This window comes from Nocardia sp. NPDC058519 (genome assembly GCF_042719755.1).
In the GTDB taxonomy this organism is placed as follows: Bacteria; Actinomycetota; Actinomycetes; order Mycobacteriales; family Mycobacteriaceae; genus Nocardia.
Genome location: NZ_JBHXNK010000026.1, coordinates 57,672 through 115,342, shown reverse-complemented (window position 1 = coordinate 115,342; position 57,671 = coordinate 57,672). Strand labels below are relative to the sequence as shown.

The following is a 57,671-nucleotide window of genomic DNA, read 5'->3' as shown; positions in this document are numbered from 1 at the left end:
GACGACCGCCTCAACGAGCACGCCTACATCGTCCCCGGCCTCGGCGACGCGGGCGACCGCCAGTTCGGTCCACGCTGAATCAGCCTCCCACCGCCCGGTTTTCGTGAGATCCTGGCAGGTATGGGGAGTGGGGTTACCGGGCCCGAGAAGCCGTTCGAGCTGGTTTACAGCGATGTGGCGGCCTGGGTAGACGACTATTTCGTCCGAGTGTTCGGTGACGCGCTGGGGTATCGGCCGGACGATCAGCTCAACTGGTGTCCGGAGTGGTGGCGGCACCCGAGCGCGGCCATACGGCTGGACGCGCTGTGGCGGGTGTGGGAACGCCACCGGCTCGAAGGTGGGCTCGGCATCAGTCTCTGGTTTCTGGACCATGCCGATCCGCATCTGCGGGCTCTGACCGACGGGAACGGGCCTTTCCGTCGATGCTCGATCGAGCACGGACATCAGGAGACGTCGCCGCTGCCCACGGCGGGGCTTCCGGCGCACGACGTATTCGGCGATCCCAGCCGCGAGTTGTTCCGCGAGCCGGGTCCCGGCCTCGGCGACGCGGGTGACCCCTAGTTCGGCCCACGCTGACTCAGCGCGGCCGGGCGAGCGATTCCAGGCGGTCGACTATTCCTTGCCTCCTGCCAGCGACCGGCAGAACGTGGTCAGCTCGGAGAGTCGCTGGGCGGCAAGCTGTCTGGCGTTGTTCAGGTCGTCCGGTTCGGATACCTGGGCGAATACCTCCAGGTAGCACTTGAGTTTGGGTTCGGTGCCAGAGGGGCGGACGACGATGCGGAAGTCGTCGGCGTCGAAGACCAGCGCGTCGGTGCGTAGCCGGCCGCGGACCTGCGCCTGGTCGGTGAATTTCACCGGGGTACCGGCGATTTCGCTGGGCGGGTCCGCGCGGAGGGCGGCGACCAGCACGCTCGCGGCGGCCTGGTCCGGCAGGCGAAGTGAGACCTGATCTCCCGCGTGCAGGCCGAATTCGACAGCGTAGGAGTCGAGTTCGTCCTGCAGCGTTCGGCCCTGAGCTTTCAGCAGGGCCACGAGATCCGCGGCGGCGACGGCGGCCGAGATGCCGTCCTTGTCACGGACCTTCGTGGGATCGACGCAGTGCCCGATGGCCTCCTCGTAGGCGTACACGAGTCCATCGCCTGCCCTGGCCAGCCATTTGAAGCCGGTGAGGGTCTCGGCGTAGCGCGCCGATCGCGCGGCGGCCAGCTTCGACAGCAGACGCGAGGACACGATGGTCGTGGCGACCAGCGGATCGGTGGGACGGGTACGCAGCACGTAATCGGCCAGCAGCACACCGGTTTCGTCACCACGCGCCATGTGCCAGCCACCGGGACCAGGTACGCCGAGGGCGCAGCGATCGGCATCGGGATCGAGCGCGATCGCGACATCGGCATCGATCCGCTCGGCCAGCGCGAGCAGCAGATCGGCAGCGCCCGGCTCTTCTGGATTCGGGAACGCGACGGTGGGAAAGTCGGGATCGGGGGCGAACTGTTCATCGACCACGTGCACGTCGGTGAACCCCGCCGCGGCCAGCGCGCGCACCGCGAGCTCACCGCCGACACCGTGCAGCGCGGTGAGCGCGATCCGCACATCCGCTCGTGCACCTGGCCCACCGAGCAGGCCGGGCAATTCCGCGACGCGTGCGAGATACCGATCGACCAGGTCGGCGCCGGATACCGGAACAGGTTCCCGCGCAATCGGTTCGATCACCGCCTCGATGGCCTTCTCGATCTCGCTGTCGGCGGGAGCGATCAGCTGCGACCCGCCGTCGAGATACACCTTGTAACCGTTGTCAGCGGGCGGGTTGTGCGAGGCGGTGATCTGCACCCCGGCCACCGCGCCCAGCTCACGCACCGCGAACGCCACCACCGGTGTCGGCACCGGATCGGGCAGCACCGTTACCGGAAATCCTGCGGCAGCGAAGATCTCCGCCGTCGCGGTGGCGAACTCGGCAGATCCGTGCCGCGCGTCGCGCCCGACCACAACCGGCCCACCGCCGAGGCACCGCTCACGCAACCAGTCGGCCAGCCCGGCCGTGGCCCGCGACACCGTTGTCACGTTCATCCCGTCGGGGCCTTCGCGCAACGGTCCACGCAGGCCCGCGGTCCCGAACCGCAGCATCTACACGCGCTCCAGAATGCCGCGCAGCAGCTTGCCGAGCCGGGGCGCGGCGGCTTGCCCCTCGGCCAGCACCTCGGCGTGCGAAAGATGTTCCCCGGTAACGCCCGCGGCCATATTGGTGACCAGCGAGATGCCGAGCACCTTCGCGCCGAGCGACCGCGCCTCGATGGCCTCCAGTACCGTCGACATGCCGACCAGATCGGCGCCGATGGTCGCGAGCATGCGGATCTCGGCAGGCGTCTCGTACTGCGGTCCGGTGAGCCCGGCGTACACACCCTCGGTCAGACTCGGGTCGATTTCCCTTGTCAGCGCACGCAATTCGGGATCCCAGGCATCGACCAGGTCGACGAACCGCGCGCCTACCAGTGGGGTGCGCGCGGTGAGGTTGATGTGGTCGGCGATCAGCACCGGCTCACCCACAGCCAGCCCCGCCCTGAGTCCGCCCGCGGCATTGGTGAGCAGCACGATCTCGGCGCCCGCCGCGATCGCCGCGGTCACCGGATGCACCACCTGCTGGGGTGTGTAGCCCTCGTACAGGTGCTGACGACCCATCAGCAGCAGCACATTGTTGTCGTTCACGGTGACCGAATGCACCATGCCGCCGTGACCCTGCGCGCTGGGTTTACCGAAGCCGGGTAGCTCCGTCATGGGGATCGAGGCATGCGGCGCGCCGATCTCGGCTGCTGCCTCCTGCCACCCCGATCCCAGCACCACGGCCACGCGATGACGCGGCACTCCCGTACGTTCGGCAATCGCCGCAGCGGCCTGTTCGGCAGTCATGAAACGAAGTCTAAGCGGCAGCGGGGATGGGCGTCCTCGGGCCGAGTGACCATGGTCGGACAACATCGGGCTCCTGCGTGTCGTACCCGCGAGTAGCTACGCCTTCCGTCGCGGTTTATTCTCCCTGCATGCCGTATTTGGAGCGCTCTGGTGATGTTTTCGTCCTGTACCTCGGCAACGAGGGTGAGACCGACAACGAGAACCGTTTCTCGCCGGGCTGGATCGACGCCTTCCACGCCGCACTCGACAAGGTCGAGGCATCCGAGGGTGCTGCCGCGCTGGTCACTGTCGCGACCGGCAAGTACTACAGCAACGGCCTCGACACCGATTACGTCTTCGGCAACCTGGACAAGGTCCACGGCTACCTCGACCGGGTGCACTCCCTCTACACCCGCCTGCTGACCTTCCCGATGCCGACGGTGGCCGCGGTCAACGGCCACGCGTTCGGCGCGGGCGCCATGCTGGCCACCTCTCACGACTTCCGCGTGATGCGCGGTGACCGTGGCTTCTGGTCGCTGCCCGAGGTGCACCTCGGCATGCCGTTCACCATCGGCATGAACGGCTTGCTGAAGGGTCGCCTGAGCAACCAGGTGTGCGTCCAGGCGATGACCACCGGCCACCGCTTCGGTGCCGACGAGGCCATCGCCGCCGGCATCGCCGATGCCAAGGCCGACGCCGACGAGGTGCTGCCCGCCGCGATCGCGCGCGCCGCCGCGCTGACCAGCCTGCGCAAGCCGATCACCCCGATCATCAAGACCGCGCTGCACGCCGAGACCCTCGCCGCGCTGGCCACCCCGGTCACCCCGGAGAACCTTCCCTTCGGCAACTGACCACGCTCGCCGGTGCGCCGCTGTCGGGCACTGATGCAAGACTGGGGGTATGGCACCCTCGCGCACCGGCGAACTCACAGCCACCGCCTCCGACGCCGCGATTGTGGCTGCCTCGGACGAGCTGATCGGGCTCTCGCACGCGATCCACGCCGAACCCGAGCTGGCCTTCGCCGAGACGCGTAGCGTCGCGAAGGTCCTCGCGCCGCTGGTCGAGCGCGGATTCGCGGTGACCACGGGCGTCGCCGGGCTGTCGACGGCCTTTCGCGCCGTCTACGGCAGCGGCCCGCTGACCGTCGGCATCTGCGCCGAATACGACGCGCTGCCCGAGATCGGGCACGCCTGCGGGCACAACATCATCGCCGCGTCCGCCGTCGGCGCGGCCATCGGGCTGGCCGCGGTGGCCGACGCGCTCGGCCTGACCGTGGTGGTGCTCGGCACGCCGGCGGAGGAGAGCGGCGGCGGCAAGGTGCTCATGCTGGAAGCGGGCGCCTTCGACGACATCGCGATGGCGATGATGGTCCACCCTGGGCCCGGCGACATCGTCGGCGCGCGTTCGCTGGCGCTGGCCGATCTCGCCATCGTCTTCCACGGCCGTGAGGCCCATGCCAGCGCCGCGCCCGAACTGGGGCGCAACGCGGGCGACGCGGTGACCCTGACCCAGGTTGCTGTCGGCTTGCTACGTCAACATCTGCGACCCGGCCAGCAGCTGCACGGTATAGTGTCCGACGGTGGCGTAGCCCCCAACATCGTGCCCGGACGCGCGGAGTTGCTGTACTACCTCCGCGCTGCCGATTCCGGCTCTCTCGACGACCTGATGCGCCGAGCGAAGGCGTGTTTCGAAGCGGGCGCCCTGGCGACGGGCTGCACCCACGACATACGGACGCTCGCGCCCACCTATACCGAGCTCACCCCCGATCCGGTTCTTTCCGCTGCCTACCGCGCGCAGATCACCGGATTGGGACGGACGCCGATCGCGCCCGAGCTCGAGGTGCTGCGGCCGCTCGGGAGCACCGACATGGGCAACGTCACCAACGTCATCCCCGGTATCCACCCGGTGATCGGCATCGATGCCGGCGGCGCGGCCACCCATCAGCCGGAGTTCGCCGCCGCCGCGGTGAACGCCTCGGCGGACCGGGCGGTGCTCGACGGCGCGCTGGCATTGGCACGTACCGCTGTCGCGGTGGCGGGCGATGAAGTACACAGGGACAGGTTGTTGCAACGGCTGATCGAACGACAGGAGGACATTCGGTGACCATTTCCGGCCATCCGGGCACCGCACGCGCAGGCTCCGACGCGCTATCGATGGGTGTCGGCACCCACTCGATGGCGCGCGAGAACGCAGCGTGTCCGACCACGCCGGACACCGAACCAACTCTGATGTCGGAAACCGAGATCGTCGACGCATGGCTGGCCGAGCACGCGGGTGACCTGGTGCAATGGCGCAGACACATCCACGCCAACCCCGAGTTGTCCCGTGCCGAGTTCGCCACCACCGAATTCGTGTCGGGCTGGCTCACCAAGGCCGGGCTGAGCTGGGAAGTGCTGCCGGGTGGCACCGGCTTGATCTGCGATTTCGGCCCCACCGATCGTCCGCGCATCGCCTTGCGCGCCGATATGGACGCGCTGCCGATGCAGGAATTCACCGGCCTGACCTTCGCCTCGACCGTGCCCGGTGTGTCGCATGCCTGCGGGCACGACGCGCACACCACCGTGCTGCTCGGTGCCGGTCTCGCGCTCGCCGAGGTCGAGGACAGGCTGCCGGTGGGGGTACGGCTGATATTCCAGCCTGCCGAGGAAGTGATGCCGGGCGGTGCGATCGACGTGGTCGCGACGGGCGGGATGGCCGGGGTGGACCGGATCTTCGCGCTGCATTGCGATCCGCGTCTGGAGGTCGGCAAGGTCGGCGTGCGGACCGGTGCCATCACCTCGGCGGCCGACACCGTCGAGCTGGTGCTCGACTCGCCCGGTGGGCACACCTCGCGGCCGCATCTGACCAGCGACTTGGTCTACGCGATCGGAACTGTCATCACGGGCTTGCCCGGCCTGCTGAGTCGCCGCGTTGACCCGCGCACCAGCACCGTCATGGTCTGGGGCGCGGTGAGTGCGGGCAAGGCACCCAATGCGATCCCGCAGACGGGCATGCTCACCGGCACGGTCCGCACCGGCGATCACGCCACCTGGCTGCTGCTGGAACCGCTGGTCCGCGAGATCGTCGACGGCTTGCTCGCGCCCACCGGCGTGCGCTACCAGCTCAACTACAAGCGCGGCGTCCCACCGGTGGTCAACGATCCGACCTCGGCGCTGATGTTCGAGGACGCGGTGCTGGCAATGGGTGAGGACGCCCTCGCCGATACCCCACAGTCCGGCGGCGGCGAGGACTTCTCCTGGTACCTGGAAGAGGCGCCAGGCGCCATGGCCAGGTTGGGAGTCTGGTCCGGCGTCGGCGAGCAGTTGGACCTGCACCAGCCGACATTCGACATCGACGAACGCGCACTGGCCGTCGGAGTACGAACCCTGACGAATCTCATCCTCCAGGCTTGACCGCCACTCCGCGCATTTTGGCAGGACTCGCCAGCCGCTGACTTTTCGTCGGCGGCCGGCGGTCGTGCGGTGGCGGGGTCAGCTCGTACCCGGTGAGTTACCCATGTTCTTCTGTGCTGCTAAGCCCCTGGGCCGACGTTTTTGCTGTTGCGGGTGCGGAGGGCGTGGACGTAGTCCTCTGGTGCGCCTGCTTTTTCGGCCGCGTCGGCGATGACGCCGATGTAGCGGGCCGAGGGGAGGCCGCCTTCGTAGGCGTCGAGGACATAGAGCCACGCCAGGCGGGACTCGCCCTGGGTGCCGGTGACCCGGATTCGGATCTTCTTGTGGATCCCGAAGTCGGAGCCCTCCCAGCGGTCGAGGCTGTCCTCGTCCTCGGGGGAGACGTCGTAGAGCACGACGAATACCCGCTGGCCGGGATCCTCGACGACGGTGGCCAACGGCCCTTCCCAGCCGATGTCGTCACCGGCGAAGGTCAGGCGCCAACCCTCCAGCCACCCGGTCCCGGACATGGGCGAATGCGGGCAGCGTTCCAGCATCTGCGTCGAGTCCATGTTGGACCCGTAGGCGGCATAGATCGGCACCATCAAACTGTAGCCAATAACCATGGCGGAATTCCTGTCTCCCACCCAGATCGGCTGACGGTCACACTTGCCGATGGCACAGAACGTGGCACACAACACGCGCACCGTTGTTCACCGATCCGACCCGGCCGTGTCACATCGCACCTGAAATGATGGCCTCGACAGCAACGGGCGAGCCCTCACAAGGGGCCAGGTCCGATCAGGCGAGCACAAGGAGCGTGACTGGTGGCACGGATTGCGATCATCGGCGGTGGACCGGCCGGATACGAGGCGGCACTGGTAGCCGCCCAGCACGGGGCCACGGTGACCCTGATCGACGCCGACGGCATCGGTGGCGCCTGTGTGCTGTGGGATTGCGTGCCGTCGAAAACGTTCATCGCCTCGACCGGCCTGCGCACCGATCTGCGCCGCGCGCGCGATCTCGGCATCACCCTCGACGCCGACCAGGCCAAGGTGCATCTGCCCGAGGTGAACGCTCGCGTGAAGGCGCTCGCGCTGGCGCAGTCTTCCGATATCCGCACCAAGTTGCAGGCCGCGGGCGTGCAACTACTTCCGGGCTACGGCGAATTGGTCGGGCCAGCACCGGGTTTGGCGCATCGCGTGCGCGCGACGCTGACCGACGGCAGCACCGAGGAGTTCGAGGCCGAGGTCGTGTTGATCGCGACCGGCGCGAGCCCGCGGGTGCTCCCCGGCGCCGAGCCCGACGGTGAGCGGATCCTGAACTGGCGCCAGCTCTACGACCTGCCGGAGCTGCCGGAGACGCTGGTCGTCGTCGGATCCGGTGTCACCGGCGCCGAATTCGTGTCCGCGTACACCGAGATGGGTGTGCGGGTGAAGCTCGTGTCCAGCCGTGATCGCGTGCTGCCCGGCGAGGACGCCGACGCCGCCCTCGTGCTCGAGGAAGCCCTGGCCGAACGCGGCGTCGAGCTGGTCAAGCACGCCCGTGCCGATGCCGTGGAGCGCACCGCCGACGGCATCGTGGTGAAGCTGTCCGACGGCCGCACCGTCACCGGCTCGCACGCGCTGATGACCGTCGGCTCCACCCCGAACACCCAGAACCTTGGCCTCGACCGGGTCGGTATCGAACTCGATCGCGGCGGATACCTTCGCGTCGACCGGGTTTCGCGTACGTCGGTGCCCGGCATCTACGCCGCGGGCGACTGCACGGGTCTGCTGCCGCTGGCCTCGGTGGCCGCCATGCAGGGGCGGATCGCGATGTACCACGCGCTCGGCGAGGGTGTGAGCCCGATCAGGCTGAAGACGGTGGCCTCGGCGGTGTTCACCCGTCCGGAGATCGCGACCGTCGGTGTCAGTCAGACCGCCATCGACAACGGCGAGGTCCCGGCGCGGACAGTGATGCTGCCGCTCAACACCAATCCGCGCGCGAAGATGTCGGGGCTGCGGCGCGGCTTCGTCAAGATCTTCTGCCGCCCGGCGACCGGTGTGGTGATCGGTGGTGTGGTGGTCGCGCCGATCGCCTCGGAGCTGATCCTGCCGATCGCGCTGGCGGTGCAGAACAATCTGACCGTCACCGACCTGGCCCAGACGTTCTCGGTGTACCCCTCGCTCACCGGTTCGCTCACCGAAGCCGGACGTTTGCTGATGCGCCACGACGACCTCGACTGAGACCGTATCGCCAGAATGTGAAACGAATCACAAGAGGTTTCGGGTTTCGAATTGTGTTGTTCGCCAACGCTGCTCGTCGCTTCCCGGCAACCCGCACACCAGGTGTTTGCGCAGGCGGCGCCGGGTGAACTCGAAACCTGGTGCTGCGTTGCCTGTCCCGCGCTCATGTGGTTGACTCACCGCCGAGGCGTGATCAGATGTTGATCGCGTGGTGGAGCAGTGGGGGATTCCCTCCGGGAAAGGGATTACGAAAAGTGAAGCATCGTAAGCCGAGTCGGGCGCAGCGAGCGATGGCAAGCACGTCGTTGCCTCTGGCTGCCGCGGCAGCCGTGGCAACCCTTCTCGCGGCACCGGCAGGCGCGGTCCCCAGTGACCAGCCGACCACACCCGCGACTCCGGCTCCTGCGCAGCCGGGCCAGCCTTCGGGCGAAGTAGAAGCTCCGGAGACCCCGGAGAGCGCCAAGCCGGGCGAGACCAAGCCGACGCCGGCCCAGCCGGGCGTCACCAGCCCCGCGCCGGGTCAGCCGGAACAGGCCGTCCCCGCCAAGCCGACGCCGAGCCAGCCCGGTGTCACCAAGCCACGTACCGCGCCGCTGCCGGTACCGGGACAGGCGCAGCCCGCGGTCCAGCCGGAGCGCGCAGGCGCGACGCCCGATCAGCCGGGCACCGCCAAGCCCGAGACGGGCACCACGCCGAGCCAGCCGGGCGCCACGCCGGGTCAGCCGGGCACCACGCCGAGCCAGCCGGGCGCCACGCCTGGGCAGCAGCAGACGCAGCCCAGCGTGCCGTCCGGTCAGGGCAACGGGACCGGCACCCAGGCCGAGGTCGAGTCTCCGGACACCCTCATCCAGGAGCCGAAGGAACCGGCCTGGCAGGCACCGCGCCTGGCCAACGCGCCCGCCGCGCCCGTCGTCGAGATGGAAGGCCCGCGCCAGGAACTCGGCGTCACCATCGACGGTGCAGGCATCCTGGCCAACACCCACCACTACAACAACGCCTCGGGCTACGTCGGCACTGTCGGCTACCGGGCGCCGGGTGGCGGTTTCGGTGACGCCGGTGTGTCGGTCGAGTACATCGGCGCGAACTCGGTCAAGGTCACCACCTTCAACGGTGGCGACGGCCGCAGTGACAACACCACGGTGACCGTGCTCGACACCACGCAGGCCAACCTGGCCAAGGCCGCGGTGGAGAACTGGATCAAGGCGCAGCCGGGCGGCACCGCCGCGCTCGATGCGGCCGCGAAGGCTACACTGCCCGTGCCGGGCGAGCTGCTCCAGACGTTGAACGTCGCGGGTGTGAACACCCAGTGGGGTGGCTCGATCCAGTACTGACACGCAGTACGTCGTGTGGGGCGGTCGACTTCGACCGCCCCACACGTGTGTCCTGGGGAAAGGATTGACTTGGGCACCGAGGGCGACGACAACGAACGCGGCGATCAACGACCTGCTGCGGAATTCGGTCCTCCCGTAAGCGATTTCGGGCCGCCGGTCGACGACGCCGGTTTCGGTGGGCCTGTTCCCGCCGCGCCGCCGCCCGCGCCGTCCGGGGTTCCGGAGCGGGGTTGGCGACCGGCCGGTCCGCCCGCCGGTGCGCCTGCGCCCGGCCCGTTCGGTCCGCCCGCCGGTGCACCCGCGCCGGGTCCGTTCGGTGGCCCTGTCGCGGGTCAGCCGCCTGTCGCTCCGCCGCCCGGTGCCCCGTTTGCCGGCTCGGTGCCGCCGGGACCGCCCGCCGGTCAAGCGCCCCCTCGTCTACCTGATGGTCGCCGTTCCGCGCCGACCTCTGTTTTCGGTGACGCATTGGCGACGCCTCCGCGCAACGCGCCGTTCGGTGGTCCCACTACCGGTGGGGATGCGCCCGCCGGTCCCGGGTCGCGGGAAGCCGCACCGTTCGGTGGTCCCACTCCGGGCGGTCCGCCAACTGCCGACCCGACGGTGCGTTTCGGTGGCGAGCAGCCGCGCGGTGAGGGTTCTGTCTTCGGCGGCTCGGTCTTCGGTGATTCCGTGCCGGTGACTTCCGGTCGTGAGCTCACCGAGGTGATCCGGCGTGGTCGCCCCGGCCCCAAAGATCCTGCGCCGCAGGCACCCTCGCGCGATGCCGGGCCCCCGGAGCAGGTGCGCCCGCCCGAGGGCAGCCGCACCCCGCTGGTCCCCGACAAGCCGAGGCCCGCGGGCGACAAAGCGTGGTGGGACAACCCGGACGATGACGGCGCGATCCCGAAGCCGCCGTCCGAACCCGGCCTGTCGTGGGCCGACGATCCGATCGCGCGCCGTCTCGCGCCGAAGATGCCGACCACCCCGGCGCCGGTGGAGCGGGAACCCGATAACAAGCGCCTGCGCTGGATCATCGGCGGTGTGGCCGCGGCTGTCCTGCTCGTGGTGGCCCTTGTCCTGACGATCGGGCTGGTCAAGCGCGGCGGCGGTGCCGATCCCGGTGTCACGGCCGCGCCGGTTCCCTCGGTTGCCTCCGCTACCGAATGCCAGTCTGTCGCAGAACAATCCGTCACCGTCGGCAACGGACCGGGCGACACCACCACCGGCGCCAGGGCGATCCTCGGCTTCCAGTACGCCTTCTACACCGACCGGTCCGGGGCGAAGGTGCGCGAATTCGTGGCGCCCGACGCCGAGAACATCTCGCCCGCCGAGACGATCCAGCAGGCGATCGACGGGCAGATTCCCGCCGGTACCACCCACTGTGTGAAGATGCGCGAGACCGCCGTGGGCCGCTACGACGTGGAACTGCGCGAAATGCACCCCGATGGCTCGGCGGTGGTCTACAAGCAGGAAATCATCACCACCAACACCGACGGAAAGTGGCAGGTCAAGTCCATCACCGCTCGGTAGAGTCTCACTGCATGAGACGACAATTTCACATTCTGGCGGACGATATGCAATCGTAGGATGATTGCTTCTCTTGGCGTCCCCGGAGGTTCCCATGTCGCTGACCATTCCAGCATTGGCGGGCAAGCTCGCCGGCCTGCAGAGCTCGGCGATCAGGGATCTGCTCAAACTCACTGCCCGCGACGACATCATCAGCCTCGCGGGCGGCCTCCCCGACGCCGCCCTGATGCCGCGCGAACAGATCGCACTCGCCGCCGAGAACGCCCTGCGCGACCCCGCCGTGCTGCAGTACACCGAGTCGTCCGGTTGGCCTGCCCTGCGTGAGGTGATCGCCGCCCGAGAATCCGCCAAGATCGGCCGCACGGTGCCCGTCGCCGAAGTCTTCATCACCCACGGCTCGCAGCAGGCGCTCTCGCTCCTGGCCGAGGTCCTCCTCGATCCCGGTGCCCTCGTGATCGTGGAAGACCCCGCGTATGTCGGTGCGCTGCAGGTCTTCCGAGCCGCGGGCGCCCGAATCGTCGCCGTCCCGCTCGACAGCGATGGCATGCGCCTCGACATCCTCGAAGACCTCCTCGCGGCAGGTGAACGCCCCGCCGTCGTCCACACCGTCTCCACCTTCCACAACCCCGGCGGCGTCACCCTCACCCCCGAACGCCGCCAACGCCTCGCGAAACTGGCTGAGGCCCACGGCTTCTGGATCATCGAAGACGACCCCTACGGCGAACTCTGGTTCGACAACCCCGCCCCCGCGCCCGTGGCCACGCACTCCGCCCAGGTGATCCGCCTCTCCAGCGTCTCCAAAATCCTGTCCCCCTCCCTCCGTGTCGGCTGGATGATCGCCCCCGAAAGAGTCTGCCGCGCAGTGGAACTCCTCAAACAAGGCGCCGACCTCTGCGGATCGGCCCTGACCCAGCAGATCACCACCGACCTGCTCACCGACACCAATTGGCTAGCCACCCACATCAATTCGATCCGCACCACCTACGGCACCAGAGCCCGCGCCCTGGTCTCCGCCGTCCGCACCACCTTCGGCGACCGCATCCGCTGCACAGACCCCACCGGCGGCATGTTCATCTGGGCCGAATTCACCGACAACACCAACACCTCCACCCTCCTCCCCACCGCCCTGGAATCCGGCGTCGCCTACGTCCCAGGCGCCGCCTTCGCCATCACCAACACCACCCCCAACACCCTCCGCCTCTGCTTCACCACCTCCGACGAAGCCACCCTGACCGAAGCGGTCGACCGCCTGTCGAAGGCCGCACAGGCTACGAGCTGAGCGGGAAGGACCTTCGTCGCGGTTCGCTCGTCATAGCGGTCGGCTCCGACGCAGATCCGCGCGGGAGAACGCCTGGGCGGCCGCTTCGAGCAGCGTTTCCTCGAGCGCTGTTGCCGAGGCAGCTTGCGCGGTCGGTTCACACCCAGTTGTAGGTGCGTTCGACGGCCTTGTTCCAGTCCGCGTAGCGCTGGGTGCGTTCCTCTTCGGGCATCGAGGGGGTCCAGGTTCGGTCGGCGGACCAGTTGGCTCGTAGGTCGTCGAGGCCGGACCAGAAGCCGACTGCCAGACCGGCGGCGTAGGCGGCGCCGAGGGCGGTGGTTTCGCGGACTACCGGGCGGACGACGGGGACGTCGAGGATGTCGGCCTGGAATTGCATGAGGAGGTTGTTGCCGGTCATGCCGCCGTCGACTTTGAGGGTGGTGAGTTCGAGGTCCAGGTGTTGGGCGGCCGCGTCGGCGCGCATGGCGTCTACCACCTCGCGAGTTTGGAAGGCGGTGGATTCCAGTGCGGCTCTTGCCAAGTGGGCCTTGGTGACGAAGCGGGTGAGTCCGGCGATGACGCCGCGGGCATCAGGGCGCCAGCGGGGGGCGAACAGGCCGGAGAACGCGGGGACGAAGTGGGCGCCGCCGTTGTCTTCGACGCTGAGGGCCAGTGGTTCCACTTCCTCGGCGGAGGAGATGATGCCGAGGTTGTCGCGCAGCCACTGGACGAGGGAGCCGGTGACGGCGATCGAGCCTTCGAGGGCGTAGACGGCGGGTGCGTCGCCGAGTTGGTAGCAGGCGGTGGTGAGTAGGCCGTGCTTGCTGAACACCGGGGTGGTGCCGGTGTTGAGGAGCATGAAATTGCCGGTGCCATAGGTGTTCTTGGCCTCGCCGGGGCTCAGGCACGCTTGGCCGAATGTGGCAGCCTGCTGGTCGCCGAGGATCCCCGCGACCGGGATGCCTTCGAAAGGACCGGAGGTGATATCGGCGTAGACCTCCGACGAGCTGCGGATCTGCGGCAGCAACGACATCGGGATGTCGAAATCGGCACAGATCTGTGAATCCCATTGCAGGGTGCGGAGATCCATGAGCATGGTGCGTGAGGCGTTGGTGACGTCGGTGAGGTGTGCACCGGTCAGCTTCCACAGCACCCAGCTGTCCATGGTGCCGAAACACAGGTCGCCTGCTTCGGCGCGTTCCCTGACGCCGTCGACATTGTCGAGGATCCAGCGCAGTTTCGGACCGGCGAAATAGGTCGACAGCGGCAGCCCGGTGCGGTCCGCATAGCGTTGCGGCCCTTGATCACCGGCGAGTTCGGTACACAGCTGATCGGTGCGCGTGTCCTGCCAAACGATCGCGTTGTACACGGGCTCGCCGGTCGCCCGATCCCACACCACGGTGGTCTCGCGCTGATTGGTGATCCCGACGGCGGCTAGATCCCCGGCCGAGCACCGGCTGTTGCCCAGCGCCGCACCGAGTACCGACTCGGTATTGCGCCACACCTCCGCCGGATCGTGCTCCACCCAGCCGGGCTTCGGAAAGATCTGCCGATGCTCCTGCTGGGCGGTCCCGACGATCCGGCCCTGCCGATCGAAGATGATGCACCGACTCGAAGTCGTGCCCTGATCGATGGCAGCCACATAGCGACGCATTGATGCAGGTTACCGAAAGCGGAGCCCGGGGCCGCACGCTTTGTCGTCGGCGACGAATTTCGGACCCGCGCCCCGCCGCGCACGTCCCGAGCGCCGCGCGGGCGCTACGTTTAGCCTGTACGCAGCGGCGCCGCCGAACGCGGCGCCGGCCCCACTGTCGGCTGGGACCGGCCGGAATCGGTCGGCGGCGAGGAGTCGAGCATGTCGCAGACACCGGAGTTCCTGCACCCGGGTGAGTTGGTCGCGGGCGGGAAGCGGGACCGGCTCGGGCCCGGCGATCTGGGGCCCGAACATCGGCGGACCGCCTGGGAGCGTCTGGGCAAGGATCAGTTCGACGTCCTGGTTGTCGGCGGCGGCGTTGTCGGTGCGGGTATCGCGCTGGATGCTGCGACACGCGGGCTGTCGGTCGCGCTGGTCGAGGCTCGCGATCTCGCGTCTGGCACGTCGAGCCGCTCGTCGAAGATGTTCCACGGTGGCCTGCGCTATCTCGAACAGCTGGAATTCGGCCTGGTCAGGGAAGCTCTGAAGGAACGTGAGCTGGCACTGTCGACGCTGGCACCGCACCTGGTGAAGCCGCTGCGGTTCCTCTACCCGCTGACGCATCGCGTGTGGGAGCGGCCGTACGTAGCCGCGGGCCTGACCCTGTACGACACCATGGGCGGCGCGAAATCCGTTCCGGGACAGCACCATCTGACCCGTCACGGCGCGCTGCGTCTGGCACCCGGCCTGCGCCGCGATTCGATGATCGGCGGCGTCACCTACTACGACACCGTCGTCGACGACGCCCGCCACACCATGACGGTGGCCCGCACCGCCGCCCACTACGGCGCGGTTATCCGCACCTCCACGCAGGTCGTCGGGTTTCTGCGTGAGGCCGACCGGGTCGTCGGGGTGAAGCTGCGTGACACCGAGGACGGGCGCACCGGCGAGGCGCGCGCGAATGTGGTGATCAACGCGACGGGCGTGTGGACCGATGAGGTGCAGGGTCTGTCGCGACAGCGCGGCCGATTCCATGTGCGCGCGTCCAAGGGCGTGCACATCGTGGTGCCGCGCGACCGCATCGTCAGCGACGCCGCGATCATCCTGCGCACCACCAGCTCGGTGCTGTTCGTCATCCCGTGGGGCGCGCACTGGATCGTCGGCACCACCGACACCGACTGGAACCTCGACCTCGCCCACCCCGCGGCGACCAAGGCCGATATCGACTACCTGCTCGACCGGGTCAACGAGGTGCTGGTCACACCGCTCACCCACGCCGACATCGACGGGGTCTACGCGGGCCTGCGCCCGCTGCTGGCGGGGGAGAACGACGAGACGTCCAAGCTCTCGCGCGAACACGCCGTGGCACGCGTCGCGCCCGGTCTGGTGAGCATCGCGGGCGGCAAGTACACCACCTATCGGGTGATGGCGGCCGACGCGATGGATGAAGCAGCACAAGACATTCCGGCACGCGTCTCGCCCTCGATCACCGAGAAGGTCGCGCTGCTCGGTGCCGACGGCTACTTCGCGCTGGTCAACCAGACCGTGCAGCTCGCCGAACACTACGGCATCCACCCGTACCGGATGACGCACCTGCTCGACCGCTACGGCTCCCTCGTAGACGAGGTGCTCGCCATGGCCGCGGGCAAACCCGAACTGCTGCAACCGATTACCGACGCCCCGGCCTACCTGCAGGTCGAAGCGGTCTACGCGGCCGCCGCCGAGGGCGCGCTGCACCTCGACGATATCCTGGCCCGCCGCACCCGCATCTCGATCGAATACTCCGATCGCGGCGCGAACAGTGCCGAGCAGGTCGCCCACCTCATCGCACCCGTACTCGGTTGGGACGCAGACGATATCGACCGCGAGGTGTCCACGTACCAGGCGCGGGTGCGGGCCGAGATCGAATCGCAGACCCAACCCGACGACAAGTCGGCCGACGCACTGCGGGCCGCCGCTCCCGAGCCGCGCCCGCAACTGCTGGAGCCGGTGCCGCAGGACCGCTGATTCTCAGACCGGGTCGATGCGGGCCCTGAGCAGGCAGAACTCATTGCCTTCCGGGTCGGACAGGACATGCCACGATTCCTGGCCCGTCTGGCCGATATCGGCCGGGCGCGCACCGAGCTTCAGCAGGCGTTCGAGCTCGGCGTCCTGATCACGGTCGGTGGGGTTGACGTCGAGGTGCAGCCGGGATTTCCCGTGCTCGGGTTCTTCCCTGCTGCTGAGGATGATCGTCGCCTGCGGACCGCCGAACCCCTCACGCGGGCCGATCTCCACGGTGCCGTCGTCCTCGCGATCGAGGACGACGAAGTCCAGGACCTCACACCAGAATTGGGCAAGTGCCTCGGGGTCGCGGCAACCGAGCACGAGCTCACTGATCCGACATGCCATCACGAAACCTGCTCTCTAACTGGGGAGATGCCCTGGCTATTAGCAATGAAAACAATCCCGGGATCGTATCGGACACGGTGATGCGCGGCGAGGTGTTTTCAGGGAAGTGGCTGACAGCGAGGACAGAAGTAGATACCGCGTTCGCGCTGGGTGATGCGGTCGGCGGGGTCGTCCTCGCCGAGGAGTTGGGAGGCGATGGCGGTGCCGCAGCGGGGGCAGGGGCGCCGGGTTCGGCTGTAGACCATGGGGCGCCATGGCGGCTGGTGCGCGGCCTTGCCGAGGACGCGGTGGGCTTCGTCGACGAGCGCGGGGAGATCGGGAATCTCGCCGACGGGGGTGGTGGGGTGGACTCGGCGGAGGAAGCAGATCTCGCTGCGGTAGATATTGCCGATGCCTGCCAGATTGCGCTGGTCGAGCAGGGCGAGACCGATGGCGCGGCGTGGGTATTCGGTGAGCCTGCGCAGGGCCTCGGCCGGGTCCCAATTCGGGCCGAGCAGGTCGGGGCCGAGGTGGTCTATGACGGTGTGTTCGTCGGCGCGTGGCAGGACCTGAACCTTGCCGAGCGAGAATCCGACGGCCTCGACCTCGTCGTTGCCGAGGACGAGTCGGGCGGTGACCCGGGGTTTGGTCCAGCGCTGGCCGCAATGGAACACCCGCCACTCGCCCTCCATCTTCAGGTGGGTGTGGATGCTCCAGCGGTCGGTGCGGATGAACAGGTGCTTGCCGTAGCTGGCGACCTCTTCCACGAGATCGCCGACCAGATCCACCGTGGCGTACCGGGGGACCCGGAAGTCGCTGCGGGTCAAGGTCTTACCGGCCAGGGCCGCGCGTAGGCGCTGCGCGGTGCGGAAGACGGTGTCGCCCTCGGGCATGCGGCTACACCTGCCTGCGCAGCCGCAGACCGCTCGGGGTCATCGAGAAACCGGCTTCGATCAGGACTTCGACGAAAAGGTTGCCGTGCACGGTTTCCCCATTGATCTTGTCGATCACCAAGCTGTCGACCCTGCGGTCGCGCACCAGCCCCGCCAGCGCCATGGCTGCCGCACGGCGCAGGCCGATGTCCTCGGTGAAGCTGAGCAGCGTCTTGCCGCCGCGCTCCGAGTAGAGCACCAGTTCGCCACCGACCAGAACTACCACGGCACCCGCCTTGCGGCCCGGTCGATGACCGCCTTCGGCGTCACCCTTCGGCCACGGCAGGGCGGCGCCGTAGGGGTTGGCGGGGTCGCACGCCGCGAGGGCGAGCGCGATGCCTGCTCTGGTGTTGTCACGGTCGGTGTCGAACGAACGAAGGCGATCGACGGTGTCGGTGGTGGAGAACTGGGCGCCGCCGAGCGTGTCGACGAAATAGCCGCGCCTGCATCGGCCGCGATCCTCGAACTCGGTGAGCACCCGGTACATCAGCTGGAAACCGCCGGATATCCCTTCGTTCTGCACCGAGCCGCGAGTCAGCACGCCGTAGCGTTCGACGAGCTGATCGGCGGTGGCGTGGGCGCGAACGGTGTTGTCCCGCACGCGTTCGGGCAGGATCGACCAGCGGCCGGCCAGCATCGGCGGGCCGGATCGGGTCGGCATCGACGGTCGTGGCAGGTACGCGCGGCCGCGTGGAGCGCGGCGCGGGGCGCGGTGCGCGGTGGTGGCGCGGGCGGTGCCGGACAGCAGGGCGCGCACCGGGGCGAAGGTGTCACCGGAGACGTATCCAGCCCAGACCAGCTGCCACAGTGCGTCACCGGCGGCCTTGTCGTCGAGCAGACCCGCGGTATCGGAGAGCTGGCGGAAGAAATAGGCGCCGCCGCCGGTCAATGTGAGTGGCAATCGTGCGGTGCCACCGGAATCGGCGGGCACATCATGTTCTGGACCATGCCGTTGACCATTGCCGCGGGTTGGCTGCGCGCGCTCGGCGGCGTCGAGGTCGACGATCTTATCGGCGGACGTGCTTCTGCGAGCAGCCTTCGGGCGGGTGCGGGGTGACTCCGAGGCGACTGGAGGATGCGGGTCGGTTCGCATGGTGCCGGGTGGGGGCCATGGCTCCAGGTTCGCGCCGAGAGCGGCCAGTAGCCCGAGCTGGATGTCGGTGGGGTCGATCTCGTCGGCTGGGGGCAGGGTGAACGGTGCCTGATCGGCCAGGTGCAGGGCGATCCAGCCGTCGCGGGCGGTGATGGCGCCGTGACCCGACCACACCACCTCGCCGGTCGCCATCAGCTCGTCCAGCATGGCGGGGGAGTAGTCGCGGACTCGCGTCGGCAGGATCAGCGACTCCCATGCCGAGGCCGGAATCGGCACACCCGCAAGCTGTTCCACCACCGTGGCGACCCCGTCGACGCCGCGCAGCTCGCCGGAACCGACGTGTTGCCAGGCGGGCAGGAAGCGTGCGAAGGCCGCGGTGGAGACCGGCTCGACCTCGTGCCGGGCGGCAGCGAGCGAACGGCGGCGCAATCGACGCAGAACCTGGGCATCGCACCACTCGCCGCCAGCCGTACCGGGAGTGAATTCGCCCTCGACGACGCGCTTTTCGGCGAGCAAACGATGCAGCGATGTCGCGGCGACCGCGGTCCCCAAACCGAAGCGGTCGGCGACCGCCGCGGTGGTGAACGGCGCGTGGGTGCGGGCATAGCGCCCGACGAGGTCGCCGAGCGGATCGGGCACCGGTTCGATGAACGCGGCGGGCACGCCGATCGGCAGCGGAACCCCGAGCGCGTCGCGCAGACGAGCGGCGTCCTCCACCGCCACCCACCAGGTACGTCCCGCGAACGAAACCTCCAGCGCCCGCCGCGAATCCCGCAGTTCCGCGAACCAAGCCGGTGCATCGGAGTCGATGAGCAGGTCGTGGCTGCCACGATCGGCCTGTGCTCCGCCTTCCGAAGGACCGTCGTCCGAGCGGGTTCCGTTGTCTGGGTGCAAGGCAATGCTGTCGGGGGGTGCGGCGTCATCCCGGGGGAAACCAGCCGGCCCGGCTCCGACGGCTCCTGCGCCGGGTCTTGGGGCGAGTTCGCCGGACTTCGAGCCTCGCTCGTGTGTGCGAAATTCGTCCGGTGCTCGACTTTCCATCGCCTCGTCGTGGCGAGCGGCGGATGGGGTGCCGGGGCGGGGGACGCAGCGGGCCGCGGCTTCGGCGGGCGTGAGTGGACCGAGCAGGCGTAGGAGGTCGGCCAGGCCTTCGGCGTCGCGGGCTAGACGTTCGGGGGTGAGGCGTTGGAGTTCTTGTTCGGTCAGAGCGATGACGGCGGGGTCGAGGAGTTCGCGGAGTTCGACGCGGCCGAGGAGTTCGGCGAGCAGGCTGGAGTCGAGGGCCAGTGCGGCGGCCCGGCGTTCGGCCAGTGGGCTGTCGCCGTCGTAGAGGAATTGGCCGATGTAGGAGAACAGCAGGGCACCCGCGAACGGCGACGGGCTCGCGGTTTCGACTTCGATCAGGCGGATCTCGCGGCGCGCGACCTTGGTGAGCAGGTCGCGCAGGGCGGGCAGGTCGTATACGTCGCGCAAGCATTCGCGAACGGTTTCCAGCAGGATCGGGAATTGCGGGAATTTGCGTGCCACGTCCAGCAATTGGGCCGAGCGCTGCCGCTGCTGCCACAGCGGTGCGCGCTTGCCGGGATCACGGCGCGGCAGCAGGAGTGCCCTGGCGGCGCATTCGCGGAAGCGGGACGCGAAAAGGGCGGAGCCGCCGACCTGTTCGGTGACGATGTCGTCGATCTCGTCGGGCTCGAAGGCGAACAGTTCGGCGCCGGGCGGCTGATCGGTGGTGTCGGGCAGGCGCACCACGATGCCGTCGTCGGAGGCGGTCGGGGCGGCGTCGATGCCGAACTGTTCTTGGAGGCGCGCGCCCACCGCCAGCGCCCACGGGGCGTGGACCGGGGTGCCATAGGGCGAGTGCAGGACCAGACGCCAATCACCGAGCTCATCGCGGAAACGTTCGACTACCAGCGTGCGGTCGGTCGGCAATTGACCTGTCGCACTGCGTTGTTCCTCGAGCAGACTCACCAGATTCGCTGTCGCGTTCTGGTCGAGCCCAGCGGTGCGCACCAGATGCTCGAGCCGCTCCGCGGGCTTACTCCGCGCGGCAGACGAGGGCTCGTCGCGCAGACCCATGTCCGCGACGATCCGCGTCAGCTCATCGGCCGGCACCTTCCCCGCCGTCCGAACGAATTCGCCCAGCGCGGCGCCCAATTCGGCCGGGCGGCCCAACCCGTCGCCATGCCAGAACGGCAACCTGCCCGGCAGCCCGAACGCAGGCGAGACCAACACCCGATCGAAGGTGATCTCCTCGATCCGCCAGCTGGTCGCACCGAGCGCGAACACATCACCCACGCGTGATTCGTAGACCATCTCCTCATCGAGTTCACCGACCCGAGAAGCTTTCTCACCCACCATGAACACCGCGAACATTCCACGGTCGGGAATCGCGCCGCCGGAGGTCACCGCCAGCCGTTGCGCGCCGGGACGGCCGGTGATGGTGCCCGCATCGCGGTCCCACACCACGCGCGGGCGCAGTTCGGCGAACTCGTCGGACGGATAGCGCCCGGCCAGCAGGTCGAGCACCGATTCGTAGGCCGAGCGGGGCAGGTTGGCATAGCTGCCGGTGGAGCGGACGATATCGAACCAAACGTCGACGTCGATCGGTTCGAGCGCGCAGGCCGCCACCGTCTGCTGGGCGAGGATGTCGAGCGGGTGCGCGGGGATCTGGAGCTGCTCGATCTCACCCGCGAGCATGCGCTGGGCGGCGACGGTGCAGTGGATCACGTCGGTGCGGTGCTTGGGAAACAGCACGCCCCGCGAGATCTCACCGACCTGGTGCCCGGCGCGGCCGACTCGCTGCAAGCCACTGGCCACCGACGGCGGCGCCTCCACCTGCACCACCAGGTCCACCGCGCCCATATCGATGCCGAGTTCGAGACTGCTGGTGGCCACCACGCAGCGCAGGCGGCCGGTCTTGAGATCGTCCTCGATGATGGCGCGCTGTTCCTTGCTGACCGACCCGTGATGCGCGCGCGCCAGCAGATGGTCGGCCCCGTGGATCACCTCGGTGGACGGTCCGAGCTGGGCGGGTGGCTTGTGCTCGGTCTCCACCGGCTCGCCGAGGCGGGCGGAGTAGGTCTCGTTGAGTCGCGCTGTCAGCCGCTCGGAGAGCCGCCGCGAGTTGGCGAACACGATCGAGGACCGATGCTCGAGCACGAGATCGACGATGGCCTCGTCGACATGCGGCCAGATGGACCCCGGCTGATCGGAGTCGCCCCCGGGATCGGTCATATCGGCCACCGGCACCCGCACCGACAGGTCGAAGGTCTTCGGCGCGGGCGGCCGCACGATGGTGATCGGCGCGTTCCCGACCAGGAACCGCCCGACCTCTTCGGGCGGGCGCACCGTCGCCGACAACCCGATCCGTTGCGCGGGCTTGTCGGTGAGCTGGTCCAGCCGGGCCAGCGACAGCGCCAGGTGCGCACCGCGCTTGGACCCGGCGATGGCGTGCACTTCGTCGACGATCACTGTGTTGACCTGGGCAAGCGTCTCGCGCGCAGCCGAGGTCAGCAGCAAGAAGAGCGACTCGGGAGTGGTGATGAGAATGTCGGGCGGCGTGCGCAACATCGCCCGCCGCTGGGCGGGCGGAGTGTCACCGGAGCGCACACCCACCGAGATATCCGGCGGGTCGAGGCCCAACCGCTTCGCCGTCTGCGTCACGCCGACCAGCGGCGCTCGCAGATTGCGCTCCACATCCACCGCCAGTGCCTTCAACGGCGACACGTAGAGCACCGACGTGCCCCGGCGTGCTCCCGCTTCGGGTGGGTCTCGGTGAGCCAGTTGGTCGATAGCCCACAGGAAAGACGACAAGGTCTTACCCGACCCCGTCGGTGCGATCACCAGCGTGTTGTCCCCGGCGGCGATCGCGTCCCACGCGCCGAGCTGGGCCGACGTCGCACCGGGGAAGGCGCCGTCGAACCACTGTGCCGTTGCGGGGGAGAACCGATCCATAGCACCAAGTGTGCACCGACCCTCCGACAACTTCGCCGGCATCATGCACCCCGACCTGCGTGAACATGCTGATGACCGGGGCGGCGCGAAGCCCGGGTTGTGGCGTGGATCGCACTCGTCGCTACCCTCGACTCTCGTGCAAACGGTGCTGAGAGTCGACCTTGTCGGCCATGGCCTTACCGAGGCGGTACGTAAGGCGCGTTTTCCTGTCGATGAACCCCTGGACGAGTCGGGGCGGGCCGCTGTGCGTGCCTGTGTGCCGCTCGATGCGGCGCTGGTGCGGACAGGACCGGAGCGGCGGGCTCGCGAGACGGCGGAGGAATTGGGCCTCGTCGGCGAACAGGACGTGCGATTACGGGATCTCGATGCCGGGTCGTGGCGGGGCAGTGAGATGGGCAAGATCGCTCAGGATCAGCTGTTCGCCTGGCTCACCGATCCCGAATTCCGTGGGCACGGTGGGGAATCGGTCAGCGATCTGGTCGATCGGGTGCGGTTCTGGCTGGCCGAGATCGCGTCGTCGGGGCGCGACACCGTAGCGGTGACGCATCCGGCGGTGGTGCGGGCGGCGCTGCTCGTGGTGCTCGACGCACCGGCGAAGTCGTTCTGGCGCATGGATATTCCGCCCGCGAGCGTCACCCGGCTGCACTATCGGGGGAACTGGACCCTGCGGCTCGGCAACGGATAACGAAAGAAGGCCCCGGAGATAACGAAAGAAGGCCCCGGAGTCGAAACTCCGGGGCCTTCTTCGTAGTAGCGGGAACAGGATTTGAACCTGCGACCTCTGGGTTATGAGCCCAGCGAGCTACCGAGCTGCTCCATCCCGCGTTGCAAATACCACTTTACACGGGGTGGGTCGGAAGGCGAAATCGTATGGCTGATCAGCCGAAATGGATCCCCTGCGCGAGCGGGAGTTCGGTGGAGTAGTTGACGGTGTTGGTGGCCCGGCGCATGTAGGCCTTCCACGAGTCCGAGCCCGACTCCCGGCCGCCGCCGGTGTTCTTCTCCCCGCCGAACGCCCCGCCGATCTCCGCACCCGATGTCCCGATATTGACATTGGCGATGCCGCAGTCGGAGCCCGCCAGGAACTGTTCGGCCTCGCGCTGGTCGAGCGTGAAGATCGAGGAGGAAAGTCCTTGTGTCACACCATTGTTCAGTGCGATGGCCTCGTCGAGTTCGTCGTAGGTCAGCACGTACAGGATCGGTGCGAAGGTCTCCTCGCGCACGAGTTCGGTCTGCGCGGGCATACGGACGAGGGCGGGCCGTACATAGTAGGCGTCGGGTCCGAGCGTCTCGACTCGCTCACCGCCACAGATGATGTCGCCACCTTCGGCCACCGCGCCGACCAGTGCTTGCTGCATCGCCGCGAAGGCGCGCTCGTTGATCAGCGGACCGACCAGCACCCCGTCGTCGAGCGGATTGCCAACGGGCAGTTGGCTGTACGCCGCGGCGAGCCGGTCGACCAGCTGGTCGGCGATCGAACGATGCACGATCAGCCGCCGCAGACTCGTACACCGCTGCCCCGCGGTCCCCGCCGCCGAGAAGACGATGCCGCGCACCGCCAGCTCCAGATCGGCGCTCGACGCCACGATCGCGGCATTGTTGCCACCCAGCTCGAGCAGGCACCGCCCGAACCGCCCGGCCACCCGCGGGGCAACGGCGGCGCCCATCCGCACCGAACCGGTCGCGCTCACCAGGGCGACCCGGTGATCGTCGACCAGGGCGGAGCCGACGGCGGCATCACCCTGAATCAGTTGGTGCACTTCGGGATCCGCTCCCACGTCGACCGCCGCACGACGCAGCAGCGTGTGACACGCCAACGCCGTCAACGGCGTGGTCTCCGACGGCTTCCACACCACCGTGTCGCCGCACACCAGCGCGATCGCGGTATTCCAAGCCCACACCGCGACAGGGAAATTGAACGCCGAGATCACGCCGACGACACCGAGCGGATGCCACGTCTCCATGAGCCGGTGGCCGGGGCGCTCGGAAGGCATGGTGGCGCCGTAGAGCTGGCGCGACAGCCCGATCGCGAACTCGCAGACGTCGATCATCTCCTGCACTTCGCCCAGCGCCTCGGGGCCGATCTTGCCCGCTTCCAGGGTCACCAGCTCGGCCAGCTCGTCCTGATGGGTCACCAGCAACTGGGACAGCCTGCGCACCAGCGCCGCTCGCACGGGTGCGGGGACGGTGCGCCACGCCTGGAACGCGGTGGCGGCGCGGCCGATCGCGGCATCGACGTCGGCGGGAGTGTCGGTGGTCAGTGGCAGCAGGACGCCGCCGGAGATCGGCGTGCGCGCGAGCAGCGGGCCGGGTTCGGGCACAGTGGCGCCGAGGCCGTGCAGGAGCGCCCTGGCTCGCAGTGAGAGCTGCTCGGAGAAGTTCACGGTCTGCGTCATCGGTACTCTGCTCACCTTCTGCTGTTTGGTACGACTCACGGAAAAGTTCGGGAGAATTCGGTGGGGAACGGAAAGAAGTTTTCCCCGCGCGAGCCCCACGCTGCGTTAGCCTTCGCTGATGGCGGATACACCGGCTCGACCCCAGCTCGATGACATCGATCGACTATTGATCAAAGAACTGATGGCAGACGGTCGCGCCACATTGTCGAATCTTGCGGAGAAGGCCAGCCTTTCGGTCTCCGCGGTGCAATCGCGGGTGCGCAGGCTCGAAGCGCGCGGGGTGATCCGCGGGTACGCGGCGCAGGTGGACCCCGAAGCGCTCGGGCACTTGTTGTCGGCGTTCGTCGCCATCACTCCTCTCGATCCGTCCCAGCCCGATGACGCGCCCGCCCTGTTGCAGCACATCCCCGGCATCGAGGGTTGTCACTCGGTGGCGGGCGAGGAGAGCTACGTCCTGCTGGTGCGGGTGGCCTCGCCCCGGCATCTGGAACATCTGCTGCAGGAGATCAGGGCCACGGCCAACGTGCACACCCGCAGCACGATCATCCTGCAGACATTCTATGACAGGTAGTGATCTTCCGTAATTTGATTCGTGATTCCGTAGAACTTCCGTAAATATTTGCGTATCGTCGGTTTCATGACCATCGAACTGGAGCGCCCTGGCGCGGCGGTCATCCCCGCCGACCGGGTCCACGAAATCCTGTCCTCGCACATCCTCGCGGACGGTTTCGAGCTTGTGCTCGACCTACACGAGTCGCACGGCCGCACGCTTGTCGATGAACGCGACGGCACCAGCTACCTCGACATGTTCGGCTTCTTCGCCTCCAACGCGCTCGGGATGAACCATCCCGCGCTGGCCGGTGACGAGAGCTTCCTCGCCGAACTGACCACCGCCGCACTGAACAAGCCGAGCAACTCCGACATCTACACCGTCGAGATGGCCCGCTTCGTCGAAACCTTCGCTCGCGTTCTCGGCGATCCGCACCTGCCGCATCTGTTCTTCGTCGACGGTGGTGCGCTCGCGGTGGAGAACGCGCTGAAAGTCGCTTTCGACTGGAAGAGCAGGCACAACCAATTGCACGGCCGCGCAACGGAACTCGGCACCAAGGTGCTGCACCTCACCGGCGCCTTCCACGGCCGGAGCGGCTATACGATGTCGCTCACCAATACCGACCCGATCAAGACCGCGCGATTCCCGAAATTCGATTGGCCGCGAATCGACACACCGCACACCTTCGCCGGGCCCGACATCGCCGCCCTCGAGGCGCGGGCCATCGCCCAGGCCGAACAGGCCTTCGCCGACAACCCGCACGACATCGCCTGCTTCATCGCCGAGCCGATCCAGGGCGAAGGCGGTGACCGCCACCTGCGACCGGAATTCCTCGCGGCCATGCAGCGGTTGGTCCACGCCAACGACGCACTGTTCATCCTCGACGAGGTGCAGACCGGTGTCGGCATGACCGGAACCACCTGGGCCTTCCAGCAATTGGACGTGCGGCCAGATGTGGTGGCCTTCGGGAAGAAGACCCAGGTCTGCGGGATCATGGCAGGCGGACGGGTCGACGAGGTGGTCGACAATGTCTTCCGGGTGAGCTCCCGGCTCAATTCCACCTGGGGTGGCAACCTCACCGACATGGTCCGCACCCGGCGCATTCTCGAAGTGCTGGAACGGGATCGGCTGATCGAGGGCGCGGGACCGCTCGGTGCTTTCCTGCTCGACCGGCTCAGCAAGCTCGCCGCCGCCCACCCGAACCTGGCGGGCGAGGCGCGTGGGCGTGGGCTGATGTGCGCGATCAGCCTGGCCACCCCGGAGCTGCGCGATCGAGTGGTGACAGAGCTGCGGGAACGCGAGCACGTGCTGCTGCTCGGCACAGGGGAGCGCGGCATCCGGTTCCGCCCGCCGCTGACGGTCACCGAGGCAGAGCTGAGTCAGGCCGTCGACGCACTCGACGCGGTGCTCACGCGAGAACATGGGTAACTCGTCGGGCACCGGCTGATCCGACCGACACCTCACCGCCGCCCGCGTCGCTGAGTCTCCCGCGCCTCGATCCGGCTAAGAGTCGCGGGGAGGCGGAACAGTCAATCCGAGTGCGCCCGCGACGAAGCGGTGGACCGAGGCGAGGCCGGCGGCCAGTGCCTCGTCCTCGCCGGGGCGGGCCCACCCCGTGACGGTCGCGGTGTCGCCGGGGCCCGGTGTCACGCCGATCTCGGCGACCAGCTCGGCCGTCGTCGGAACGCAGACCGCCCAGGAGAAGTGGGATTCATCGGCCCACTGTGCCGACCGGGTGGCCACGTAGCCGGGATCGGTGATGCCGCCGTCGGCCAGCGCGGGTCGATCGTCGATGCGCTCGTCGGCGCGAAGGGCGCGCAGATACCAGGACCCTGCGTTGATCTCGATCGGTTCCACGCCCGCAGCCTAGTGCCGACCGGCGTGGCCGTCGCCGACGGTCCCCGGCGATCACGGGCTCGCCGGATTCAGGCCGTGCGGAGGGTGCCGCCGCCGAGAAGTGAGTGGACGGCGGTGCGGCCGATGTCGAGGGCGCGGGTGAGCAGGTCGGTGTCGCGGGCCGCGCTGTCGATGGCGGGGGAGCCGGCGGGTGGGTGAACCTGGAGGACCTGCTCGCCGAGGCCGTCGAGGTAGCTGTCCTCCATCGCCTGCTGTCCCGGCCGCTTACTCCACGCCCGGAACGCGCCGGGCGCGATGGCACGCATGTACCCGCCGCCGACCACCCGATGCAGCAGGGGAGCGGGCGGGCGCAGTTCGTCGGTCCGGCGGGTCCGCAGAACCAAGGCGTGGGTGGTGCCCGCGGCCACGGCGGTGCGGATCGGCACGGTTTCGGTGAGCCCACCGTCGAAGTAGTTGCCGCCCGCGAGGGCAACCGGCGGTCCCGCCAGCAGCGGTAGGCCCGCGGAGGCCCTCAGCGCCGTCATGAGGGACTGTTTGTCGGTGATGTAGGGCCCGAGATCCACCGACTGCCCGGTGCGGATATCGGTCGCGATCGGGTGGAAGGTGGTCGGATTGGCCAGGATGGCCGGAAAGTCCATCGGCTCGATGCCGTCGTACACGCGATGCACGAGATAGTGCAGATCGAAGACCGGGCGACCGCGGAAGATGCGCACCGGATCGACCACGCGGCGCATGATGGCCGGATCGGTCCACGATCGCATCCCCGTCGCCGCGCGCCCGCACAGCAGCCACGCGCCATTGATCGCCCCGGCCGACGTGCCGTAGACGGCGTCGAACACCTTCGACAGACCCAGTTCCTCGAGCGCCTGCACCATGCCGCTGGAGTACACACCGCGGCTGCCACCGCCCTCGATCACCAGCGCGAGGCGATGACCGTCGGCGCGATGACCGGCGTCCCGCCTGCCCTGGATCACCTCGGTCACCGTTGCCGAACCCGGCGTCGAGAGCGGGTCCAGATCGGTGTGCGCAGTACTGGTCACCCGACCCACGATACGACAGAACACGGACACCCATCCTGCGGAGACAGGTGATTTTCGTCCGCCGTTCACCCCGGCGAACGACAACGGGCGCCGGTCCGCGAAGACCAGCGCCCGTCGTCGAGTTCTTTACTACTTGATCTCCGCCAGGACGGTGCCCTGGGTGATCGCCGCACCCGCCGCGACGGCCAGCCCGGTGACGACACCGGCCTTGTGCGCGTTGACCGGGTTCTCCATCTTCATGGCCTCGAGCACCACGATCAGGTCGCCGACCTCGACGGTCTGGCCCTCTTCGACCGCGACCTTCACGACAGTGCCCTGCATCGGCGCGGTCACCGCGTCACCCGACGCGGCACCGGCACCGGCGCCACCACGCTTGCGCGCCTTCGGCTTCTTGCGAACCACACCGTTAGCGGCCGAACCGGCCGCACCGCCACCGAGGCTGAACTGACCGGGCAGCGACACCTCGACGCGACGCCCACCGACCTCGACGACAACCTTCTGCCGGGGCAGATCGTCGTCGTCATCGTCGGCCGCGCCACCGGCCGTGTACGGCTCGACGGTGTTCTTCCACTCGTTTTCGATCCACTTGGTGTAGACGTCGAACGTCTGGCCGTCACCGATGAACGCCGGGTCCTCGATGACCGCGCGGTGGAACGGGATCACCGTCGCCAGGCCGTCGACCTCGAACTCGGCGAGCGCGCGACGGGCACGCTGCAGCGCCTGCTCACGGTTCTCGCCGGTGACGATCAGCTTGGCCAGCATCGAGTCGAACTGACCGCCGATGACGCTGCCCTGGACCACACCGGAGTCGACGCGCACACCGGGGCCCGTGGGCTCGCGGTAGACGTTGACCGGGCCGGGAGCGGGCAGGAAGCCGCGACCGGCGTCCTCACCGTTGATCCGGAACTCGAACGAGTGCCCACGCGGAGTGGGATCTTCCTTGATGCTCAGCTCGTCGCCGTTGGCGATCGCGAACTGCTGGCGCACCAGGTCGATGCCCGCGGTCTCCTCGGTGACCGGGTGCTCCACCTGCAGGCGGGTGTTCACCTCGAGGAACGACACGGTCTCGCCCTGCACCAGGAACTCCACAGTGCCCGCGCCGTAGTAGCCCGCCTCGCGGCAGATGCGCTTGCTCGATTCGTGGATGGCGGCGCGAACCTTGTCGGACAGGAACGGCGCGGGCGCCTCCTCGACGAGCTTCTGGAACCGGCGCTGCAGCGAGCAGTCGCGGGTACCGGCGACGACCACGTTGCCGTGCTGGTCGGCGATGACCTGGGCTTCGACGTGGCGGGCCTTGTCGAGGTACTGCTCGACGAAGCACTCGCCGCGACCGAAGGCGGCGATGGCCTCACGGGTCGCCGACTCGAACAGCTCGGGGATCTCCTCGATGGTGTGGGCGACCTTCATGCCGCGGCCACCGCCACCGAAAGCGGCCTTGATGGCCACCGGGACGCCGAATTCCTTGGCGAACGCGACGACCTCGTCGGCGTTCTTGACCGGGTCCTTGGTACCGGCGGCCATCGGCGCCTTCGCCTTCTCGGCGATGTGGCGCGCGGTGACCTTGTCACCGAGGTCGCGGATGGACTGCGGCGACGGGCCGATCCAGATCAGCCCGGCGTCGATGACGGCCTGGGCGAAGTCGGCGTTCTCGGAGAGGAAACCGTAACCGGGGTGGATCGCGTCGGCGCCGGACTTGGCCGCGGCGTCGAGGATCTTGTCGAACACGAGGTACGACTCGGCAGAGGTCTGACCGCCGAGGGCGAACGCCTCATCGGCGAGTTTCACGAAGGGAGCATCGGCATCGGGCTCGGCGTACACCGCGACGCTGGTGATTCCCGCGTCCTTGGCAGCCCGGATCACGCGAACCGCGATCTCGCCGCGGTTAGCTACGAGTACCTTTGTGATCCGTGCGCTGGCATGGCTGGGCACTGAGCCTCCTGTGTGCAATCTTTGGTCGCGTCGGGGAACGGTTCGCCGGTTAGGCCCCGTACCCGGTATCGACAACTTTCGTCTCGGGCGAGTGTAGGCAGTGTGCCAACACTGCTCGAACTCGGCTAGCCCTACTGCCGAGTAGGTCGCAGGTCACATTACGCGGCGCGTACTGATGTGAACATGTTTCAAATGATCTGATTCGCGACACCGGGTTCGGTGCCCGTCGCGATCGGCACCCGCACCGAGTTTCCCCATTCGATCCACGATCCGTCGTAATTACGCACCGACCTGCGGCCGAGCAGGAAGGTCAGGACGAACCAGGTGTGGCTGGATCGCTCGCCCACCCCGCTGTAGACGACAAGGTCGTCGGCGGGCAGCGCGCCGTAGACCTCGTCGAGGTCGGCGCGCGAGCGGAAGCGGCCGTCGATCGTGGCGGCGTCGGTCCACGGGATGTTCACCGCGGTCGGCACGTGTCCGCCGCGCAGCGTCGAAGACGGCAGGCCGGAGGAGGCCGCCGAGCGTAACCACGCCGGCCCTCGGGTAGACGCCGAGGTGTCAGCCGCGTCGTCGAGCTCGCCCGAGTACTCCTGCGCCGAGCGCACGTCGACCAGGGGCTTGCCGAGCCTGCCGAGCACTTCCTCGCGGAACGCGCGCGCGGTCGAGTCGTCGCGCACGACCTCGGGATAGTCGCTGGGAGCGGGGTAGGGCTGGTCGAAGGTCGTGTCGCGCTCCTCGGAGATCCAGGCGTCGCGGCCGCCGTCGAGCAGGCGCACGTCCTCGTGGCCGAACAGCGAGAAGATCCAGGCGGTGTGCGCGGCCTGGGCATTGCCGCGATCGCCGTAGATCACGATGGTGTCGTCGCGCCCGATACCCTTGGCGCGCATCAGTTCGGTGAAACGCTTGCCGTCGACATAATCGCGGGTCACCGGGTCGCTCAGATCGCCGCGCCAATCGATTTTGACCGCGCCCGGGACATGGCCGATGTCGTAGAGCAGGATGTCATCGTTGGACTCGATGATCCGTAAACCACTCACACCGATGTTTGCGGACAGCCATTCTGTGGTTACCAATCGATGCGGGACTGCGTAGGAACCGAAGGCGGGGTGCGGATCCGGGGCGACGGGCACGGTGTGGTCCTTCACGCGAGTTGGGTGGGTGCGAGCAGTATGTGGTCGCAGCCGATGGTAAGTGTGTGGTGGCACATCACGAATCGACACAATGGGCGAATAAAGCGCACGGATGTCCGATAAAGTCTCTGGAGAGGAGGGGTGAGCTATGTCCGATTCTTGGCCGCGACGGCGACTGCTCGCGATCCTACGTGGCGCCACCGAGCCCCTCGATGCCCAGGAACTGGCCCGCATCACCGGACAGCACGTCACCACCGTCCGATTCCACCTCGATGTCCTCACCCGTGAATCGCTGGTTCGCCAGTTCCAGCAACCGCCACGCGGTCGCGGACGCCCGCGCATCGGCTATCGCGCGGTGCAGCGCTCGGTGGGATATCAGGAGCTCGCGCAGGTACTGGCCGACCATCTCGGTCCCGATCCGGTCGCCCGATCCGCCGCCGCCGTGGCCGCGGGCCGCGCGTGGGGTGCGCGGATGGATATCGGCACGCAGCCGGTGGAAACCCTCGCCGACGCCAGGGACATCACCATGTCGCTGATGTCGGAGCTCGGGTTCGCGCCCGAGAAGGAGCCCGCCGGTGAGACGACGGAGCACGTACAGATCAATCTGACCGCCTGCCCGCTGCGTGAACTGGCCCGCTCACACGCCGAGGTGGTGTGTGGTGTGCACATGGGTCTCATGCGGGAGGTGCTCGAGCGCAACGGCGCTCGTGGCCGGGTGGACGTGCAGCTGCATCCGTTCATCGAGCCCGAACTGTGTACGGCCCGGCTCGACCTGACGATGACCGCGCCCGATCGCACCCCGGCCAAGGAGCCCGGGGATCAGCACGTGATCGCGCCGTCAGTCCCGCGGATCCCGCCACAGCTGCGTGACACCGACACCGACGTCTTCGAGCAGCCGGCGCAACAGCGGTAGTCCGATCCCGATGACGCTGGACGGGTCGCCCTCGATCCGGTCGACGAACCAGCCGCCGAGGCCGTCCAGCGTGAACGCGCCCGCGACCTTCAGCGGTTCACCCGTTGCGATATAGGTATCGAGCTCGTCCGGCGTCGGCTTCGCGAAATGCACCGTGGTACTGCTGCATTCGGCCGACTCGGCGACGATCTCACCGTCGCGCAGCCGCAGCACGCAGTGCCCGGTGATCAGGTCCGCGCTGCGGCCCGCCATCGTGGCCCAGCGCTCGCGCGCCACCTCGGGGGTGTGTGGTTTGCCCTGTAGCTGCCCGTCGACGAGCAGCATCGAATCGCAGCCGACGACAACACAGTCGGCGTCGAGTTCGGGAATCGAGGCGGCGACGTCGACCGCCTTGGCGCGCGCCAGGGCGACGACGACATCGTGTGCGGAGGTGCCGGCGGGCAGTGCCGCCGACACCGCGTCCTCGTCCACGCCCGAGACCCGCACCACGGGGTCGATGCCCGCCGTGCGCAGGATCCCGAGCCGGGCGGGGGACGCCGATGCCAGAACCAGTCTGGTCACCGGAGCACCAGCTCGGTCACCGGAGCACCCAGCTCGATCACCTCAGCGCAGGTGCGACAGCATCGGGTACACGTACGGTGAGAACGGGTTCGTGCCCCGATGCGTCAACGTCGGTGTACCCCATGCGTCGGCCGGTCCGTTCGATCCACCGGCGGGCGCGTTGGCGGACGCCGCGCTCAGAACGGCGACCAGAGCCGCGATGTCCTGATCGGTGGGCGAACCCTTGAGAATGCGGAACATCGGCTCGCCGGTGGCCGGCACGGGGGCCTCGACCACCGCGCCCGCCGACAGTTCGGCCTCTTCGACGAGTGGTTCGACGACGAGCTCGAGCTCGGCGACTGTCAACACGTCTTCTTCTGCCACAGTTGTCACAGTGCCAGATCCTTCCTGCACTTACTTCGCTTCACAGCGCGGTTGACGCGATCATTCCCGGTGTGGCCGCGCTGATCAATAGTTGTCTTCCACAACAAGTGTGCGCGGCCTATCCGGGATATCGCGTTTTCAGAGCGGAATGTTGCCGTGTTTCTTCGGCGGCATGGTCACCATTTTGCGCTCGAGGAGCCGCAGCGCCGACACGATCTGGCCACGGGTGTGTGAGGGCGGGATGACCGCGTCGACGTATCCGCGCTCGGCGGCGACGTACGGGTTCACGAGAGTGTCCTCGTACTCGTTCTGCAGCTCGAGGCGCAGCGCATCGACGTCGTCGCCGTTCTTGGCGGCCTCGGCCAGCTGCTTGCGGTAGACGAAGCCGACGGCGCCGGAGGCACCCATCACGGCGATCTGCGCGGTCGGCCACGCCAGGTTCACATCGGCACCCATGTGCTTGGAACCCATGACGTCGTAGGCGCCGCCGTAGGCCTTGCGAGTGATGATCGTGATCTTGCCCACAGTGGCCTCACCGTAGGCATAGAGCAGCTTCGCGCCACGGCGGATGATGCCGTTGTATTCCTGGCCGGTGCCGGGCAGGAAGCCGGGCACGTCGACCAGGGTGATGATCGGGATGTTGAAGGCGTCGCAGGTGCGCACGAAGCGCGCGGCCTTCTCCGAGGCGTCGATGTCGAGGCAGCCTGCGAACTGGGTGGGCTGGTTGGCGACGATGCCGACGCTGCGGCCGTCCACGCGACCGAAGCCGCAGATGATGTTCATCGCGCGCTCGGCCTGGACCTCGAGGAACTCGTCGTCGTCGAGCAGGCGACGGATGACCTCGTGCATGTCGTAGGGCTGGTTCGGCGAGTCGGGGATGATCGTGTCGAGTTCGATGTCCTCGTCGGTCAAGGACTCTTCGATCGCACCGTTGATCGGGTCGGTGGGCGCGTGGCGCGGGGCCTCGGCGCGGTTGTTGCTCGGCAGGTAGCCCAGCAGGTCCTTGACGTAGTCGAGGGCGTCCTGCTCGCCGGAGGCGACGTAGTGGGCGACACCGGACTTAACCATGTGGGTGTGCGCGCCACCGAGGTCCTCCATGGAGACCTCTTCACCGGTGACGGTCTTGATCACGTCGGGACCGGTGACGAACATCTGGGAGGTCTGATCGACCATCACCACGAAGTCGGTGAGCGCGGGGGAGTACACGTGACCACCGGCGGCGGCACCCATGATCAGCGAGATCTGCGGGATCACGCCGGAGGCCTGCACATTGCGGTGGAAGATCTCGCCGTAGAGCCCGAGGGAGACGACACCCTCCTGGATCCGCGCGCCCGCGCCTTCGTTGATGCCGACCAGCGGGCGGCCGGTCTTGATGGCCAGGTCCATCACCTTGACGATCTTCTCGCCGTAGACCTCGCCGAGGGAGCCACCGAACACGGTGACGTCCTGGGAGAAGATGCACACGTCGCGGCCGTCGATCGTGCCGTAACCGGTGACGACACCGTCACCGAGCGGGCGGTTGTGCTCGAGGCCGAAATTCACGCTGCGGTGCTTGGCCAGGGCGTCGAGTTCGACGAAGGAGCCTTCGTCGACCAGGGCGAGGATGCGCTCGCGCGCGGTCATCTTGCCCTTGGCGTGCACCTTGTCGACCGCGGTCTCACCCATCGGGTGTTGCGCTTCTTCCAGCCGATTCCGCAGATCAGCCAGCTTCCCGGCGGTGGTGTGGATATCGGGGGTGCCCGCCGATTCCGATGCGGGCTGCTGCTGGACACTCGTCATGGGTTGCGAGTGTAACGAGTGACACCGTCGCGCACCACGGCAGTCCGGCTTACCGGCCAGTAGAGAAACCCCAGCTAGGCGTACCTCCGCATTCGCTCCGGCCATGCGCGGTCTGAGGATGGGCTGCGCCCACAGCGCCTCTTCGGTGCCATGGTGATCGTTCACTGTTGACTCCCGGTAGCGTGCCCCGAATGAACAGGGCACCGATCGACGCGCCACGTCTGAGCAGCTCACCCGCACTGTCGTTCTACGAGCGGATCGATGTGGTCGAGTCGACCGGATCGACCAACGCCGATCTCGTCGCCCGCGCCGCCGACCCGTCCGCCGACCGCCAGGCCCTGCTGGCCGAGGAACAGGTGAGCGGTCGCGGCAGGCATGCCCGCGCGTGGGTGAGTCCGCCCCGGGCCCAGATCTCGCTGTCGATCCTGGTGCGCCTGCCCGGCATCGACCCCGCCGCGCTCGGCTGGCTGCCGTTGCTCACCGGCATCGCGGTGGTCGACGCGCTGCGCGGCACGGCCGGGGTCGCGCCGGAATTGAAGTGGCCCAACGATGTCCTGCTCGACGGCCGCAAGCTCGCGGGCATTCTCGCCGAGGTCGCCGCGACCGGGATCGCGCCTGCCGTGGTGGTCGGCATCGGCATGAATGTCGACCTCGACGAGTCGGAACTGCCTGTCGCACACGCGACTTCGCTGACGTTGGCCGGTGCTGGGAATGTCGACCGCACCGCGCTGGCCGAGGCGATCCTGACCGAGTTCGCGCGCCGCTTCACCGCGTGGGAGCGGTCGGGCTGGAGCACCGCCGATCTGGTGGCCGAATACCGCGAGCGGTGCGCCACCATCGGTATCGACGTGCGCGCCGAACTGCCCGGCGGGACGGTGCTCACCGGGGTGGCGACCGGCGTCGACGACACCGGCCGCCTGCTCATCGGCGAACGGGCTGTCTCCGCGGGCGACGTGTCCCACCTGCGCGGACAGTACTGACGACGGGCCCGAGCCGGGCCCGTCGCCAGGACGGATCAACGTGCGGCCGCACCCGTCGTCGCGCGCTCGGCCACCACGCGCTCGCGCGCGAGCAACCGGTCGCGCTGCTCCTCGAACCGCAGCACGTCCTTCTCCAGTTTGTCGATGAACAGCGCGAGTTCATCGCGCGCCGCCTCGCCGCGCGCACCGAAGTCGTTGCGGTCGAAGACGTTCCACTGCTTGAGCACCGGCCGCACCACCTCGTCGAGATGCTGGCGCAGGTCGTAGATGCCGTGCTTGGCCATCAGCACGCCGTTGCGCCGCCAGTTGGGCATGCCGGCGCCCGGCATCTGGAAGTTGGTGAGCACCTTGGTGATCGCGGGCATCGCCTGGTCGGGGGCGAGGTCGAGAGCCGCCGCGCAAAGGTTGCGGTAGAAGATCATGTGCAGGTTCTCGTCGGTGGCGACGCGGGCCAGCATCTTGTCGGCGACCGGGTCCTCGCACACGCGACCGGTATTGCGGTGGCTCACCCGGGTGGCCAGCTCCTGGAACGTCACATACGCGACATTGACCAGGAATCCACCCCAGTTCGCCGGCGCGTGCGCGCCCTGGGTCATGTGGATCATCCGCGCTTGTTCCAGCGCCACCGGGTCGACACCACGGGTGACGACGAGGTAGTCGCGGATCACGATGCCGTGGCGGTTCTCCTCGGCGGTCCAGCGGCCCACCCAGGTGCCCCACGCACCGTCGAGCGAGAAGTTCTCGGCGATCTCGCGGTGATAGGACGGCAGGTTGTCCTCGGTGAGCAGATTCGTGATCATCGCCGCCTTGGCGACATCGGTGAGTCGCGATTGCGATGGCTCCCAATCGCTTCCGCCCATCGCGGCGAAATTGCGGCCTTCCTCCCACGGAACGTAATCGTGCGGATTCCAGTCCTTGGCGATGGAAAGGTGCCGGTTGAGGTTCTGTTCGGCCACTGGTTCGAGGGCCGTGAGGATTTCGAGCTGAGTCAGATCTTTGGTCACGCGTGCCTCCACTGTCGGTGTCGAGCAAGCAGATATGGGCAAAACCTGGCATCGAGCGTGGAATCCACAGTATCGCCTCGGTCGTGGCATCGAGAAATGCGGTGTGCCAGCGCGGTACTGTTCGGTCATGGGTTACCCGGAGGATGTCCTCGCGCCCGACGAGCAGTTGATCCTGCACCGCCACCCGCACTGGAAAATGTTGGTGTGGCCCATCGTCACTCTTATCGCCGCGACCGCGATCGCCGGTTTCCTCGGCGGCCTGGCCTGGCGCAATACCACCGGGCACGTGCGCACGGTGCTGCTGATCCTGATCGGTCTGGTCTGGCTCGGGCTGATCGCCTGGCGGGTCGTGGCGCGCGTGATCGCCTGGAAGTCGACGCATTTCATCGTCACCGGGCGGCGGGTGCTCGTACGCCAGGGCGTGCTCACCCACACCGGCATCGATATCCCGCTCAGCCGCATCTCCAGCGTGCAGTTCCGCCACGGTCTGCTGGACCGGGTGCTCGGCACCGGCACCCTGATCATCGGTTCCTCCTCGGAGGAGCCGCTCGAATACGACGACGTGCCCCAGGTGCAGCAGGTTCATTCGCTGCTCTACCACCAGGTGTTCGAGGCGGGCCGCTCCGCCAACGAGCAGCATTGGGGTGGTGGCTACCGGTGAGCTGCCCCTCCTCGCTGATCGAGAACACATTTCAGGCGCCGACGCGCAGCGTTCCTCAGCTGCGCATGGCCGCAGCGCAGGCGTAGGTTTCGCCTAACCTGTGCACATGACCGCAGTACTGCTGGCCGAAGACGACGAGGCGATCGCCGCACCTCTATCGCGTGCACTGGGGCGTGAGGGCTACACCGTCACCGTCGAACGCTTCGGCCCGGCGGTGTTGCGCCGCGCCCTCGAGGGCAACCACGACCTGCTGATCCTCGACCTGGGCCTGCCCGGCATGGACGGGCTGGAGGTGTGTCGGCAGGTGCGCGCGAGCGGTGCCGATCTGGCGGTGCTGATGCTCACCGCCCGCACCGACGAGGTCGACTTCGTCGTCGGCCTCGACGCGGGCGCCGACGACTACGTCGGCAAACCGTTCCGGCTGGCCGAACTCCTCGCCCGCGTGCGAGCTCTGTTGCGGCGCAGTGGAATCGGTGACGACGCGGTGGAGGTCGGCGCGATCCGGCTCGAACCCGCGGCCCGGCGCGTGCTGGTGAACGGTTCCGAGGTGAACCTGGCCAACAAGGAGTACGAGCTGCTCAAGGTCCTCATCGACCGGGCCGGTCAGGTGGTGGCGCGCGAGACCATCCTGCGCGAGGTCTGGGGCGACGCCGACCTACGCGGTTCCAAGACCCTCGATATGCACATGTCCTGGTTGCGTCGCAAGATCGGTGACGAGGGGCCGATGGCGGAGCGCCGGATCGTCACCGTGCGCGGTGTCGGGTTCCGGCTCAATACCGACGGACCCACCTCGCACCGAGGCTGACGGGCAGTGCGCCGCCGCATCCTGCGTTCGATCCTGACCGTGCTGACCATCACCACGGTGGTGCTCGGCGTGCCGTTGATCTACACCGCCTGGCTGTGGGTCGAGGACATCACCCGCAACGATCTGCAGAGTCGCCTCGAGCGGATCTCGACGGAGGTGATCGCCCAGGAACGCGTCGACGGGACCGTCCCGGACGGCCTCGACGTGCGCGCCATGAGCGCGCTGGTCCCCGAGGGCGGCAAGCTCACGATCGTCTATCCGGCCCCGCACGACAATGCCGCGCGCACCGACATCGGTGTCGGGGAAGTCACGGATCCGCTGGTCGAATCGCTGTCGATGGGTACGTCAGGTTCGCTGCGGCTCGAGGTGCCCGCCGGGCCGATGCACTCGAGGCAGGAGCAGGCGGTGGCCGCGGTGGCGCTGGCCGTGCTCGCCTCGCTCGGTGCGGCGTTCTCGGTCGCCGTGGTGACCGCGCGCCGGGTCGCCGATCCGCTGCGCGATGTCGCCGCGCGGGCCGCCCGGCTGGCGATGGGCGACTTCCGGCCCGATCCCCGCCGCCACGGCATCGCGGAACTGGACCGGGTCTCCGATGTGCTCGATTCGGCGACCGTCGAGATCGCGGGCCGCCTGCAACGCGAGCACGCGCTGGTGGCCGACGTTTCCCACCAGCTACGCAGCCGCCTGACGGCCGTTCGTTTGCGTCTGGACGAGTTGTCCACCCATGCCGACCCCGAGGTGGTGCACGAGGCAGAGGAGGCGATGGCGCAGGTCGACCGGCTCACCGAGGCCATCGACGACCTGGTCCGCGCCTCCCGCGACGAAGACGCCACCGACCGCGATCCGGTCCCGGTGATGGCGGAGCTGCGCGGGGTCGTCACGGAGTGGACCCACCCGTTCCACGAGACCGGGCGCGAACTGCTCCTGCTCGGCGATGAATCCCTGCAGGCCCCGATCACCGGTTCGCGGCTGCGTGAGGCTGTCGCGGTGCTGGTCGACAATGCCCTGATGCACGGCGCGGGCACCTGCACGATCTCGGTGCGCACGGTCCCGACCATGAGTTCACGCGACCCGCTGATCTGTGTGGAAGTCTCCGACGAAGGTGAGGGTGTGCGTGATGAACTCGCGCCGCACATCTTCGATCGTGGTTTCTCCGCGGGCGGATCGACCGGTGTGGGTCTGGCGCTGGCCCGCGCGCTGGTGGAGGCCGACGGTGGGCGGCTCGAGCTGCAGCGTCGCCGCCCCGCCCTGTTCGCGGTGTTCCTCGGCTCCAAGCTCAACCGCCCGCAGAACGCGACCCTCACCGAGCCGCGCTGACCCAGCTGGTTGCTCAGCTGTGGCCGAGGTGCTCTTGTTCCTCTTCGATCAGGTCCTCGAGCTCGGCGACGATCTCGTCCATCTCGTCGGGGAACACCCAGCGCCGCATCGCCCAGAACCGGAACGCCATCTGCAGCAGATTGCCGATCACGAAAGCGCTGACGAAATCGGCGATGTTCTCTACGAGGAAGCTCACATGTGGTTGCCGCAGATCGAGCACATAGATCGAGATCCACAGCGGGATATTGCTCAGGATCACCCCGATCCCGCTCACCCCGAAGAACAACAGTGCCTCGTGATGCTTCTCGCGCCCGCCCCGGTTCTTGAACGACCATTCCCGGTTGAGGATGTAGGACGCGATTACCGCCACCACGCCCGAGATGATCTTGGCGGTGATCGGCTTGTCCGAGAGAACCGTCCATTTCAGGAGGTAGAACAGGCCGCTGTCGATCACGAACGTCGTCGCTCCGACGATGGCGAACTTGATCAGCTCTTTGTGCCTGATCGCGGTTTCGCGCAGGCGTGGGGGAAGGACGCTGACCACGTCGTCGACGATTGACACGAGTTCCGAGTGTACCGGTCGCGAACATTCGCATTCGACATGACAACATTGCACGACGTGAGTGCACGTTCATTCGATCCGTCAGCCATGCCCACCGTCACGATGGTCGGTGGGGGCCAGCTCGCGCGCATGACGCACCAGGCCGCGGTCGCCCTCGGCCAGCGTCTACGGGTGCTCGCCGAGCGGCCCGACGACCCGGCCGCCCAGGTCACCCCCGACGTCGTGTTCGGCAGTCACGGCGACCTGAACGCGCTGCGCAAAGCCGCCCACGGCTCGCACGCGCTGACCTTCGACCACGAACACGTGCCCACCGAGCACCTCGAGGTGCTGGTGGCCGAGGGCGTGAACGTGGCGCCGCCGCCGCAGGCCCTGATCTTCGCCCAGGACAAGCTGGCCATGCGGACGAAGCTGTCCGGGCTCGGTCTGCCGGTTCCTGCTTTCGTCGAGGTCACAGCGCCCGCGGACGCGGTGGCGTTCGGTGACGAGCACGGCTGGCCGTTCGTGCTGAAGGCCGTGCGCGGCGGTTACGACGGCCGTGGCGTCTGGATGCCCGCCGATGCCGCCGAGGCCACCGAGCTGGTCACCGACCAGCTCGCGCACGGTGTGCAGCTGCTGGCCGAGTCGAAGGTCGACTTGAAGCGTGAGCTGTCGGCGATGGTCGCGCGTTCGCCGTTCGGGCAGGCCGCGACCTGGCCGGTCGTGGAGACGGTCCAGCGCAACGGCCAGTGCGCCGTGGTGATCGCCCCCGCCCAGGATCTGGACGAGGACCTGGCCGCGCGCGCCGAGACGATGGCGCTCGAGCTGGCCGCGGGTCTCGGTGTGGTGGGTGTCATGGCGGTGGAGCTGTTCGAAACCCACGACGGCGAGCTCTTGGTGAACGAGCTCGCGATGCGCCCGCACAACTCCGGTCACTGGGGCATGGACGGTGCCCGCACCGGCCAGTTCGAGCAGCACCTGCGCGCGGTCCTCGACTACCCGCTCGGCGATACCAGCCCCCTCGCGCCGGTGACCGTGATGTCGAACATCCTCGGTGCCGCCAAGACGCCCGAGATGTCGATGGACGAGCGCCTGCACCACCTGTTCGCCCGCCTGCCCGAGGCGAAGGTCCACCTCTACGGCAAGGGCGAACGCCCCGACCGCAAGATCGGTCACATCAACATCCTCGGCGACGACGTCACCGAGGTGCGCGAAAAGGCCGAGCGGGCCGCGCACTGGATGTCGCACGCCGTCTGGACCGATGGCTGGGACCCGCACGGAGCCTGACCCGCCGCACCCGAGTAGCCCGCGAATTCCCGTGGGCGCCAACCACTTCCCGAAGGGAATCCCACGTGAGCACCCCCGGTCCCCAGGTCGGCCTGATCATGGGCAGCGACTCCGACTGGCCAACTATGGAAGCCGCCGCGGAAGCACTCGCCGAATTCGGCATCCGCTTCGAGGTCGGCGTCGTCTCCGCCCACCGCACCCCCCAGCGCATGCTCGACTACGCCCGTGACGCGGCAGGCCGTGGCCTGAAGGTGATCATCGCGGGCGCGGGCGGCGCCGCCCACCTACCCGGCATGGTCGCCTCGGCCACCCCCCTCCCCGTCATCGGCGTCCCGGTCCCCCTCAAATACCTCGACGGCATGGACTCGCTGCTGTCCATCGTCCAAATGCCCGCAGGCGTCCCGGTCGCCACCGTCTCCATCGGCGGCGCCCGCAACGCAGGCCTGCTAGCAGTCCGCATCCTCGGCGCCTCCGACGAGTCCTTGCGCACCCGCATGGAACAGTTCCAGGCAGGCTTGGAACAAATGGTCCTCGCCAAAGACGAAGCCCTGCGCAACAAACTCCTCGGTTGAGTCGCCCACCCCCCGCCGGTAGGGCTACGGCTTCCGGCGCCTCGGCGTGTATGACGTGCCCGAATCGCCGAATTCGGGGAAATCGCTGCCGATTTCGCACTGATGTTCGATCGGGCGTACGTTCCGTGCATGGTGACCTCATCGCATGAAGCGATGCATCGGATTTTTCAGCATGATGCGGCGGCGATCGCTCATGCCTTCGCCGTATTGAAGCTGCCCTTCTCCAAACCGACTGCGGTAGAGCAGGTTTCGGTAGACCTCACGGAGACGGCTCCGGTCGAGCGGCGCGCTGACACGATCTTGGATATCACGACTGTCGACGACAGATTTCTGATGGTGGTCGAGGCGCAGTCCTCGGCCGACAATTCACGACCTGACGCCTGGTCGTATTACGTGACCTTCCTACGCAACAAGTACAAGCTGCCGGTCATCCTCGTCGTCATCTGCCATGACCACGCCACCGCGCGGTGGGCGACGACTCCGATGAAACTGGGGCACGCTTTCTGGACCACGATCACGCTGCATCCGTTGGTACTCGGCCCACACAATGTGCCGGCGATCATCGACCCGGCCGCAGTTGTTCAGGATCTGCCCTTGGCGGCTTTGTCGGCCGTCACCCACGCTCGCGAGCCGGAGATCGGTGCGATACTGGGAGCGATCGTCGCGGGCATTCGTCGGCTGGGCGGAAACGAGACGACCGAGTTCTACGTCGAGTTGATCGAGCAGGGCATCTCCCATACTGACGCAGCCGAGACCTGGAGGAAGCACATGGCTACCGATCTCTCGTTCTTCCGTTCCGAATCCGCGCAGAAGCTCAGGGCGCAGGGACGTGCGGAAGGCCGAGCCGAGGATGTGCTGATGGTTCTGCGGCACAGGGGCGTTGTCGTCACTGAGGACGCGGCGGATCGGATCCGTGCGTGCCACGACGAAGTGCAGTTGGCCACGTGGCTCCGTCGATCTCTGGACGTGTCATCGGTGGATGAACTATTGGCATAGCCCCGCGCCGGCGGCGATGTCGCGTGAAGGCGTCCGTATCGCGGTGACTACGGTTGACCCCCGTGGCACACGATGACGCGGCGCAGTTTCGGCTCACGGTGGTTGATCAGGCGTTGCGGTTGTTCGCCGAGCGGGGGTACGAGGCGACGACGGTGGATGAGATCGCGGTGGCGGCGGGGATTTCGCGGCGGACGTTCTTTCGGCAGTTCCGGTCCAAAGAGGATGTGATCTTCGCTGATCACGAGTTCCAGCTGGCCTCGGCGGAGGAGTTTCTGGCGGGGGTCGGTGCGGGGGATCCGTGGGACGCGGTGTGTGAGGCTGTGATCGGGGTGTTCGAGCGGTTCACGCAGTGGCGTGACATCGCGGCGCGGCGGTATCAGGTGGTGCGGCGGGTGCCCGCGTTGCGTGAGCGCGAGATCGTCACGGTGTTCCGGTACGAGCGGCTGTTCACCGAGTTCCTGCGCGGCCGGTTGCCGGAGGTGCCCGACCTTGTCCGGGTGCAGTACACGGCCGCCGTCACCGCCACGCACAACTACTTGCTGCGCCGGATGGTGCGCGGCGAATCGGGGGCAACGGTGGGGGATCTGCGCACCGAACTGGCCATGATTCCGCGCGGCAGACGCGCGCAGACCGAGCCCGACGAACTGGTGCTCGCCGTGTTTCCCCGCGACATGCCGCCACGCAAGGTGGCCGATCTACTCACCGCACGCCTCGGTAACCTGTGAGCGCCGCGCACGCCAGCGCATGAGGCGATGACACTGAGTGCCACCCATATATCCGCATGTAGCGATAGAGTGCCGCGCGTATAATCCTCGGTAGATTGGCACTGCGTGCCGACCCACCACGCGCTGTGAGACCGCAGCGGCGATCACGACCACGACCAGGAGTGTGCCCCCGATGGCTGGTAACCCCGATTTCGCACTGTTCAAGCTCGAGGACTTCCACGACGAGCTGCGCGGCGCCATCCGCGGCCTCGCGGAGAAGGAGATCGCTCCTTACGCCAAGGACGTCGACGCCAACGCACGCTTCCCGGAGGAGGCGCTCACCGCGCTCAACGCCGCGGGCTTCAACGCCGTGCACGTGCCGGAGGCCTACGGCGGCCAGGGTGCCGACTCGGTGGCCACTTGTATCGTGATCGAGGAAGTCGCCCGCGTGTGCGGCTCCTCCTCGCTGATCCCCGCCGTGAACAAGCTCGGCACCATGGGCATGATCCTCAACGGCTCCGAAGAGCTCAAGACCAAGGTCCTCGCCGACATCGTCAACGGCGAGATGGCCTCCTACGCGCTGTCCGAGCGTGAGGCCGGTTCCGACGCCGCCGCCATGCGCACCCGCGCCAAGGCCGACGGTGACGACTGGGTCCTCAACGGCTCCAAGTGCTGGATCACCAACGGCGGCAAGTCTTCCTGGTACACCGTGATGGCCGTGACCGACGCCGACAAGGGCGCCAATGGTATTTCCTCGTTCCTGGTGCACAAGGACGACGAGGGTTTCGTGGTCGGCCCGCTCGAGCACAAGCTGGGCATCAAGGGTTCGCCCACCGCCGAGCTGTACTTCGAGAACTGCCGCATCCCCGGCGACCGCATCGTCGGCGAGCCCGGCACCGGTTTCAAGACCGCGCTGCAGACTCTCGACCATACCCGCCCGACCATCGGCGCGCAGGCCGTCGGCCTTGCCCAGGGCGCGCTCGACGCCGCGATCGCCTACACCAAGGATCGCAAGCAGTTCGGCAAGACCATCGCCAGCTTCCAGAACACCGAGTTCATGCTGGCCGACATGGCCATGAAGATCGAGGCCGCGCGCCTGATGGTCTACACCTCGGCCGCCCGCGCCGAGCGTGGCGAGAAGAACCTCGGCTTCATCTCGGCCGCCGCCAAGTGCTTCGCCTCGGACGTGGCCATGGAGGTCACCACCAACGCCGTCCAGCTCTTCGGCGGCGCCGGCTACACCACCGACTTCCCGGTCGAGCGCATGATGCGTGACGCCAAGATCACCCAGATCTACGAAGGCACCAACCAGATCCAGCGTCTGGTGATGGCTCGCCAGATCCTGCGCTGATCACCGGCACACCAGTGCTTCCGCGGCCCCTCGACGAGATTCTCGTCGGGGGGCCGCGTCGTTTGTGAGGCAGGTGGCGACCGGGGAACGCCGGATTCCGGCCGATTCCGCGGCGTTACCTCGATCGTGGCCGCTTACCGGGGTAATAACGACCGAAACGTAGCCGCGATTTGAACGGACGATGTATCGGGAAATTGAACCGATATCGTAGGGTTATTTATTCGTAGCTCAGTGGCGATTCGTTTCGCACCTTCCGTGCCATATACCAGGACAGGTGGGATCAATCTGAGCCGGTTGGGGCGAGTGTATGTGGCCGATGTCGATCCTCCTGACTAGATAGTGGCTGTGACCTGGCCATTAGTCCGTCTATCGCAGGAGTCGGCAAATGTTGTGCAGCGCTGAAATATCGAGTGTAACGAGCTCGACCGTAATTCGAGTGGTCCACTACTCGCGTGCGGAGTCCCGCTTCCGCGGGATTCTAGACCTCGTGATGTAGCGAGGTGAATTATGAGCGATGTAATTTCTGGAACCCGTTCTGGAATGAGTTGGCTTCCCCTGTCCAGTTCCGGGGACGGCTCGACGTTCATGCAGGAGCTGCTGGATCGGCTCCGAGGGTGGGCGCACGATCATCTGACTCAGCCGCTGGACGTGATCGGCCGGGAGGGCCCGGTCTGTCCGTATGTCGGCCCATCGCTGCGACGTGACCTGACCTGGGTCGGCCGGGTCGCGGGCGCACAGCCGTGGTCGCCCTATGTGCGGTTGGTCCTCTCGGACGCGCTGGAGCTGTTCCCGACCCTGCCGCCGGACACGGGCGGCTCCACGGTGCTGCGCTGTCTGGTGACCGCTCTGCCCGATCTGCACGACTACTCGCTGATCGACGAGCTGCACGACGAGCTCAAGTCGGAGTTCGTCGAACAGGGGCTGATGCTCGGGCAGTTCTATCCCGGGTGCACCCAGCCCGGCCTGTGGAACAAGGACTACCACCCGCTCGACGCGCCGATTCCGATGCTGGTGGTGCGCACGATGATGGCCACCGACTTCCCGTTCCTGCTCTCGCGCCCCGAGTGGATGTCGGCCTACGTCAAGAAGTTCGCGCCCAGCCTGCCCGCGCACGTCCGCAGTGTTGTGGTGTCCAGGCTCATCGCGAGCGAGAGCATCGAGGTACCCGAGTACCACCTCATCGAGGAGCGGATGCCGCAGACGGTCGGCGCGGAGAGACCACGGCGATGACCCGCGAAATCTCCACCGCGCCGGATACCGAGCCGGCCGCGGTGGAGGAGTTTTCGCTCTCGCCGGCCCAGCTGGGCATGTGGTACGCCCAGCAGCTCGACCCGACTGTGCCGCTGTACGAGGCGCAGTACATCGACATGCGCGGCCCGCTCGACATCGACACCCTCGTCACGGTGTCACAGCAGGTGGGTCGCGAGTTCGAGTCGGCCCTGCTGCGGCTGGTCGACACCGATGACGGGCCGCACCAGGTCGTCGACCGGCGGATCGAGCTGACGATGTCGCACCTGGACTTCAGCGCGGCCGCCGATCCCGAGGCCGAGGCGATCCGGTGGATGCGCGCCGACGTCGCGGCGCCGATCGACCTGCTGGGTGACCGGCTGGGGGCGTCGGTCCTGATCCGGATCGGACCGCAGCGGGTGCTGTGGTACTCGCGTGCGCACCACATCGTGGTCGACGGCTTCGCGTCCGTGACGGCTCTGTACCGGGTGGCGGAGCTCTACAACGCCGCACTGGACGGGCAGCACCCGCCGCCGTGCAAGGCCGCGAGCCTGCACACGATGCACGATGCGGAGCTGCGCTACCGCGACAGCACGCGCTTCGTCAGCGACGGCGAATACTGGGCACAGAAGATCGCGGACATGCCGCAGCGGTGCAGTCTGGTCGACGCCGCCGCACCCGCGCACGCGCTCGGCAGACAGCACCGCGCGGAGCTGTCGGCGGCGACGAAGGCGCGCCTGGACGCGGCCGCCGCGCGCTTCGACGTCGGGACGCCGGGGCTGGCGATGGCGGCACTGGCGGTGTACTACGCGCAGGCGACCAGCAGCGAGGACATCGTGCTGAGCCTGCCGGTATCGGGCCGCACCACCGCGGTGCTGCGCAGATCCGGCGGCATGCTGGCCAATGTGGTGCCCTTGCGGGTGCCGGTCCGTGCCGACAGCACCGTCGCCGACCTGGTCGACGCGATCCGGGTGGAGGTCTCGGGTGCGCTGCGCCATCAGCAGTTTCGGCACGAGGAGATCCGCCACGGCGGGGCCGACGGCGACTCGGCGGGCGGGCGTGGCTTCGTCGGCCCGGTGGTCAACATCATGCTGTTCCCGACCGAGGTCGACTTCACCGGCGTGGAGACGAGCCTGCACGTGCTCACCTCGGGACCGATCGAGGACCTGTTCGTCAACTTCTATCAGCACGGCGCGAGCAGTCCCATCCACGTGGACTTCACCGCGAATCCCGACCTCTACGACTCGCAGAGCCTGGCCCGGCATCACCGGCGATTCCTCGCGCTGCTCGAGGCGATGATCGACGCCGAACCGGACACCGAGGTGCGTTCGCTCGAGTACTTTCTCCCTGATGAGCTGCCGCTGCGCTCGGGTCTGCGCGGTGCGCCCGCTCCCGCGCCGCGGCTGCTCGCGGACGTGCTCGATGAGGGCATGCGGGCTGCGGGGCATGCGGCGACGGCGGTGGTGTCCGGCGAGCGGGAGCTCACCTACGGTGCGCTGGAACAGGTTTCGGCCCGGTTGGCGCGTCGGCTCGTCGCGTCGGGGGCTGGTCCGGAGTCCGCGGTGCTCGTGGCGTTGCCGCGGTCGGTGGAGTCGGTGGTGGCGTTCTGGGGTGTCGTCCGATCGGGGGCGGCGTATGTGCCGGTCGGCATTTCGAACCCGGCCGAGCGCTTGGCGGTGATGGCGTCGGAATGCGGTGCGCGGCTGGGCATCACGACGGTGAGCAGGCGGCATGAGCTGCCAGACTCGGTGACCTGGATCGTGCTGGACGACCTCGGCGACGACGATGCCACCGGGCCGCTGCCACGCCCACGGATCGAGAATCCCGCCTACATCGTGTTCACCTCCGGCTCCACCGGCACACCCAAAGGTGTTGTGGTCACGCACGCGGGGATCGCCACGCTGGCCTCGGCGGTGCGCGATACCTACGGCGCGGATCGGCACTCGCGCGTACTGCACTGTCTCAACCCGAGTTTCGACGCGTCGCTGCTCGAGCTGCTGGTCGCCTTCACCGCGGGCGCGACGCTGGTGATCGCCGACGCCGACTCCGTAGCGGGCGCGGATCTGGCCACGGTGATCCGCGAGTCGTCGATCACCCACCTGTGCTCGACGCCCGCCGTGCTGACGACGCTGGCGCCCGGCGCGCTCGACGGCGTGTGCGCGGTATCCACCGGCGGCGAGGCATGCCCGCCGGAGGTGGTGGCGCGCTTCGGTTCCGGTCGCGCCCTGGTGAATTCGTACGGTCCGTCGGAAACCACCGTGGCGGCCACCTTCACGGCACCGCTGGCGACCGGTGACTGTGCGGGCATCGGATCGCCCGTGCCCGGTGTGACTCTGCATGTCCTCGATCGCCGGATGCGGCCGGTGCCGGCCGGAACTCCCGGGGAGCTGTTCATCGCGGGCCCCGGCCTTGCTCGCGGGTACGCGGGCCGTCCCGGCGCCACCGCGCTGCGCTTGATCGCCGATCCGTTCGGCGCCGCGGGCAGCCGTCTGTATCGCACGGGCGATCTGGTCCGCTGGCGCGCGGTCGAGGAGCCCGAACCCGACGGCGCCCCGTTCGTCCTGGAGTACTCGGGCCGTAGCGACTTCCAGGTGAAACTCCGTGGCATGCGGGTGGAGCCGGGCGAAGTCGATGCGGTGCTCGCCACCTGTCCCGGCGTGGAATTCGCGGTGACGGTGGTGCGGACCGGTTCGTCGGGCCGTGCCATGCTCGCCTCGTATGTGGTGCCCACCTACGAGGCGGGTCGGCTCGACAGCACGGCTCTGCGGGAGTTCTGTCTGCACCGATTGCCCGCGCACCTGGTGCCCGGCGCCGTCACGGTGCTCGACGCGTTGCCGCTGACCGGCAACGGCAAGGTCGATCGGCAGGCACTACCTGAGCCCGACAGCACACCACCGACGCCGCGTGCGGGCGAATCCGAGGTAGAGCAGGCGCTGTGCGCGTTGTTCGCCGAGGCGCTCGGTGTGCCGGAGGTCGGCGCCGAGACGTCGTTCTTCGCGCTCGGCGGCGACTCGATCCTGTCGATCCAGCTGGTGGCCAGGGGTCGGGACGCGGGCCTGGTCTTCTCGGCGCGGGATGTGTTCGAGCATCCGACCCCGGCCGGGCTGGCCGCCGCCGTCGGGGCACCCGGCGAGCGGGTCGTCCTGCGTGAAATGCCCGGCGGCGGTGTAGGTTCCGTGCCCCGCACGCCGATCGTGGACTGGCTCCTCACCCAGCCCGGCTGGCAGCGGTTCGCCCAGACGATGGTGCTGGCGCTGCCGGACACCGTCGAGCGTGTCCCGTTGCAGCGCACGCTGCAAGCGATCATCGACCACCACGACATGCTGCGCGTGCGGGTGGTCGACGGCGCGCGGCTCGAGGTCGCTACGCCCGCGACGATCGACGCGGCCGCGGTTGTCGACCAGGTGCGGTGCGAGCGGATCGATTCGTCAACACTCGACAGGGCGGCAGCGGCGGCGGTGGAGCGGCTCGACCCCGGTGCTGGGGTGGTCCTCGCCGCTACCTGGCTCGACCCAGGCGGTCCCGGCGGACGACTCGTCCTAGCAGTGCACCACCTGGCTGTCGACGCGGTGTCCTGGCGCATCCTGGTCGCCGATCTGATGACCGCCTGGGCCGCGGTGACCGAGGGCGCCGCCCCGCAGCTGCCACCGGTCGGCACCTCCATGCGCACCTGGGCGCACGCGCTCGACGCTGCCGCGAGCGCCGAGGAATGGACCGATGAGCTCGACTACTGGCGCCGCGTGCTCGACACCACGGACCCGCGGCTCGGCGATCGCCCACTCGACCCGGCCCGGGATATCGGTGCCGCAGTCGATCGCATCGAGATCCGGATTCCGGCCGAGACGAGCGCCCAGCTGGTCGGATTCCTGCCGACCGCGCTGCGCTGCGGCGTCGAGGAGGCGCTGCTCGCCGCCCTGGTCTCGGCGCTGACCGAGCACCGCGGAGCGCCGGGACCCTCGTTGCTCATGCTGGAGCGGCACGGCCGCGACGAGACCGCCGTGCCCGGTGCCGACCTGTCGCGCACCGTCGGCTGGTTCACCAGTCAGTTCCCGATCGCGCTCGACCTCGGCGCCGACCCGGATCCGGTGAACGTGGTCGCCGCGGTGAAGGAGCAGTTGCGCGCGGTGCCGCACGGCGGGTTCGGCTTCGGCCTGTTGCGTCACCTGAGCACTGCCGCGGTGAAGGAACAGCTGGACCATGTGCGGTCCAGGGGTACGCCGCAGGTCGGGTTCAACTATCTGGGCCAGATCTCCGGCACCGACGCAGGCATTCCGTGGCTGCCGGTCGATGTGGCGGACCGGCTCGGTGGGGCGGGTGATGCCGAGCTTCCCGCGTCGGCGGTACTGGCCATCGACGCGGTGACGATCGACGAGCCCGACGGGCCTGTGGTGCACGCGGTGTGGAGGTTCCCGTCCGAAGTGATCAGTCGCGCAGAAGTGGAACAGATTGTTCGGCACTGGGTTTCGACGGTGACCGCGATCGCGGACGCTGTCGCCGAGCCGGGCGCCGGTGGCCTGACACCGTCGGATATCGCGTTGGTGCCGGTCACCGGTCCACAATTGGCCGACTGGCGGCGCCGCTATCCCGGCATCGAAGACGTCTGGCCGCTCGCGCCGTTGCAGCAGGGCCTGCTGTTCCACACTCGGCTCACCGCAGGTCACACCGACAAGTACGCGGTGCAGGCCGTCTTCGAGCTGGATGGCGAGGTGGATCTCGCTCGTCTCGAATCAGCCGCCACGGCACTCGTGCGCAGGCATCCCGCGCTGCGCACCGCCTTCGTCACCACCGCGGACTCGGCGGCCCAGCTGGTGCTCGCCGAGGTCGCCGTGCCGTGGCAGGTGCTCGAGGCGAGCCCGGCCGACTGTGCCGCGATCGCCGCGCGCGAGCTCGCCCGCCCGTTCGACCCGGAACAGCCGCCGCTGCTGCGCTTGCTGTGCGTGCGCTGCGGACCGCGTGATATCCGCCTGATCGTCACCAATCATCATCTGGTGCTCGACGGCTGGTCGATGCCGTTGCTGCTCGGTGAGCTGCTCGCGCTCTACGAAGCCGAGGACGGCGGGCTCGGTGAGCCGGTGTCGTATCTGCGGTATCTGGAGTGGCTCGACCGCCAGGACGCGGCCGCCGCGCGCGTGGCCTGGTCCGAAGCGCTGGCCGGGCTGGCCGGTCCCACTCTGATCACGGCGGTCCGCCCCCCGCGCGGCCATGACGGTGAACCCGGCGAGCTGCGTCGCGAGGTGCCGCTGACACCGGACGCCGTCGCCGCGCTCGCCCGCCATCGCACCGAACGCGGCGTCACCATGAACACGGTCGTGCAGACCGCGTGGGCGCTGCTGCTGGCCGAGCTGACCGGGCACACCGATGTCGTCTTCGGCACCACCGTGTCGGGTCGCCCGCCGGATCTTCCCGGGGCCGAGCGGATCGTCGGCATGCTGGTCAACACGGTCCCGGTGCGGATCGGGCTGGTCCCGGACGAGCCGGTCGGCGAGCTGCTGGCCCGGGTGCAGCGGGAACAGGGCGCGCTCGTCGACCGGAATATCCTGGGACTCACCGAGATACAGGCGCTCGCCGGAGTGGGCCCGTTGTTCGACACCAGCATGGTCTTCGAGTCGTATCCGATGGACATCGAGGCACTGCGGGCGGCTTCCGAGCAGGCCAGTCTGCGGATCCGCGACTTCCACGGCCGCGACGGCACCCACTATCCGCTGTGCCTGGCCGCGGAGGCGCGCGACGGACTGCGGCTCCACCTCACCTGCTCGGACCGGTTCTTCGACGACGCCGAGGCCACCGCGCTGGCGAATCGGCTGGCCCGGATCGTCGCCCGGCTCGCGGATCCGGCGCTGCCGGTCGCGGCGGTGCGCGGCGTGGACGGCGCCGAGATCGTCCGGACCGAGCCGGTGCCGAAGCGCTTGCTGCCCGAGCTGCTGGCCGCAGGCGTACGGCCCGGCGGGATCGCCGTCGTCGGTAACGGCACGGAGCTCGGGTACACCGAGCTCGACGAGCAGTCGAATCGGTTGGCGCGCCAGCTGATCGCCGCAGGTGGTGGACCGGAAGGCGCCGTGCTGATCGCGGTGCCGCGCTCGCCCGAATGGCTGCTCGCCGCATGGGCGATCGCCAAGTCCGGTGCGGCGTTCGTGCCGGTGGATATCGACCACCCGGCCGAGCGCATCGCCACCGTCGCACACGATTGCGGTGCCCGCCTGGGCATTACGCTCGCCGCCTACCGGAAGTTGTTGCCCGACACAGTGTCCTGGGTCGTCATCGACGACGAGCCGACAGCTGCTCGTATCGCCGACCGTCCCGAAGGGCCGGTGCGCGATGCCGAACGGGTTCGTTCGCTGCATGCCGGACATCCCGCCTATCTGATCTACACCTCCGGATCGACCGGCGTCCCCAAGGGGGTGATGGTGACCCATGCCGGGCTCAGCGGACTGGTCGACGGCGTCTCCGCACGCGTACGCCCCGGCCCCGATGATCGCCTCCTGCTGTGCATGAATCCCGCCTTCGACGCGTCGATCCTGGTGTGGCTGACCGGCTGTCACACCGGAGCCACGCTCGTGGTCGCGCCGCCGCAGGCCACGGCGGGCGAACCACTCGCCGAGGTCATCACCACCCACGCGGTGACCCACCTGATCGCACCGCCCGCGGTTCTCACCACGTTGCCCACCGAAGCCGTCGCCCGAGTGCGCACGATCGTCACCGGTGGCGAACCCTGCCCGCCCGAACTGGTCGCGCGTCTGGGCGAGGGCCGGACGATCCTCAACTCCTACGGTCCGGCCGAGTCGACCGTGGCGGTGACCCTGAGCGACCCGCTGACCACCCATGACACGACCGATCTCGGTGCGCCACTGCCGGGTTGCGGCCTCGCGGTCCTGGACCGGTGGCTGCGGCCGATACCGCCCGGCGCGGTCGGGGAGCTGTATCTGATGGGCCCCGGCGTGGCCAGGGGCTACGTGGGTGCGTTCGCGCGCACCGCGGAACGCTTCGTGGCCGACCCGTTCGGCGCGCCCGGCGAACGCATGTACCGCACCGGCGACCTGGTGCGCCTGGCATCGACGAACCGGCTGAGTTACCTGGGGCGCAACGACTCCCAGCTCAAGCTGCACGGAATCCGGGTGGAGCCGGGCGAAGTGGACGCTGCGCTGCTCGCGGCTCCCGGTGTCGCGCTGACCGTCACGGTTCCGTGGCGGGGTCCGAAGGGCGAGCAGACACTGGCGTCCTTTGTCGCCCCGGTCACCGGCGTCGAGTTGACCCCGACAGCGCTGCGCGAGTTCCTGGTGCGGCGGCTGCCCCGGCACCTGGTGCCCGCGACCGTCACCGTGCTGGACGCGCTGCCGGTCACCGGCAACGGCAAGGTCGACGTGCGCGCGCTACCCGAACCCCGGTACACGGCCGCGCCCTACGTGGCGCCGGTCGGCACCGAACGAGTGGTGGCGCAGGCATACGCGGCGGTGCTCGAGCACTCCGAGGTCGGCGCCGACGACGACTTCTTCGCCCTCGGCGGTGACTCGCTGTCGGCGACACGGGTGGCCGCCCGGCTCGGCGCCGAACTCGGCATCGAGGTGCCTGTGCGGCTGCTGTTCGAAGCGCCGACCGTGCACGGCCTCGCTGCCCGGCTCAGCGACGACACCGTGCGCCCCGCCGGTGCGCTCGTCGGCCCGCACGCGGGGCCGCGTCCCGAACGGATTCCGCTCGCGCCCGCCCAGCGGCGCATGTGGTTCGTCAACCAGTACGACCCGTCCTCCGGCGCCTACAACATTCCGGTCGTCCTGCGACTGACGGGACAGCTCGACCTCGCCGCGTTGCGGGCGGCGCTGATCGATGTGGTCGGCCGCCACGAGGCGCTGCGCACGATGTACCCCGATCACGACGGAATCGGCTATCAGGTCGTCGTCGAGCCCGAAGAACTCGACAGCCACGTCGAAACGATCGATATCGCCTCCGGCGACCTACATTCTGCCGTACTTGCCTGCATCACAGAGGGATTCGATGTCGCCGCCGCTGTTCCGATGCGGGTGCGGCTGTTCCGGCTCGCCCCCGAGGAGCACGTCCTCGCGGTGGTGGTGCACCACATCAGCGCGGACGGCTTCTCGATGGGAACGCTGGCACGCGACGTGATGTCCGCCTACACCGCCCGCACCACCGGCGCCGCACCCCAGTGGCCCGCGCCCGCCGTGCAGTTCGCGGATTACACACTCTGGCAACGTGATCGGCTCGGCAGCGCCGACGACCCCGATTCGCTGACGGCCCGGCAGCTGGCGTACTGGACCGAAACCCTTGCCGGACTGCCGGATCGGCTCGAACTACCCGCCGACCGCCCCCGGCCCGCCGTCGCGTCACTGCGTGCGGGCACTGTCGTGCGCACCGTGGAGCCCGACCTGCGGACCGGTCTGGAACACCTCGCGGCCCAACGCCATTGCACCCTGTTCATGGTGCTGCACAGCGCGCTCGCCGTGCTGTTCGCCAGGCTCGGTGGCACCACCGACATCGCCATCGGCACCCCGATCGCCGGGCGCGGCGTCGCCGAACTCGACGACGTCGTCGGCATGTTCGTCAATACCGCGGTGCTGCGCACGGAAGTGCCTGCCGCGCTGCCGTTCACCGACCTGCTCGACCGCGTGCGCGGCACCGATCTGGACGCCTTCGCGCACGCCGAGGTCCCCTTCGAACAACTCGTCGACCTGCTCGAACCCGCTCGTTCTGCGGCGCGGCATCCGCTGATCCAGGCCATGCTGGTGTTCGGGAACCTCGGCCACACCGAGATCGCGCTGCCCGGACTCCGCGTCGAAGCGGTGGACCTTGATCAGCAGAGCCTGCGCTTCGACCTGAGCGTCACGGTCGGTGACGACGGCGTTGACGGGCTGTCGGTCCGGTTCGGTTACGCCACCGACCTTTTCGACGCGAGTACCGCGGCGAGCTTCGCCGAACGCTGGCTCGGCCTCCTGCGCGCCGTGGTGGCCGATCCCGCTGTTCCGGTGGGCGATATCGATCTGCTCGACGCGCGGGAACACGCGGAGCTGCCCGGCAAGGCGGCACCCGCCGTGGCCGCACCGGCCGTCCTGCCCGACCTGCTCGCCACCGCCGTCACCGGAAACCCGGACGGTATCGCCATCGTCGACGGGCCAACCAGGCTCACCTACCGCGAGCTCGACGAACGCTCGAACCGTTTGGCACGGAAGCTGATCCAGGCCGGAGCAGGCCCGGAGAAACTCGTCGTCATTGCCGTACGCCGCAGCGCCGAGTCCGTGCTCGCGGTCTGGGCGGTAGCCAAGACCGGCGCCGCATTCGTCCCCGTCGACCCCGCCTATCCCGCCGAACGCATCGCCCAGATCCTCACCGACTCCGGCGCGTCCCTCGGCATCGCCACGACAGACACCGAATCGATCCGCCCCTGGATCGACACCCCGCCTACCGATACCGGGCTCCGGAGTGTCCGCTGGTTGCTGCTGGACGACCTGGACCCCGCCACCCCGGCCGCACCCATCGACCCCGGCGAACGCCACGCCACACCCCAACTCGCGCACCCGGCGTACGTCATCTTCACATCCGGGTCCACCGGCCGCCCCAAGGGCGTGATCGTCACGCATGCCGGACTGTCGAACCTGGTCGCCGCACAACAGGAACGGCTGGGCACCACGAGCGAATCACGGGTGCTGCATGTCGCCTCTCCCAGCTTCGACGCCGCGGTGCTGGAACTGCTGCTGGCCGCCGGTTCTGCGGCCACGCTGGTGGTCGCGGGCCCGACCGCGTACGGCGGTGCGGAACTGGGGGAGCTGCTGGCCGGCGAACAGGTCACCCACATCGCGCTCACCCCCTCGGCCCTGGCTTCGGTGGACAACGTGGCGCACGAGCACCTGCGGGCGATCATCACCGGCGGCGAACCCTGCCCGCCCGAACTGGTGCAGCGGTGGGCGGCGCCGGATCGCGTGCACTTCAACGACTACGGCCCGACCGAGGCCACCATCTGGGCCACCGGTGCGGGACCATTGGCTCCCGGTGCCGAGATCACCATCGGCACAGCGGTTCCCGGCCTGGCCGCGCTGGTTCTCGACGAGCGGCTCCATCCCGTTCCCGACGGCGTCGCGGGCGAACTGTATCTGGCCGGACCGGCACTCGCCCGTGGCTATCACGGCCGCCCCGACCTCACCGTCGCCCGTTTCGTCGCCGATCCGTACGGTGCACCGGGCGAGCGGATGTATCGCACCGGCGACCTCGTGCGCAGACGCGTTCACGGCCTCGAGTACCTGGGCCGCTCCGATCTACAGGTGAAGCTGCGCGGCCTTCGGATCGAACCGGGCGAGATCGAAGCGGCTCTCACCGCCGACCCTGCGGTGCACCAGGCCGCGGTCACCGTGCACACCGACGCCGCGCTCGGCGAGCTGCTCGTCGCCTACCTGGTACCGGAGCCCTCGGCTCAGTGCGACCCAGATGCGGTGAAAGAGGCACTGGCACTGCGTCTTCCGTCGTACATGGTGCCCACGGCATTTGTCGTCCTCGACGCCTTGCCTCGCACCGGCAACGGCAAACTCGACCACCGCGCGCTGCCCGCCCCCGACATCAGGTCGGGCCGGTTCCGCGCACCCGTCACCGCCACCGAGCGGGCGGTAGCCGACACCTTCGCCGAGCTGCTCGGCGTCCCGAAGGTCGGGCTGGACGACAACTTCTTCGCCCTGGGCGGCAACTCCCTGATCGCCACCAGGATCGCGGCGCGACTCGGCGCCGCCCTCGACGCCCGCATCCCCGTGCGCGTGGTCTTCGACTCGCCGACCGTCGCCGAACTGGCCACCGCCGTGCGCACCGCGGCCACCGCGCGCGGCCCGCGGCCCGGCCCCCGCCACCGCCCCGAACGGGTCCCGCTCTCGGCGGCGCAGCGGCGCATGTGGTTCCTCAACCGGTACGACCCCACCTCCCCGGCCCACAATGTGCCGATCGCGCTGGCGGTCGAGGGCGAACTCGACCTCGCGGCGCTGCAGACCGCGCTGATGGATGTGGTGGCCCGCCACGAATCGCTGCGCACGGTGTACCCGACCGACGCCGACGGCGAGCCGTATCAAGACGTGCGTGCCGTCGCCGCGGCGTATGTGCCGATGCGGGTCGCACCCATCGAGCCGGAACAGATCAGCGACGAGGTCGCCGCCGAAATCACGCGGGGATTCGA

Annotated in this window: 42 protein-coding genes and 1 tRNA gene (2 of these 43 cut by a window edge); 25 read left to right on the top strand and 18 right to left on the bottom strand. The window is 68.4% G+C overall.

The window, feature by feature from the left end:
* Positions 1-78, top strand: the 3' end of a protein-coding gene (upp, locus tag ACFWPK_RS25885) for a uracil phosphoribosyltransferase (protein WP_378919945.1). 546 nt of this gene lie to the left of the window's left edge; the window shows 78 of its 624 coding nt (coding positions 547-624); its start codon lies off the left edge, out of view; it ends in the stop codon at positions 76-78.
* 42 nt (positions 79-120) lie between these two features.
* Positions 121-561 (top strand): DUF4913 domain-containing protein, encoded by a 441-nt coding sequence (locus ACFWPK_RS25880; protein WP_378919943.1) that lies wholly within the window; start codon positions 121-123, stop codon positions 559-561.
* Between the two features lie 51 nt (positions 562-612).
* Here the strand turns inward: ACFWPK_RS25880 and ACFWPK_RS25875 are convergent, their stop codons facing one another.
* Positions 613-2,121: a phospho-sugar mutase gene (locus ACFWPK_RS25875; RefSeq protein WP_378919941.1), complete on the bottom strand. Its 1,509-nt coding sequence runs from the start codon at positions 2,119-2,121 to the stop codon at positions 613-615.
* Positions 2,122-2,901 (bottom strand): purine-nucleoside phosphorylase, encoded by a 780-nt coding sequence (locus tag ACFWPK_RS25870; RefSeq protein WP_378919939.1) that lies wholly within the window; start codon positions 2,899-2,901, stop codon positions 2,122-2,124. It abuts the gene before it with no gap.
* Positions 2,902-3,029: 128 nt separating this feature from the next.
* Here ACFWPK_RS25870 and ACFWPK_RS25865 point away from each other — a divergent pair, with 128 nt between their 5' ends.
* From ACFWPK_RS25865 to ACFWPK_RS25855, 3 genes are all read left to right on the top strand, one after another.
* Complete coding sequence (locus ACFWPK_RS25865; RefSeq protein ID WP_378919937.1) at positions 3,030-3,731, top strand: enoyl-CoA hydratase-related protein; 702 nt, start codon at positions 3,030-3,032, stop codon at positions 3,729-3,731.
* A gap of 49 nt (positions 3,732-3,780) precedes the next feature.
* On the top strand, positions 3,781-4,983 hold the full coding sequence (locus tag ACFWPK_RS25860) for a M20 family metallopeptidase (protein ID WP_378919935.1): 1,203 nt from the start codon (positions 3,781-3,783) through the stop codon (positions 4,981-4,983).
* A gap of 125 nt (positions 4,984-5,108) precedes the next feature.
* A complete protein-coding gene (locus ACFWPK_RS25855) occupies positions 5,109-6,272 on the top strand; it encodes a M20 family metallopeptidase (RefSeq protein ID WP_378919966.1) in 1,164 nt (387 codons plus the stop codon).
* Positions 6,273-6,391: 119 nt separating this feature from the next.
* Here the strand turns inward: ACFWPK_RS25855 and ACFWPK_RS25850 are convergent, their stop codons facing one another.
* The gene (locus ACFWPK_RS25850) at positions 6,392-6,853 is read right to left on the bottom strand and encodes a gamma-glutamylcyclotransferase (protein ID WP_378919964.1); all 462 of its coding nucleotides are present in this window, start codon (positions 6,851-6,853) and stop codon (positions 6,392-6,394) included.
* A gap of 225 nt (positions 6,854-7,078) precedes the next feature.
* On the opposite strand from ACFWPK_RS25850, the gene ACFWPK_RS25845 reads away from it, so the two are divergent.
* The 4 genes from ACFWPK_RS25845 (at position 7,079) to ACFWPK_RS25830 (ending at position 12,595) form a co-directional block, all read left to right on the top strand.
* Positions 7,079-8,479 carry an NAD(P)H-quinone dehydrogenase gene (locus ACFWPK_RS25845; protein WP_378919933.1) on the top strand — a complete coding sequence of 467 codons (1,401 nt, stop codon included), beginning with the start codon at positions 7,079-7,081 and terminating at the stop codon, positions 8,477-8,479.
* Positions 8,480-8,769: 290 nt separating this feature from the next.
* The gene (locus ACFWPK_RS25840; protein WP_378919931.1) at positions 8,770-9,810 is read left to right on the top strand and encodes a hypothetical protein; all 1,041 of its coding nucleotides are present in this window, start codon (positions 8,770-8,772) and stop codon (positions 9,808-9,810) included.
* A 69-nt stretch (positions 9,811-9,879) separates the two neighbouring features.
* Positions 9,880-11,319, top strand: a complete 1,440-nt coding sequence (locus ACFWPK_RS25835; RefSeq protein WP_378919929.1) for a hypothetical protein — start codon at positions 9,880-9,882, stop codon at positions 11,317-11,319.
* Positions 11,320-11,410: 91 nt separating this feature from the next.
* Positions 11,411-12,595 (top strand): PLP-dependent aminotransferase family protein, encoded by a 1,185-nt coding sequence (locus ACFWPK_RS25830; RefSeq protein ID WP_378919928.1) that lies wholly within the window; start codon positions 11,411-11,413, stop codon positions 12,593-12,595.
* 136 nt (positions 12,596-12,731) lie between these two features.
* Here the strand turns inward: ACFWPK_RS25830 and glpK are convergent, their stop codons facing one another.
* Positions 12,732-14,228: a glycerol kinase GlpK gene (glpK, locus tag ACFWPK_RS25825; RefSeq protein ID WP_378919926.1), complete on the bottom strand. Its 1,497-nt coding sequence runs from the start codon at positions 14,226-14,228 to the stop codon at positions 12,732-12,734.
* Positions 14,229-14,429: 201 nt separating this feature from the next.
* Here glpK and glpD point away from each other — a divergent pair, with 201 nt between their 5' ends.
* Complete coding sequence (gene glpD / locus ACFWPK_RS25820; protein ID WP_378919924.1) at positions 14,430-16,214, top strand: glycerol-3-phosphate dehydrogenase; 1,785 nt, start codon at positions 14,430-14,432, stop codon at positions 16,212-16,214.
* Positions 16,215-16,217: 3 nt separating this feature from the next.
* Here glpD and ACFWPK_RS25815 read toward each other — a convergent pair whose 3' ends face one another.
* From ACFWPK_RS25815 to ACFWPK_RS25805, 3 genes are all read right to left on the bottom strand, one after another.
* Positions 16,218-16,598 (bottom strand): VOC family protein, encoded by a 381-nt coding sequence (locus ACFWPK_RS25815; RefSeq protein ID WP_378919922.1) that lies wholly within the window; start codon positions 16,596-16,598, stop codon positions 16,218-16,220.
* A gap of 98 nt (positions 16,599-16,696) precedes the next feature.
* The gene (locus ACFWPK_RS25810) at positions 16,697-17,470 is read right to left on the bottom strand and encodes an Fpg/Nei family DNA glycosylase (protein ID WP_378919920.1); all 774 of its coding nucleotides are present in this window, start codon (positions 17,468-17,470) and stop codon (positions 16,697-16,699) included.
* Between the two features lie 4 nt (positions 17,471-17,474).
* The gene (locus tag ACFWPK_RS25805) at positions 17,475-22,559 is read right to left on the bottom strand and encodes a DEAD/DEAH box helicase (protein ID WP_378919918.1); all 5,085 of its coding nucleotides are present in this window, start codon (positions 22,557-22,559) and stop codon (positions 17,475-17,477) included.
* A 136-nt stretch (positions 22,560-22,695) separates the two neighbouring features.
* Between ACFWPK_RS25805 and ACFWPK_RS25800 the strand changes: the two genes are divergently transcribed.
* Positions 22,696-23,244, top strand: coding sequence for a histidine phosphatase family protein (locus ACFWPK_RS25800; RefSeq protein ID WP_378919916.1), 549 nt, complete (start codon positions 22,696-22,698; stop codon positions 23,242-23,244).
* Positions 23,245-23,310: 66 nt separating this feature from the next.
* Here the strand turns inward: ACFWPK_RS25800 and ACFWPK_RS25795 are convergent.
* Both ACFWPK_RS25795 and ACFWPK_RS25790 read right to left on the bottom strand, forming a co-directional pair.
* A tRNA-Met gene (locus ACFWPK_RS25795) sits at positions 23,311-23,384 on the bottom strand.
* Positions 23,385-23,437: 53 nt separating this feature from the next.
* Positions 23,438-24,955, bottom strand: coding sequence for an aldehyde dehydrogenase family protein (locus ACFWPK_RS25790; protein ID WP_378919914.1), 1,518 nt, complete (start codon positions 24,953-24,955; stop codon positions 23,438-23,440).
* A gap of 118 nt (positions 24,956-25,073) precedes the next feature.
* Between ACFWPK_RS25790 and ACFWPK_RS25785 the strand changes: the two genes are divergently transcribed.
* Positions 25,074-25,526 carry an Lrp/AsnC family transcriptional regulator gene (locus tag ACFWPK_RS25785; RefSeq protein WP_056818059.1) on the top strand — a complete coding sequence of 151 codons (453 nt, stop codon included), beginning with the start codon at positions 25,074-25,076 and terminating at the stop codon, positions 25,524-25,526.
* A 66-nt stretch (positions 25,527-25,592) separates the two neighbouring features.
* Positions 25,593-26,933 (top strand): L-lysine 6-transaminase, encoded by a 1,341-nt coding sequence (gene lat, locus ACFWPK_RS25780; RefSeq protein WP_378919912.1) that lies wholly within the window; start codon positions 25,593-25,595, stop codon positions 26,931-26,933.
* Between the two features lie 75 nt (positions 26,934-27,008).
* Here the strand turns inward: lat and ACFWPK_RS25775 are convergent, their stop codons facing one another.
* From ACFWPK_RS25775 to ACFWPK_RS25760, 4 genes are all read right to left on the bottom strand, one after another.
* A complete protein-coding gene (locus ACFWPK_RS25775) occupies positions 27,009-27,362 on the bottom strand; it encodes a hypothetical protein (protein WP_378919910.1) in 354 nt (117 codons plus the stop codon).
* Positions 27,363-27,430: 68 nt separating this feature from the next.
* Entirely contained in the window at positions 27,431-28,402 is a 972-nt protein-coding gene (locus tag ACFWPK_RS25770) for a patatin family protein (RefSeq protein ID WP_378919908.1), read from the bottom strand.
* A 129-nt stretch (positions 28,403-28,531) separates the two neighbouring features.
* On the bottom strand, positions 28,532-30,331 hold the full coding sequence (locus tag ACFWPK_RS25765; RefSeq protein WP_378919906.1) for an acetyl/propionyl/methylcrotonyl-CoA carboxylase subunit alpha: 1,800 nt from the start codon (positions 30,329-30,331) through the stop codon (positions 28,532-28,534).
* A 188-nt stretch (positions 30,332-30,519) separates the two neighbouring features.
* A complete protein-coding gene (locus ACFWPK_RS25760; RefSeq protein WP_378919962.1) occupies positions 30,520-31,461 on the bottom strand; it encodes a sulfurtransferase in 942 nt (313 codons plus the stop codon).
* A 148-nt stretch (positions 31,462-31,609) separates the two neighbouring features.
* Between ACFWPK_RS25760 and ACFWPK_RS25755 the strand changes: the two genes are divergently transcribed.
* A complete protein-coding gene (locus ACFWPK_RS25755; RefSeq protein WP_378919904.1) occupies positions 31,610-32,374 on the top strand; it encodes a helix-turn-helix transcriptional regulator in 765 nt (254 codons plus the stop codon).
* Here ACFWPK_RS25755 and ACFWPK_RS25750 read toward each other — a convergent pair.
* From ACFWPK_RS25750 to ACFWPK_RS25740, 3 genes are all read right to left on the bottom strand, one after another.
* Positions 32,300-32,935, bottom strand: a complete 636-nt coding sequence (locus tag ACFWPK_RS25750; RefSeq protein ID WP_378919902.1) for a Maf family protein — start codon at positions 32,933-32,935, stop codon at positions 32,300-32,302. The genes ACFWPK_RS25755 and ACFWPK_RS25750 overlap by 75 nt on opposite strands.
* A gap of 42 nt (positions 32,936-32,977) precedes the next feature.
* Complete coding sequence (locus ACFWPK_RS25745; RefSeq protein WP_378919900.1) at positions 32,978-33,307, bottom strand: acyl-CoA carboxylase epsilon subunit; 330 nt, start codon at positions 33,305-33,307, stop codon at positions 32,978-32,980.
* A 129-nt stretch (positions 33,308-33,436) separates the two neighbouring features.
* Positions 33,437-35,077: an acyl-CoA carboxylase subunit beta gene (locus ACFWPK_RS25740; protein ID WP_378919898.1), complete on the bottom strand. Its 1,641-nt coding sequence runs from the start codon at positions 35,075-35,077 to the stop codon at positions 33,437-33,439.
* A 191-nt stretch (positions 35,078-35,268) separates the two neighbouring features.
* Between ACFWPK_RS25740 and ACFWPK_RS25735 the strand changes: the two genes are divergently transcribed.
* Positions 35,269-36,057, top strand: a complete 789-nt coding sequence (locus ACFWPK_RS25735) for a biotin--[acetyl-CoA-carboxylase] ligase (RefSeq protein ID WP_378919896.1) — start codon at positions 35,269-35,271, stop codon at positions 36,055-36,057.
* A 35-nt stretch (positions 36,058-36,092) separates the two neighbouring features.
* On the opposite strand, the gene ACFWPK_RS25730 is transcribed toward ACFWPK_RS25735, so the two are convergent.
* Entirely contained in the window at positions 36,093-37,061 is a 969-nt protein-coding gene (locus ACFWPK_RS25730) for an acyl-ACP desaturase (protein WP_378919894.1), read from the bottom strand.
* A 127-nt stretch (positions 37,062-37,188) separates the two neighbouring features.
* On the opposite strand from ACFWPK_RS25730, the gene ACFWPK_RS25725 reads away from it, so the two are divergent.
* From ACFWPK_RS25725 to ACFWPK_RS25715, 3 genes are all read left to right on the top strand, one after another.
* Positions 37,189-37,722 carry a PH domain-containing protein gene (locus ACFWPK_RS25725; protein ID WP_378919892.1) on the top strand — a complete coding sequence of 178 codons (534 nt, stop codon included), beginning with the start codon at positions 37,189-37,191 and terminating at the stop codon, positions 37,720-37,722.
* Between the two features lie 106 nt (positions 37,723-37,828).
* Positions 37,829-38,527: a response regulator transcription factor gene (locus ACFWPK_RS25720; protein ID WP_378919890.1), complete on the top strand. Its 699-nt coding sequence runs from the start codon at positions 37,829-37,831 to the stop codon at positions 38,525-38,527.
* 6 nt (positions 38,528-38,533) lie between these two features.
* Positions 38,534-39,841 (top strand): sensor histidine kinase, encoded by a 1,308-nt coding sequence (locus tag ACFWPK_RS25715; protein ID WP_378919888.1) that lies wholly within the window; start codon positions 38,534-38,536, stop codon positions 39,839-39,841.
* Positions 39,842-39,854: 13 nt separating this feature from the next.
* Here ACFWPK_RS25715 and ACFWPK_RS25710 read toward each other — a convergent pair whose 3' ends face one another.
* Entirely contained in the window at positions 39,855-40,403 is a 549-nt protein-coding gene (locus ACFWPK_RS25710; RefSeq protein ID WP_378919886.1) for a GtrA family protein, read from the bottom strand.
* Positions 40,404-40,442: 39 nt separating this feature from the next.
* Here ACFWPK_RS25710 and ACFWPK_RS25705 point away from each other — a divergent pair, with 39 nt between their 5' ends.
* The 7 genes from ACFWPK_RS25705 to ACFWPK_RS25675 form a co-directional block, all read left to right on the top strand.
* Complete coding sequence (locus tag ACFWPK_RS25705; RefSeq protein WP_378919884.1) at positions 40,443-41,666, top strand: 5-(carboxyamino)imidazole ribonucleotide synthase; 1,224 nt, start codon at positions 40,443-40,445, stop codon at positions 41,664-41,666.
* A gap of 65 nt (positions 41,667-41,731) precedes the next feature.
* Positions 41,732-42,238: a 5-(carboxyamino)imidazole ribonucleotide mutase gene (gene purE, locus ACFWPK_RS25700; protein WP_378919882.1), complete on the top strand. Its 507-nt coding sequence runs from the start codon at positions 41,732-41,734 to the stop codon at positions 42,236-42,238.
* A 129-nt stretch (positions 42,239-42,367) separates the two neighbouring features.
* The gene (locus tag ACFWPK_RS25695) at positions 42,368-43,234 is read left to right on the top strand and encodes a hypothetical protein (RefSeq protein ID WP_378919880.1); all 867 of its coding nucleotides are present in this window, start codon (positions 42,368-42,370) and stop codon (positions 43,232-43,234) included.
* Positions 43,235-43,296: 62 nt separating this feature from the next.
* The gene (locus tag ACFWPK_RS25690; RefSeq protein ID WP_378919878.1) at positions 43,297-43,959 is read left to right on the top strand and encodes a TetR family transcriptional regulator; all 663 of its coding nucleotides are present in this window, start codon (positions 43,297-43,299) and stop codon (positions 43,957-43,959) included.
* A gap of 172 nt (positions 43,960-44,131) precedes the next feature.
* On the top strand, positions 44,132-45,289 hold the full coding sequence (locus ACFWPK_RS25685) for an acyl-CoA dehydrogenase (protein WP_378919876.1): 1,158 nt from the start codon (positions 44,132-44,134) through the stop codon (positions 45,287-45,289).
* A gap of 540 nt (positions 45,290-45,829) precedes the next feature.
* On the top strand, positions 45,830-46,519 hold the full coding sequence (locus ACFWPK_RS25680) for a DUF6875 domain-containing protein (RefSeq protein WP_378919874.1): 690 nt from the start codon (positions 45,830-45,832) through the stop codon (positions 46,517-46,519).
* Positions 46,516-57,671, top strand: partial view of an amino acid adenylation domain-containing protein gene (locus ACFWPK_RS25675; RefSeq protein WP_378919872.1) — the 5' portion only. 2,230 nt of this gene lie beyond the right edge of the window; the window shows 11,156 of its 13,386 coding nt (coding positions 1-11,156); it begins with the start codon at positions 46,516-46,518; its stop codon lies beyond the right edge, outside the window. The genes ACFWPK_RS25680 and ACFWPK_RS25675 overlap by 4 nt, the downstream gene beginning before the upstream one ends.

Coding starts and splice junctions, on each gene's coding strand:
- ACFWPK_RS25880 (WP_378919943.1), top strand. CDS start 121: ATGGGGAGTGGGGTTACCGGGCCCGAGAAGCCGTTCGAGCTGGTTTAC.
- ACFWPK_RS25875 (WP_378919941.1), bottom strand. CDS start 2,121: ATGCTGCGGTTCGGGACCGCGGGCCTGCGTGGACCGTTGCGCGAAGGC.
- ACFWPK_RS25870 (WP_378919939.1), bottom strand. CDS start 2,901: ATGACTGCCGAACAGGCCGCTGCGGCGATTGCCGAACGTACGGGAGTG.
- ACFWPK_RS25865 (WP_378919937.1), top strand. CDS start 3,030: ATGCCGTATTTGGAGCGCTCTGGTGATGTTTTCGTCCTGTACCTCGGC.
- ACFWPK_RS25860 (WP_378919935.1), top strand. CDS start 3,781: ATGGCACCCTCGCGCACCGGCGAACTCACAGCCACCGCCTCCGACGCC.
- ACFWPK_RS25855 (WP_378919966.1), top strand. CDS start 5,109: ATGTCGGAAACCGAGATCGTCGACGCATGGCTGGCCGAGCACGCGGGT.
- ACFWPK_RS25840 (WP_378919931.1), top strand. CDS start 8,770: ATGGCAAGCACGTCGTTGCCTCTGGCTGCCGCGGCAGCCGTGGCAACC.
- ACFWPK_RS25830 (WP_378919928.1), top strand. CDS start 11,411: ATGTCGCTGACCATTCCAGCATTGGCGGGCAAGCTCGCCGGCCTGCAG.
- glpK (WP_378919926.1), bottom strand. CDS start 14,228: ATGCGTCGCTATGTGGCTGCCATCGATCAGGGCACGACTTCGAGTCGG.
- glpD (WP_378919924.1), top strand. CDS start 14,430: ATGTCGCAGACACCGGAGTTCCTGCACCCGGGTGAGTTGGTCGCGGGC.
- ACFWPK_RS25815 (WP_378919922.1), bottom strand. CDS start 16,598: ATGGCATGTCGGATCAGTGAGCTCGTGCTCGGTTGCCGCGACCCCGAG.
- ACFWPK_RS25810 (WP_378919920.1), bottom strand. CDS start 17,470: ATGCCCGAGGGCGACACCGTCTTCCGCACCGCGCAGCGCCTACGCGCG.
- ACFWPK_RS25805 (WP_378919918.1), bottom strand. CDS start 22,559: ATGGATCGGTTCTCCCCCGCAACGGCACAGTGGTTCGACGGCGCCTTC.
- ACFWPK_RS25790 (WP_378919914.1), bottom strand. CDS start 24,955: ATGACGCAGACCGTGAACTTCTCCGAGCAGCTCTCACTGCGAGCCAGG.
- ACFWPK_RS25785 (WP_056818059.1), top strand. CDS start 25,074: ATGGCGGATACACCGGCTCGACCCCAGCTCGATGACATCGATCGACTA.
- lat (WP_378919912.1), top strand. CDS start 25,593: ATGACCATCGAACTGGAGCGCCCTGGCGCGGCGGTCATCCCCGCCGAC.
- ACFWPK_RS25755 (WP_378919904.1), top strand. CDS start 31,610: ATGTCCGATTCTTGGCCGCGACGGCGACTGCTCGCGATCCTACGTGGC.
- ACFWPK_RS25740 (WP_378919898.1), bottom strand. CDS start 35,077: ATGACGAGTGTCCAGCAGCAGCCCGCATCGGAATCGGCGGGCACCCCC.
- ACFWPK_RS25735 (WP_378919896.1), top strand. CDS start 35,269: ATGAACAGGGCACCGATCGACGCGCCACGTCTGAGCAGCTCACCCGCA.
- ACFWPK_RS25725 (WP_378919892.1), top strand. CDS start 37,189: ATGGGTTACCCGGAGGATGTCCTCGCGCCCGACGAGCAGTTGATCCTG.
- ACFWPK_RS25720 (WP_378919890.1), top strand. CDS start 37,829: ATGACCGCAGTACTGCTGGCCGAAGACGACGAGGCGATCGCCGCACCT.
- ACFWPK_RS25705 (WP_378919884.1), top strand. CDS start 40,443: ATGACAACATTGCACGACGTGAGTGCACGTTCATTCGATCCGTCAGCC.
- ACFWPK_RS25695 (WP_378919880.1), top strand. CDS start 42,368: ATGGTGACCTCATCGCATGAAGCGATGCATCGGATTTTTCAGCATGAT.
- ACFWPK_RS25685 (WP_378919876.1), top strand. CDS start 44,132: ATGGCTGGTAACCCCGATTTCGCACTGTTCAAGCTCGAGGACTTCCAC.
- ACFWPK_RS25680 (WP_378919874.1), top strand. CDS start 45,830: ATGAGTTGGCTTCCCCTGTCCAGTTCCGGGGACGGCTCGACGTTCATG.